Here is a 53,499-nt window from a genome sequence, read left to right on the forward strand (position 1 = left end):
ACGGAGTCAAGGGTTCGCTTCGCCTTACGCCCTTGACTCCATTGACCCGAGAAAGATGTCCCAATTAGGGGATGAAACATTTTCATATAACGGTTGATTGAGTTTACACGAAATTCTTGACAGACCCCTGTATGCCGAGCTTTTCCAATGATTACACAGTTGTTTCAACATGGTTGTTTGTTACACGTTCCCGCGCCATATGCTTTTTAGTCAGTCCAGCTGAACATAAAACGTCGTCTTCTCGTTCGGCACACTCTTCGCATAGATCTTGCCCGCATGTTCGGCGGGGATGCCCGGACCAGTATTGGTCACCGATAGCTGGATATGGCCCTGATGCTTTTTAAGCATTAGGTGGATTGAGCCCTTTGGATTGGCATACTTGATCGCGTTGTCCAGCAGGATCATAAAGACCTGCTCCATTTGCTCGCTGCAGCCGGTGACGGTGAGGCCGGGTTCGATGTCGTAGTCTAGCGCGAGATCCTTCTCGAAGATGACGGCTTCCATTGTGAGAATAACGCTCTCGACAGCTTCGCTTAAGTTGAACGGCACGTGAAGCGTCCGCGACCTTGTGCCGTCCAACTCGGTGAGATACAGCAGATCGTTCGTGAGCGTTTCTGTTGAAAGTTCCTGAAACGGTGAGTATCGGAACAAAATCGAATCTTATGTGCTATTTTCCAGAGGATCGTTTGAATTTTTGACCTGTCGAAGTGCCAGGTTTGCGTTTCTGTTGCCCGCAAATCCCTTCTCCGCTTGGTAGGACTCCACAAGTCGCTACGTCTGGAAATATTCTTCTCTGTCGTGACTGATTACGTTCTTCATTCTTTGAAGGATTTAAAAAATCGGATAACAGGGAAAGCTCGTAGAGGAAACAGGAGAAATAAGCGAAGATCTTAGGGACACCGACCGAGGCGCAATGAAAAAAAGGGAAACAAGCTCTTAGCGTCCACCTCTGAGACACCTCCTGAATAGACGACTTTGGACGCGGGTTTCGCTTTTTTTCATGGAGCCGGGCAGTCAATACCCCAGCGGGTGGCCCTAGAATCTGAGCGTTTTCTCCTGTTTCCTCCCCAGCACTACAGCAACAACTTAAGGTTCTTATGTATGTGGCTGTGGTGAAGAGAAGAATATTTCCAGTCTAAGCTCCAGGCTCCGTCCTGCTGGGGGCTAGACTGTCCGCTCCGAAGGGATTTGCGGGGAAACGCAAAAGTGGTAGCAGCTTCGTCGCGTGGGCACGTTGCGTTTCTATTGCCCGCAAATCCCTTCTCCGCTGGGTAGGACTCCACAAGTCGCTACGTCTGGAAATATTCTTCTCTGTCGTGACTGATTACGTTCTTCAATCTTTTAAGGCTTTTAAAACCCCTCTAACACGGAATGCTCGTAGAGGAAACAGGAGAAAAAAGCGAAGATCTTTGGGACACCGACCGAGGCGCAATGAAAAAAAGAGAAACAAGCTCTTAGCGTCCACCTCTGAGAGACCTCCTGAATGGACGACTTTGGACGCGGGTTTCGCTTTTTTTCATGGAGCCGGGCAGTGAATCCCCCAGCGGGTGGCCCTAGAATCTGAGCGTTTTCTCCTGTTTCCTCCCCACCCCTACCGCCTGATAAACGCGCTTTAAAAGAAAACCGCCTCCATAAAGGAGACGGCATATATCGAGCTCGTTAGTTTTGAGGTGTTACCGATCATCACGTGCGACGCATCTACCTCCAATATGAAGTTAGAAGCTTAAAGCAGTGTACGGTTTCCCTTACTCACTAGGTGATCGTGTAAATCATCCATGGCACATCGCCTCCGTAAAGGACTACAGCCTGATTGAAAACACACCACCGAGCTCGATGAGGATAGTATGAGCAAAGCCCATCTTTTTATTCACTCATCTTTAGCATCTGTTTTCGAATTGCATTTAAAAACGATTGGTTGCTGTAGGCTGTGCCACCAGCCAATCCTGGTTCAACGGCATTCACGTACATTTGACCCGTTTGGACTGCGCTTAGATTTTTCCATGCAGGCTGCTCTTGCAACTGCTTGAAAGCGGGCTGGTCCTCTTTGTTGACCATCACAAACAAGTAGTTAGGATTTTCTTTTGCCAAAGCATCCATAGGGAGCGCTGTACGCTCCTGCATATTCGCGACGACATCTGGGACAGGCAGGGCCAAGTCCGTATATAACAGGTAATTGTATCGTTCATCCTTTGGATATGCGTAGAAGGAGCCTTCTTGGAACCATAGCGTCAGCACTTTCTTTTCTGGGAGTGCGGCGAGCTTGTCGCGGAGTTCCTGTGTGTTTTGCTTCACTTTACCTATAAAGGTATCCAAATTGTCGTCTCTTCCACGAACATCAGCAAGCAGACGCAAGTTATCTTGCCAATCAGCTCCGTTCGTAGAGACGGGAATGACGGATGCAGCGGTTTGCAATTTGGCCAAGTCTTCCTTGGAGGTCTTGTCGGTTGTCATGATGACATCAGGATCGAGGGCAACCAGCTCATTTAAGTTATCTACTATATGATAAGGGAGATGCTTGGCATTTCTGATCATGGCTTGATATTCCGCCGGAAACTTTCCGTTTTTATCCACCGTAGCTGCGACGGGCGGGACTCCCAGCAAGAAAGAATCTTCATAGGAAGCAGGGAAGCCAACGAAAACAATTTCTTTGGTTCTGGCTGGAATTGTATAAGTGTTGCCTAGGTAATTGATCGATCTGGTCGGTTTCGATGCCGCAGAATCGCCCGTTTGTCCACCATTGCCACAAGCTGCCAGGACGAGGAGCAAAGCGGCAAGCGGGATAGCTAGTAGCCGTTTATACATACAGGTCACTCCGTTCTTACTTCTGTGTTATCAGGAGAGTAGCAGGACTCATGTAAATTATAGGCTACCCGATCCATCCGTCGCTGTTGCATTCCTGAACATTTTCAAACATTCTGCTGTAACCTTTTTCCTGCTCAAGACACTAATGGGTATCCAAAAAATTTTCGCATAGGAAAGTAGTCGATCAGCCGACAGCAAGAGAATGGAGGAGCTTCTTTGTATGAAGAAATGAAACATCAGGTCATGACCATCTATGAGCGGCATTATCACGATGTGTATCAATTTTTGCTGTACTTTGCCGGCAGTCAGAATGATGCAGAAGATTTGACACAGGAGGTATTTTTGCGAGTGATTCGCTCGCTTGAACGATTTGAAGAGCGATCTGACGTAAAGACATGGCTGTTTGCGATCGCGAAGCATACAGCGATGAATTACTATCGAAAACGCAAGTGGCAAAAGCTGTTGTCAGGGGACTGGCTGGCTGTTGTGATGCCAGCCTCGGAAGGGAATCCGGCACAGGAAGCGGAAAGCCGGGAGGACGAACAGGAATTGATCGATGCGATCAAGGGACTACCACCGCATCACCGCATGGTTGTCATTCTGCGAGGCATTAAAGAGTACAGCGTCAAAGAGACTGCTGAAATACTAGGTTGTTCTGAATCAAACGTGAAAACGACGATGCACCGGGCACTGAAGCTGCTGCATGGCAAACTTTCGCATACGAAGAAGGGGGAATTGTACAGTGGATTGGCAAAATGAACGAGATATGCTGGAACGGTTAGTGACTCTGCAAAAAAGTACACCCCCACGTAAGGAGTTTGTAGAGAGTTTACGTACAGTGCTGGAACAAGAAGTAATTCGGGTCGGCAAGGGGAGACGGCTGTTCATGAATCCGTTGACAGTAGGGTTGACAGCAGTCGTGATCGCTTCTGGATTCGGCCTGTATATCATGGCTGGGATGGGGCAAAACGAAAGCGTGAACCCTCAAGTGACGGCAACCAGTAGTCCGCAGCTTCCCGCCCATCCTGTATACGAGCAGGCGAAGAAGCTGCTGCAAGAATTGGCAGGGCGAGATGCAAGCCAATATGCGGTAAACGGCATGCTGTCCAATACTGAAACAGGTCATGTCGTGATGAACAAGACGGTTAACAACATTCCGGTTCTTGACGACCAATACACGTTTACAATAGACAAGGCGGGCAGGCATCATAAAAAAGTGGTACAGACAAACGATACGACAGGCATGGTCTTTCCAGATCCCAACAAGGCAATGCCAGTAAAAAAGGCAGAACAAATTTTTGGGCAAAGCGCCCGGCTGCTCTATTCAGAGTGGGAATGGCGATTGCAATATGAGTTTCCTTTTTCAGGTGACATTGATGCCATTACAGGAGAAATTTACCCTACAGAACGCTATCATCCCGATTACAGTCTAGTGGATATGCCGCCAATTCCTGTGAAACCGGGAGGCATAAAGCTGGTAGCTCCCAACATCGAAGAAGCAGATAGACTTTTTCGGGAGTGGGGATTCGAGCCTCCGTTTTCCTTCGTTATTCAAGAAGGCTCAGGCGTACATACGTACAAAATGGAAACCCGAACCAAACAGAAAATAGAACTGGACGTAGTAACAGATACAGGAAAAATTCTGAACTATCGGTATGAAAATATCCATGAGAAAAAGGAAAAGCTCCCTCATCCAAAGCTGGAAAACGTACAAGAAGCAGCAAAGCAATTTCAGAAATACCTTCCGTTAGACACCAAAGAACTGCTACTTGGTTCTGCCACTAGAAAAGGCAACATCGAAACCTATCAATTCTTCAAGTCCCATCAGGGAGTACCGATTATGGGGGGGTATACGGTTCATTTTGATGTGGACAGAAAACAGGTGATCGGGGTCGATCCTACGTATACCATGGAGTCTAAGCAGCTTCCTGACAAAAGCAAGGCAATGTCACGGGAAGACGCGACTAGCGTATACGTCACCCATCGCCCGCTCCGATTGGTCTACAAGTTGATGGAGAATCCAACTACAGGAAAATTAGAACCCCGTCTCGTCTATCATATTTATTATCACGACACACCGCTCTATATGGTTGATGCGCTGACAGGGGAGTGGGTGCGTAGTTAATAACATCGAAACAACAGAAAAACCAGGGAGGAGATTCCCTGGTTTTTCGCTATGTCGCTTATTTGAAAAGCGGAACATAAATATCAATCTCATTGTCTTCTTGCTCTGGCTTGTAGCGCTCGTCCCAGAACTCAAAATCAAATCGGGCATACTCATATCCCGATTCGCAGAGCCAGGACCCGTAAAGAAGACCATACGTCTCGCCCAAGTTTGTCTCAGGTCCCTTGTGTGTTACTTTTGCAAATGTCCCCGCGGGAATCGTGTGACTATCCATCCCTTCAGGAATATCGGCCAGGCTAGAAACTTCGACGCCAATAATTGTGGTAAAAGGATCTACAGCCGCATCGAAGTCAGCAGTGTCAGGATAGATTTGGATCAGGTATTCGCCCTCACCAACCTGATTGTGAATTTCATTTTTTCTAGCTCGCAAAGCTTCCGTTGTAGTAGCGGAGAGCTTTTTGCCCAAGTCTTCTGTCACATTCGCCGTAAAAGTGATACCAATTACGTGTGTTTCCTCGCGGGAGAGAATAGTTGGCTCCACGAAATAACGTCCCTTCATTTAGTAGAATAGGGAAAAGGCTAATCCAGCAGCTATTTCAGCTCTCGGGCAAAAGGGTCTTTTTTCTTTCCGTTTTTTATCTGTAGACGGTAGACGTACCGTGAAAGCTGATGTTACACATGTGTTGATCTTACAAGATTTGGATGATAGAATTACATACATAGATTTATGATGTATTGTTTATCTAGGTATCTGCGCTTAAATCGGGAGGCACTATGAAAATCAACAAGGAGCTTTTAAAGGGCAGTACCGTGATCCTGATCTTGACGATGCTGGATCGAAAGGAAATGTATGGGTACGAAATCGCGAAAGCCATCGAGAAGGAGTCAAATGGTCTGTTTACGCTAAAAGAAGGGACGTTGTATCCGATCTTGCATGCACTCGAAGCGGAGCGTTATGTGGAAGCGTATTGGGATGAGAAGGATGGGAGGAAGCGTAAATATTATCGGATTACGGCAGAAGGTCGCGGGCAATTGAAGGAGAAAAAGCACGAGTGGCATACGTTCCGCGATGGGATTGATCGGGTGTTAGGAGAGGGAAGAGCATGAAGCAGACGAATACACATCCATTGATTGCAGACTATCTCGATCAAGTGTGTCGCCATGTGCGGGCAACGGAAATTCATCGCAGAATTCGGGATGAGCTGGAGAGTCACTTGCTTGAGTTTGTGGATGAGCAGATGGACGAGGGGTTGGGAGAGGAAGAAGCGGTAAGGCAAGCCATTTTGCAAATGGGGGATTCTGCTACGATTGGGAAGCAGCTGCATCGGATTTATAAGCCCAAAGTGGAGTGGAGGCTTCTGGTATATGTGATGGCTTTCCTGGCTGTTGGGCTGTTTACGATGTATGGAACTCCGGTCAATTTCTTTGAGGAAAAGCTGGACAAGTATTGGCTTTCAGCCCTACTGGGTATCGGGGTGATGCTTGTGGTGGCTTTTACAGACTATCGCAAGCTATTGGCATATTCATTGCATATATACGTGCTGACTGTAGGCGTTTTTCTTTTTGTTATTTGGTATGAATATTCAGTTTATGGAAGGGTGATTGTGCATTTCAATCGTTTCGGGATTTCTGATTTTGGAACGATTTCTATGTATTTGTTTCTCGTCAGCGTAGCAGGTATGCTACTTACGAGGACGTGGCGCTTCCGGAGCACTGCTTCTAAGCTGATTATGTTTGTTTTTCTGCCCACTATATTTTTGTTGATGACACAACAGTATTTGAATCTTAAGCTTTACTTATTTGGTTTTGTTGTACTCTTGATGTACACGAAGACAGTTAAGAAAGAAAAGCTCCCCCTTTACATCACGTCTGTTGGTGCATATCTAGCTGCCTTGTTATTGGATTACCATACTTTTGATAAGTTGTTCGACTGGATGCAACCGATGAAAGATCCTGAAGGAGGCGGTTATTTTTATCTCCTAGTGATGGAGACGATTCGCTCGGCAGGTTTTTGGGGAAAGGGCTTCGGTGAGCCTTTAGAATTCCCTCGAATAGACTCCGATTTCAAGTTCACGTATTTAATCTATAGCTATGGCTGGATTGCTGGACTCTTGATCTTGTTAGCCGTTACCCTGTTTATGATGAGACTGGTTCGGGTCGTCAAGGAAGTGGACGAGCCGTATGGCAAACATCTCATTGTCAGTATCGTTCCTTTATTCTCTGTGTACTTTTTCTGGCCACTGCTGATGTCAACAGGCATGCTGCCAATCGCACAACTTGGAATTCCTTTTCTCAGCTATAGCAGAATAGGAACTGCTCTAGCTCATTTCGCCGTACTCGGTCTCGTCCTGAGTGTCCATCGGCATAGAAGCTCGATTGGGAAGCCGCAAACCTTCGTGGCAAAATAGCAATCCATAAGAAGCCTCGCGCAATCGGTAATGCTAGGATAGAGACATCAAGGAAAAACAAACCCGAGGAGGAATCACACATGGCTTTGCAATCCAAACAAATTTTCGTCAATTTACCGGTGAAAGACCTCAACAAATCGATCGACTTCTTTACAGCAATCGGCTATGAATTTAACCCGCAATTTACAGATCAAAATGCAGCATGCCTGGTGATTGGCGAAAACATTTTTGCTATGCTGCTCGTCGAAGAGTTTTTCCAAACGTTTACGAAAAAAGAACTGACGGATGCAACCAGAAGCACCGAGGTCATTGTTGCGTTGTCTGCGGACAGCAGAGCGCAAGTCGATGAGATCGTAAACAAAGCATTTGCTGCGGGCGCAACTCCATCGAAAGACCCGGTTGACCATGGCTTCATGTACGGCTGGAGCTTTCAAGATTTGGATGGCCATCTGTGGGAGTTCTTGCATATGGATCAAGGCGCTGTTCCACAGGAATAAAAGACGGAGTAAACGAACTGAGGGCAAAAAGCATGGGATCGTAAAAGAGATTCCAGCTTTTTGCCCTTTTTGTCCATTCAATACTGGCACATCCCAAGTGGATTCCCGTCCGGGGTCAAAAAACGTCAGCACTAAAAACCCCTTCCATGCCTTTTAACAGTGATTGAGCTACACACTTTCATTTTGACAATCACTCGTGACATTTCGCTAGCTAAGCGTTATCTTGTACGTAAGAACACAGATGGGGTGAACGGATGCGCTTCTACACAACCTACATAAAAAAATACGGCGTAGTCGCCGGGATTTCCATGTTTTTCTTAGCTTTGGAGGCGGTATGTGATCTTTTGCAGCCGACGATCCTGTCGCACATTATCGATACGGGTGTAGCAAACCGGGATATGGATTACGTGCTCAAGACCGGTGGGCTGATGCTGCTCGTTACGGCGCTGGGGGCAATTGCGGCATCGATCCGTAATGTGCTGGCTTCATACGTCTCGCAAAACTTTGGTGCGCAGCTGCGCGCAGATTTGTTTTCCAAAGTGCAGTCCTTATCCTTTGAAAACTTGAACAAATTCGACAGAGCCTCGCTCGTGACACGTCTGACCAATGACGTCAATCAAGTACAAATGTTTGTAAACGGCATGATGAGAATCTTCGTCAAAGCGCCGTTGATGTGCATTGGCGGGTTGTTTATGGCAACCCAATTGAACGCGGATTTGGCTGTGATTCTCGCCATTGTCGTGCCCATTGTGGGATTGTTTATTTTCTTGAATATGAAAATCGGTTTCCCGTTCTTCCTGAAGGTACAGCAAGCGCTCGACCGAGTGAATGGTGCGATGCGTGAGTATTTATCTGGGGTACGAGTCGTTAAGGCATTCAATCGTTTTGATTTTGAGCGTGGCAAATTTACACGGGCAAACGAAGAGCTGCAATCCAAATCGGTCTCGGCTACGCGGGTAATGTCCATTTTCAGTCCAGCGATCATGCTGACGATGAACCTCGGAATTGTCGCGGTCCTCTGGCTTGGGGGGCTTGGTGTAGAACAAGGTAGCATCGAAGTCGGACATATCATCGCGTTTACGAACTACATGACGCAAATCCTGTTTTCACTCATGATGATTTCCTTGGTATTTAACATGTTTGTACGGGCTAAAGCATCAGCGGGACGCATCGGAGAAGTATTTGCTGAGGAAAACCGAATGAGCTGGAAAGAAGAACAACCTCAGGAGCTTCCAGGCAAAAAGGGACGCATCGACTTCGAGGAGGTCAGCTTCTCGTATGGTGGAGAGGGTGGCCAGCCGGTACTCAAGCAGATTTCATTTACTTGTCTGCCGGGGGAGACCGTCGGGATTATCGGGTCGACAGGCGCTGGAAAAAGCAGTCTGGTTGGCTTGATTCCACGGTTTTATGACGTAACGGAAGGCACGATTATGGTAGATGGCATCGATGTACGCGACATCGAACCGAAGCGATTGCGAGAAAAAATGGCGATTGTGCCGCAAAAAACCATGCTGTTTACAGGCACGGTGATGGAAAATATTCGTTGGGGCAAGGCAGAGGCTACCCACGAGGAAGTCGAGCAAGCGGCACGCATGGCACAGGCTCACGAGTTCATCTCCGCCACTCCTGAAGGCTATGAAACACGCGTAGGGCAGGGAGGAGTCAACTTTTCTGGAGGGCAAAAGCAGCGCATTTCCATCGCCAGAGCCTTGGTGAAAAAGCCGGAAATCCTCATTCTCGACGATAGTACGAGTGCGGTAGATGTGGCGACAGAAGGGAAGATTAAGGATGCGCTTCGATCTTATGCGGCCGGCCTCACCTGCATCCTGATCGCCCAGCGGATTACGTCTGTCATGGATGCGGATAAAATCATCGTGCTCGACAATGGGGAAGTTGCTGGCATCGGTACGCATGACGAATTGATGACCTCTTGCTACGTATATCAAGAAATCTTTCAGTCACAAATCGGCCGGGAGGTGAAGTAAGGTGGGTCAACAGAAGCAACAACAGCCTGTCTTTTCACCGAGACCTGGTCGAGGCTTTGGACATGGTGCTGCCAGAGGTCCAGTGAGTAAGCCCAAAAATTTTTTAGGTACGCTAAAAAGGCTCTGGCAAGCTTTTGGCAAAGAAAAAAAGCTGCTGCCGATTGTATTTGGCATTGTTTTTGTCGATGCACTACTCATGCTGTCTGCGCCTTATTTGATTGGTAAGTCGATTGATGCGATGACAGGTGGCGAGGAAGCTCTTAGCTTTTTGTCTACCATCATTCTTGCGTTGCTCGGCTCGTACATCTTGGATGGGGCACTGACGTTTTTGCAAAGCTGGTTGATGGCAGGCATCTCGCAACGGATCGTCACGAATCTGAGGCAAACCCTTTTTGACAAGCTACAAAAGTTGCCGATTGCTTATTTCGACGCTCGCACGCACGGCGAGTTGATGAGCAGGCTCACGAATGATATCGACAACGTCAGCAACTCCATTTCTCAATCCACAACGCAGTTGATGTCAGGAGGGATTGTTCTCCTCGGTTCGCTGGTGATGATGCTCGTTTTGTCCCCGATCCTGACACTCGCATGCCTGATCACAGTGCCGCTCGTGTTCTTGCTTACACGTACGATTGCCAAACGAACGAGCGTACTGTTCAAAAATCAGCAGATGGAGCTGGGCAAGCTAAACGGGCACATTGAAGAAACGATTTCAGGCATTCAGGTCGTGCAGGCCTTCAATTATGAGCAAAAGGCCATTGAGGACTTTACGACGATCAATGACCGGCTCTGCAAGGTCGGGATGAAGGCACAAGTATGGACCGGCTTTCTCATGCCGATCATGAACGTGATTAACAACCTCGGCTTTGCCATGGTGGCGATTGTCGGAGGCGTTCTGGCTGTCAAAGGATTGATCACAGTAGGTGTGATTGCGAGCTTTCTCAGTTATTCCCGCCAGTTTGTCCGTCCGCTGAACGACCTCGCGAACATTTTCAATGTTCTTCAATCCGGTGTTGCTGGAGCGGAGCGGGTGTTTGAGGTTTTAGATGAACAAGAGGAGCCATTGGATTCTCCGGATGCCACTGTACTTGCACAGCCAAAGGGTCACGTCGTCTTTGATCAGGTCAGCTTTGGCTATCGTCCAGATCAATTGATTTTGAAAAATATCAGCTTCGAGGCACAGGCAGGGAGCACCATCGCGCTAGTCGGACCGACGGGTGCAGGTAAAACCACTATCGTGAATTTGCTCACGCGGTTTTACGATGTGACTGCGGGTACGATTTATTTGGACGGAAAAGACATCCGAGAATATACGAGGGACAGCTTACGGCGCAGCTTTGGCTTTGTTTTGCAGGATACGTACTTGTTTTCCGGTACCATCAAGGAAAATATTATGTACGGCAAGCCGGATGCGACGGATACGGAGGTAGTAGCTGCTGCGAAAATGGCAAATGCGGACGTGTTCATCAATCGACTTCCGATGCGTTATGATACGATGCTGACGGAAAATGGGGGCAACTTGAGTCAGGGACAACGCCAGCTTTTGGCGATTGCCCGTGTCATACTCGCCAAGCCCTCGCTGCTCATACTCGACGAGGCGACAAGCAGCATTGACACACGAACAGAGCTGAATATCCAGGATGCGCTCCTCACCATTATGGAGGGACGCACGAGCTTTGTGATTGCGCACAGGCTTAATACGATTCGGGATGCCGACACGATTATGGTCGTAGATCAGGGAGAGATCGTGGAAAAAGGCAGTCACGATGAACTCATCGAGCAAAAAGGTACCTATTATCAATTGTTTTACAATCAGTTTAAAAATCTGGAAGCTGCTGGGGAATAACAGAACACCCCGTCCAAAAACGGAAATGACGTGGAGGACGGGGTGCTTTTTATTTGGTTAGGATGCTGGTTTGCTGGCAGCGATCAACAAGAAGATCGGCCGACGGATTTCGTCTCGCATCCCGGGTATATCCAGCATTTCTTCAGGAGGACCGGGTTCAGCGACTTTTGTTAGGTGAAATCCGGCAGCAAGGAGGTCGTTCATATAGCTAGAAAGCGTTCGGTGATACTTGACGACTTCATGATCCAGAAAGCTGGTATGCCGGATGCCTTCCTGCTGATAGTTGTCCACTGGCCAGTGCAAGCGTTCGCCTTGGGGGCCGTAATGCCAGTCCTGTTCAGCCAGTGCAGTGAAGACGGGATGCTCCACCGAGAAAACGAAGGTACCTCCAGGAGCAAGGCAGTGATAAACACGTTGGCAAAGCAAGTCAAAGCGCTCCACATAATGAATGGCCAAGGAGCTGATGACGACGTCGAATTCCTCTGGAGCAAAATCAATGTCTTCAATCGGAAGACGCAGGTACTCGATGGCGGGATCTGTTGTCGTCTCTTTGGCACGCGCCAGCATTTTTTCGGAAAGGTCCACACCAATAACGGAGCGGGCCTGCTGCTCGCGCGCATAACGGCAGTGCCAGCCGAAGCCACAGCCTAAATCGAGCACTTTTTTCTCGCGAAGGGAAGGCAGTAGCTCCCGAAAAGCGTGCCATTCTCCCGCGGCTTTCAGTCCCTCAACCGAACGGGCCATTTGACTGTAAGTGGTGAAAAAACCTGGCTCATCGTATTTGTTCTGTTTCATCCGTGCAAAACCCCCCGGGTCGGGTCGTAGCCTTGGATCAGTTCCCGCAGCGCTTGTTTGACGTCCCCCTGAAACGCCCCACCGTGATAGCAAATCAACTGCTCGATGTCATAATCGAGCAAGCGGCGAACAGAGCGAATCGCTTCCTGCATATCCAGCGTATAGGACGGATTGGCGATTTCGAGTCTACTGTTTTCGATTACAACAGCATCACCGGCAATCAGCGTTTTGCTTGCGATCACATACAACGAAATATGTCCCGGCATATGTCCAGGTGTGTGAATGATCTCGATGCCGCCGCACCAAGGCAGACGTTCGCCATTCGTTACGGTTCGATCAACCGCTGTGGGCTCGATGGACTGTAAAAAGCGAATAAATTCATGAGCGTTCTGCTTTTCATCCGACGACAGATGGTCCAGTGTTGCTTGCGCCTGTTCCAATCGCAAAGATGTCTTTTGTCCGGCGATGTATGGTGCTTCGCCTTCGTAGGCGATGATTTCGAGGTGCGGATAGGTTCTTTTTAACGCTGCCAAAGAACCGATGTGATCCATATCGTGATGCGTCACAATGACCTTCGTAAGGTCATCGAGGGTAAGCTGTTGCTTGTGTGCGGCCTCCTGAAGCAGAGGCAAAAAGTCGGGATACCCACAGTCTACAAGAATCAGTTCATGCTCATCCTGCAACAGCACCGGGGTAATGATCTGTGCAGATCCATTGTACATAAACGAAATGTCGAGAAAGTGAATCTGGTACATACGTTGTCCCTCCTGACTGATTGATCTTAAAAAGGAGTGTAACGCAAGAGTAGAGCAGACACACGGTCGACTTTTTCTCTGTCTCATTTATGTCCACGAATAATCCGCCGAATACTGTGTTCGGTCAAGTAATGCTTCTGGGCGAGCATTTTGACAGAATCCCCTTCGTGATAGGCTTGCCAAATAGCCTGATTGCGCTCGCTTAGCCATTGCTTTGTGTCTGTGGAGGCGCCCCATTGTCGTTTGTTTTCGTGGTGGATGGGGATATACAAGTAACTTCCTTGTATATAATGCTGAATTTGCCGCAGCAGATCGTCTGGCAAAAGGTCTTGTGCATTTTTGTATTTCATGTGCTTTGCTCCTGTCTATATAGCGTGATGTGCGTATATAGATGAGCAAAGAGATCTTCAACTCAATATGGGGAAGGCTCTGAACCAAGAGAAAGAAGAACTCTTTGCTCAGAGCCGCATTCGGCTCTTCGTACATAAGGGTCTCGCATTTGAATCATCTCCCTTCTTGTCTCTATAGTAGTGAGAAAGGGAAGTTCCTTCAATAAACATCTTTTCCTTGCTTGCGAAAGAAAGGGTAAGATGAGAGGGATACGTAGATTGTTTTTTGGATGGAGATGAGAAAAGATGAATCTTGGTGGCTTTCAAAGCGGCTTTTCCGCCCGCAAGGTACCACGTTCTGAAGTGCGGTGGGGACAGTTTTTAATATGCAATCACGGGTGTGAGGAAGTCATCCAATTGATTTCGCATGTATCTGGTGAAGTTGAATTTGAGCTATGCAAAATCGAGGCAGAGCGCATGGCGCATGTCCTTTTGGAGGCTTCGAAAGCAGAGCGCTCATGACATGTATTTTTCATAAATTTCTTGAAACTTACAGCCCACTCTCTCGTATAAATGAATGAGCATGTATAGATAGAGGGAGGACGAGTATGAGCGACAAAAATGTTGTAAAAATGAGTCCCTTTCAAGCAGGAGGAAAGCTGATCGCAACGATTGTGATACTGGTTGCGTTGGTCTTGCTTGGCACGCAATCTTTTACGATTATTTCCGCAGGGCATAGTGGTGTTGTGCTGCAACTGGGAGCAGTACAGCCAAAAGTGCTGCAAGAGGGCATGCATTTTAAAATTCCGTTCATCCAAACGGTAGTGCCGATGGAAGTGCGGGTGCAAAAATCAGAAATGAGCCAGACCTCCGCTTCACGTGACCTGCAAACCGTCTCTACGACAATTGCTGTTAACCATCATTTGGATGCAGAAAGTGTCAATAAACTGTATCAGCAAGTGGGATTGGAGTACAATAGCCGAATTGTTGATCCTGCCATTGCCGAATCATTTAAAGCCGTGACCGCTCAATACACAGCAGAAGAACTGGTATCCAAGCGTTCCGAGGTCAGCCAAAAGGTAAAAGAAGTTTTGCATAAAAAGCTGTCGAATTACAACATCATCCTCGATGAAATCAATATTCGCGAGTTTACTTTCAGTGATGAATTCAACCGCGCCATTGAATCCAAGCAGGTGGCCGAGCAGCAAGCGCTCAAATCGAAGCTGGATTTGGAGCGGATCAAGATCGAGAAAGAGCAAGAAATCACGAGAGCAGAAGCACAGGCACAAGCGCTGCGTCTGCAAAAGCAAGAGGTTACGCCAGAGCTGATTCAGCTCAGACAGATTGAGGCGCAACTCGAAGCGATCCGCAAATGGGATGGAAAGCTGCCGAGTGTAACAGGTGGCGCTACTCCGTTTATCAACGTGGGTACCAAATAACCAAATAAATAAACAAAGCCACTCCCTTGAAGAGGAGTGGCTTTGTTATTAGTTGCGGATGAGATAATCGAAAGCTCCCAAAGCCGCAGTAGCACCAGATCCCATCGAAATGATGATCTGTTTATAAGCACTGTTCGTGCAATCACCGGCAGCAAAAACACCAGGGATGTTTGTAGAACCATGGTTGTCTACTACGATCTCACCAAAGCGAGTGCGCTCAATCGTGTCGCCCAACCAATCTGTATTCGGTACCAGACCGATCTGTACAAACACACCTTGCAATTCAATGTGCTTGGTTTCACCTGTCTCACGTTCGATGTAAGAAATGCCGTTTACTTTATCCGTACCCGTAATTTCTTTGGTTTGAACGTTTTTAAGTACAGTGACATTTGGCAGACTGTAAAGACGATCTTGCAATACTGCGTCAGCTTTCAGTTCTGGCGAGAATTCCAGAACGGTTACATGTTTCACAATACCTGCGAGATCAATCGCTGCTTCCACACCTGAATTACCGCCGCCAACAACGGCAACATCTTTGCCGATGAACAAAGGACCATCGCAGTGAGGGCAATAAGCTACACCCTTATTCTTGAACTCTGCTTCACCTGGTACACCCAGATTCCGCCAACGAGCACCTGTCGACAAGATGACTGTCTTACTCTTCAGAACAGCGCCGTTTTCGAGTTCAATTTCGATCAAATCCTTCTTCTCCAAACGGTTGGCACGTTGCAGCTTCATGACATCAATGCCGTACTCTTTTACTTGCTTTTCCAAGTTGGCTGCGAGCTGAGGACCTTCAATGTATTTCACACTGATGAAGTTCTCAATGCCCAATGTGTCATTGACTTGACCCCCAAGGCGTTCAGCAACGAGACCAGTACGAATCCCTTTGCGTGCTGCATAGATCGCCGCACTAGCACCTGCTGGGCCACCGCCCACAACAAGCACATCATACGGGTCTTTATTGTCAAACTCGGATGCGTCCGGAGCAGAACCCAGCTTGGCAAGGATTTCTTCCACGGTCATACGGCCGCTTTCGAAAAATTCGCCATTAAGGAAAACGCTTGGCACAGCCATCACGTTTTTGCTCTCTACCTCGTCCTTGAATACGGCACCGTCAATCATTGTATGAGTAATACCAGGATTGAAGATACTCATCAAGTTCAGAGCTTGGACAACATCTGGACAATTGTGGCAACTCAAACTGATGTAAGATTCGAACTTATATTCACCACGAAGGTCTTTGATTTGATCAATGACACTTTGCTCGACCTTTGGAGCTCTTCCGCTAACTTGCAGCAGAGCCAATACCAAGGAAGTAAATTCGTGACCCAGCGGAGTACCGGCAAAAACAACGCCAGTATCTTCGCCGACACGGTTTACGCTAAAGCTAGGTGTGCGAGTGAGTTCAGCTTTCTCAACACTGATCTTCAAAGACATGCTGGCTAGCTCATCAACCAGTGCAAGCATCTCAGAAGATGCTTCATCCGTGCCTGCACTGACTTTGAGTACAATATCGCCTTCCAAGAGCTCGAGATATTGTTCTAGTTGCGCTTTGATTTCTTGGTCAAGGGCCATTTTATATCACACCTTAAATTTTGCCTACGAGATCAAGGCTTGGTTTCAGTGTTTTGCCACCTTCTTGCCATTTAGCTGGGCAAACTTCACCTGGATTGTTGCGAACATATTGTGCTGCTTTGATTTTGTTGATCAGAGCACTTGCATCACGGCCAATGCCACCTGCAGTAATCTCAACAGCTTGGATGACACCGTCTGGGTCGATGATGAATGTACCGCGATCTGCCAAACCTTCAGCTTCGATCAATACGTCGAAGTTGCGGGAGATCACATGGGAAGGATCGCCGATCATGATGTATTCTACTTTGCTGATTGCTTCAGAGCTGGAGTGCCATGCTTTATGAGTGAAGTGAGTATCTGTAGAAACGGAGTATACTTCAACGCCGAGTTCTTTCAAAGTTGCATATTGGTTTTGCAGATCTTCGAGTTCAGTAGGGCAAACGAAAGTAAAGTCTGCTGGGTAGAAGCAAACTACGCTCCATTGACCTTTGAAGTTTGCTTCAGTTACTTCGAGGAATTTACCTTTTTGGAATGCTTGTGCTTTAAAAGGCAATACTTCAGTTCCGATGAGTGACATAGTGTTAGCTCCTTTATATGTTTTTTGTATTTACATATTCAGGACATGCGTAACGAGGCATGCTTGAATATAATTTACAATGATTATTATTTAATAAATGATTCAGTAAGTCAAGTTTTTTATAATGATTATAATGTGATAATTTCTACAAGGGGCTTTATCCATTATTTAGTATGATTCGAACGGCATAAGAGTATTCGCTTGCTGTGCGAAAAATTGACGATTGGTCTGGAGAAACCGGGCGGATTGTTTTACGTATGAAATAAAGAGCGAATGGACAGTGGAATAAACACACAGGAGTGATGATATGCCATCTCCAATTAACGCACCGCAAAAATGCTTGTCCAAGGATGCGTTCAAAGTACAGCTTATTACCGAGGGGATTACAGTTGTGTTCGGTCTTGTTATTTTGGCCGTTCTTTATTATCTGGATAATCGTTTTGCCTGGAAGGAATGGATCGGATGGGGTTTGCACGGATTGCTCGTTATCGGTGTGATCGCGACGATTTGGTCTTTTGTCGAGCCGTATTTCTTATATAAAAGCTGGCGGTATGATATCGATGAAGATTTCCTGCAAATGAAATTCGGGGTGATTACAGAGAAACATTTTCTTGTCCCCATGACGAAAATCCAAGCAGTCTCAACGAAACAAGGACCGATTTTACGAAAATACGGACTGTACACCATCTCGATAAAAACGATGGGCTCCTCGCACGAAATTCCAGGATTGCCGGGGGATGTCGCTGCTCAATTAAGAGAACAGATTGCTCACTACGCCAAATTAAAGGAAGTGGAGTAGTGATGGAAGCAAAACGATACCATCCGCTAACTATCTTTTTTGATCTCATCATCCAAGTAAAACATCTGTTTTTTCCTGCGTTGATTTTGTTTGTGTTCAATTATGACTCGACGAACGCATTCATTACGTACGGAAGAATTGTTTTTTACATCTATGTAGGAGGAATGCTGGTCTATCTGCTTTTGAAATGGGTTTCGTACAAATATAGGCTGGATGATACGGCTTTCCATCTTTACGAAGGAATTTTTACGAAGACAAAGCAAACCATTCCCTTTACCAAAATCCAAAATGTCAATCGACATACGACGTTGCTGCACCGAATTTTTCACGTGACTTCTATCCGGTTTGAGACAGGGATGGTTGGGGATGATTCTTCCGTGGAATTCGCGGTGATTTCTCTGAACGAAGCGGATCGACTGGAGGCTTACACGAAACAGGCCGTGCGATTAGAAACCCCTTCGGTGGAAATCGGTACGCCGTATGCCACTCCTGAGAGAATCATTCACTTTACGCCAACGAAAAAAGAGATTATCAAGGCTTCCTTCACTTCTTTCAGCTTCCTCGGGATGATTACGTTATTGGTATGGGCGTATTTCAAACTCACTGAATATATCGACGTGGAGGAGCAGGTAGTAGGAATTTATTCGCTGATTACGAGTTCCTGGACATGGGTCACGCTGACTGCCGTTGGACTTCTCGTCCTATCCATCGTATTTGGCATGATCACGACCTATATTCGTTACGGAAAATACGAGATTTCGTCGGATCATGAGCGGATTTACATTGCCAAAGGAGTCATTGAAGAAACAGCTTTTTCGATTGCAAAAGAGAGAGTGCAGGCGATTAAAATCAAACAATCCTTGTTAAAGCGCATGCTGGGTCTCGCCGAAGTTAAGCTGACGGTTGTCGGCGGGGATAGTGATTCGGATAAAGATAAACAGGATGTCAGCTCACTCTATCCATTTTTACCGGTAAAACGTGCGTATGAGATGATCTCCGAAATATTGCCTGCGTATGAAGTGACGGAAAAAATGACGAGTCTCCCCAAAAAATCGTTATGGGTTCGCTTGGTCAGATCGAGCTGGACTTGGATCATAGGCACAGGTGCGCTTTCCTATTTCAAGCTGAATATTTGGGGATGGGAGCAAGCGTGGTGGGTCATATCCATTGCGTTGACACTGCTCATCCTGGCGTTCGAGGTCATTGAATTCTACAACACCCGGTACACCTTGAATGATCATTTTATTCAGTTCCAAACAGGGAGCCTAACTACGACTTTATTTGTCTCCAAACGAGAAAAGATTATTGAGGTCAGCGTCAAAAGGGGCCTCCTGCAAAAGCAGCTAGGGCTTGCTTCCATCAAAACGGTCAATCGGGCCAAACCAGTGAGTCATAAAGGGGTAACAGATGTCCCGTTAGAGTTGGCGGAAGGGTTTTATCAGTGGTATCTGGGACGTAGAAAAGAGATCAAAGTAGAATAGAAGGAGAGGGGGGCGTAGAAGGAAAAGGAGGACCTTTTCCCTCTACGTTCTTGTGCTTTCAAATAGCTCCAGCCATTCTCCATCCGGACCTTTGAAGAACATATAACGAGAGCCGTTCGGCAATGTGGTTATTTCCTGATCGATAAAAGTTACTTGTAGTTGCTTCAATCGGTCGATTTCAGCTTCGAGGTTGTCCACAGCAAACGCCATGTGGTGGACCTTGCCCTCTACCGGAAGGGAATCGCTGTATCCGTGAATGAGCTCCAGCTCTGTCTCTGTGCTTTCCGGAAATCCAAGAAAAGCAAGTGTAATGACTCCGTTGGAATGAGCGAGCTTTCCTTTGAGCTCCATCCCAACCACTTCGGTGTAAAAGGCAATCGAGGCTTCCAAATCTTTTACCATCAAGCCCACATGCTCCAGCTTTTTGATCGCCATATCAATTTCATTCCTTTCTATGGGTATGATGTTTTTCTATTGTAGAAGAATTTGTAGGAAATGTCTGTATGCTAAACGGTCATGATAGGTTTTCCAATGCTAAACATGGCTATAATTGGGGTATGGTGCAAAATTTCGTCATCCCCGGGGTGGAGCATGGAATCTATTGTGGAAATGATTGCGAGAGCAGTGCTGGCTTTTGCGATTATGATGATCATTACTAGGGTGTTGGGCAAGCAGACGATTGCGCAAATGACGTATCACGATTTTGTCGCGGCGATCACCTTGGGGGCGCTGACAGCAAATCTTGCCTTTAACAACATGGCCAAAATATCGCACATGCTCGTGACATTACTCACTTTTAGTGGTATCGCCTATTTGTTGATGATTCTCTCCCTGAAAAACCGGAAGATGCGAAAATGGTTTTCGGGCCAACCGACGATGATTATCCAGGATGGAAGAATTCTCGAAGATAACATGCGCAAGCAAAAGCTGTCTTTGGATACGCTGAATCAAGAGCTGAGGGAAAGAAACATTTTTAATATCGAAGAAGTTCAATATGCTGTGCTGGAGTTGAATGGGGAGATATCCGTCCTGCGAAAACCGCAGTTTTTACCTGTCACTCGCGGGGATTTGCAATTGAAAACGGGAAAGAGACAGACATTCCCGATTGAACTGATCATGGATGGCCAAATCATCCAGAGCAATTTACGCCAACATAGCTTAACCATCGAGTGGCTACTCTCACAGGTGGGCAAAAAAGGATTGAGCGTCGCGGAAGTGAATTACGCCGTGATTAGCTCTAATGGACATATTTATTTCGACCCGTATGAGGACGGTATTACTAATCCGATCGACAAAGAATAAGGTGTCGCAAAAAAACCTCCGAGATGGAGGTTTTTTACTTGCTCGAGTATTGGCTGAGTGTACCTGTTTTCTTCAAATGGTTATAAAATCGGTGCAAAATAGTGACAGCTTCCGCGCGGGTCAGCATTTCTCCACCCTCGAACTTGCCGTTCCAGGCAGTCATGATCCCTGTTTTTTGCAAGAGGGCGAGGTTGGTTCCTATGATTCCACTGTAGTCATCCGAAAACAAAATTTCATCGCCATCTTGGCCAAAGAGAAGCGGATACAGGATATTCGTTTGGTCTCTCCCGTCTTCGTTGTACCGACCATCCTCCTGGAAGAAGTTTTCAGGCGAGTTTGGGTCAAGCGAATACTGAGTCAAGATGATGGGAATATCCCGCATGCCGGAAAGGATTTGTAAGACCTCTGCCGCCGGAATGTCTTGGTTTTCTAACATAAAGACGGGCAAGACGTTTGCTGCACCAATTCGATTGAGTTTTGTGTCTGGGGAAAAAAGGTAGCCATTGGACGAATAGCGGACAGCATTCCACCAGTCTCTTGTGACAATCGAGCTAATCTCCGTGTACGCCCAATGATTTTGGGGCACGTCGGCAAATCGCTCGATGTGATAGTTGCTGTAATCTGTCTTTTGGTTAGCTTTGTACGGTCTGTACCGATCAAACAGGCGATAGATCATGACGGTCAATTCTGCTTTGTCTACCAATCTTTCAGGCTGAAAGCGACCGTCAGGATAACCACTCACCACACCCTTATCTACCATAAAGGAGATCGAATTCATGGCCCAGCCGTATTTCTTCGGATCGACATCATTAAATTTCGGTGCCGCATAAGAAACCGCAGGATAAATACCAGATAACCCCAAAATGAGTGCAAGTAATACCGTGATGACTTTCATATGTTCTCCTCTCTTTTTTCTATGAAATGGTAAGGATTATCCTTCTAGTATACTATCAGGCTCTGGAAAAGGAAGGTGAACTGCAAGAACAGATGTGACGATATAGAGCGAGTCAAACTCGCCAGACGAAGCCGCGATGATCGGTGCCGATTCCCAATCCCCGACGCGAACAATCCCTTCGAAACAGGCTACATCTTCCTGATGATGAATGTGAATCATACTGCACACCTCCCCTAGTGATGGAATCATTATACTATTGAATGATTATTCAGTCATTTTCAATTGCGATCCACACTCATCCTACATCTCTGTATCGTGTATGATGAATAGGGATGATTGCTCGTATGAGGTGAAAACATGAATGCATTGCCGATAAATGAAGTATTGCCCGAGCTGGTAAACACGCTTCGCAAAGAGACAAACGCAGTGTTGGTAGCCGCTCCAGGTGCGGGGAAGACGACGCGGGTACCATTGGCCTTGCGTGACGAAGCTTGGTTGGACAATCGCCGAATTGTAATGCTGGTACCACGACGACTGGCCGCACGTCAAGCTGCTGCCTACATGGCTGCTTTGCTGGGAGAAGAAGTTGGGCAAACGGTCGGATACCGGGTCAAGCGTGAATCAAGAGTCGGTCCAGGTACACGAATAGAAGTGATTACAGAAGGAATTTTAACGAGAATGCTACGGGATGATCCAGAGCTATCTGGTGTCGGTCTTGTTATTTTCGACGAGTTCCACGAACGGAATTTGCACGCGGATTTAGGGCTCGCCCTTAGTCTTCAGGCACAAGGCTTGTTTCGAGAGGACCTGCGAATTCTCGTGATGTCCGCTACCCTCGATGCAGAGCCCGTGTCAGCCTTGCTGGGGAATGCTCCTGTTGTCAGCAGTAAAGGGAGGATGTTTCCGGTGGAGACGCACTTTTTGACTTCTCCGATGCAGGGCTGTCTGGAGGAAGCGGTTGTCCAGATGATCTTCCATGCGTTGAGACAAGAAGAGGGAGATATGCTCGTCTTTTTACCGGGAGCCAAAGAAATTCATCGGGTGCAAGCGTTGCTCGAACAAAGCGGTGTGGGCTCGAATATACGGATTGCGCCTCTTTACGGAAATTTGTCGCAGGAGGAACAAGATAAGGCGATCCAGCCCGGGAAAACAGGGGAGCGCAAAATTGTCCTCGCTACGACTATTGCCGAGACGAGCTTGACTGTCGAGGGTGTGCGCATCGTGATTGATAGTGGACTAAAACGGGTCCCGCGCTTTTCTCCACGAACGGGGATGACGAGACTGGAAACTGCAAAGGTATCGAGGGCATCTGCTGACCAACGGCGAGGAAGGGCTGGACGTCTTGCACCCGGGGTCTGCTTTCGATTGTGGACAGAGCAAGAAGATCGTATGCTCATTCCACAGCAGGCACCTGAAATCATGGAAGCGGATCTGGCTGTGCTCGCTTTAGAGCTGGCTCTGTGGGGAGTCGGGGCACCGGACGAGCTGGATTGGCTGAATCCCCCGCCGAAGCCAGCAATGGCACAGGCTCAAGAGCTGCTGATTCAGCTGGGCGCATTCGATGAGCGGAAGCAAATCACAGCACATGGACGAGTGCTGGCTGGGATGGGGGTACATCCGAGATTGGGCCACATGATTCAGAAAGCGAATGAGCTGGGGGAAGGTGAACTGGCCTGCGAGTTGGCTGTTCTCTTGGAAGAACGAGATATTATGAGGGGGCGCCAAGCTTCGGCAGATGCGGATATGCGTACGCGTGTTGAACTGCTCCGACAGGTAGCAAACAAACAGAGTGTTGCAGTGGAGCTTCCGATTGATGTAGGAGCATGCAAAAGACTTTGGAATGAGGCGGCTCACTTTAAACGGATATGGATAAACAACATGCCCAGTGATGCGCCCACTCGTACAGAAGCAACGGGAAGACTACTGGCGTTTGCGTACCCGGATCGGATTGCCCAGCGAAGAGCAGATGGACGCTATTTGCTTCGAAATGGGCGTGGGGCGTCTTTTTCCGTGCAGCAGCCACTGACTGCTTCGCCGTATATTGTGGCAGCAGAACTCGATGACCAAGGTGCAGACAGTCGGATATTACTGGCGGCTAGTGTGGAAGAAAGCGAGCTGCTGAATGATTGTGCGATGCAGATTACCGAACGAATGAACGTATGGTGGGAGCATACGGCTGGGGCAGTTCGCAGCCGCAAGCAAAAGCGGTTGGGCGCGATCCTGTTGGCAGAAATACCTGCGGAGGCTTCGCCAGATGAGGTGTTAACAGCGTTTTTGGACGGAATAAAAGAAGAGGGCTTGGAGATTTTGCCGTGGAACCGGCAGGCGAGGCAGTATCGGGAGCGTTTGCTCTTTATGCAGCGTCTGGAGGAAGGCTGGCCGAATATGGAAGATGAGGCACTGCTTGCTTCCTTGGAGGAATGGCTCGCTCCCCATGTGTATGGTTTCAGAAAAAAGGAAGACCTGCAGGCGCTGTCAGTGACGACGTTGCTGGAGAGTATGCTGTCATGGGAGCAGCGCAGACAATTGGACGAATTCGCTCCAACTCATGTGATCGTCCCGAGCGGTTCCAAAATTCCTGTCGATTACAGCGATCCAGCGGCACCGGTGCTTTCGGTCCGGTTACAGGAGTTGTTTGGTTGGCAAGACTCTCCGCGAATAGGCAGAGGCAGAGTGCCACTGACATTGCACCTGCTTTCGCCGGCTCATCGTCCGGTACAAGTGACACGGGATTTGGCGAGCTTTTGGGCACATGCGTATTTTGAGGTGAAAAAGGATTTAAAGGGACGTTATCCCAAGCATTACTGGCCAGAAGATCCGTTAGCGGCCATTCCGACAAACCGGACGCGACCACGCATATAAATCGATTGGCTAGGTATATTCGGGCATAGAGGGAGGGCTTCGTGTCAGGTGAAATTTCCCATTTTGCTAGTTCCATGTTCGTGAGTCACATCAATTGTGAAACCTTCTTCGTGCTTGCGTACGTCAGGAAGATACCGTGAATCACGTACTACCCCCTCTATTTCTCTGGGCTGCCTGTTGATCAGGCGGTCTTTTTTTTGTGAAAAAAGGTGCCGCAGTTGCAGCGCCCTTTCTTTCGTATGGGGTCAAGGCTTACGCCTTATTTCCCCACTGCTCCCGATAAATCAACTGTTGCAAGTCCTCACGTTGTCTCCATTGGTGCAGCTCCAAGAGTGGACGTTCCGGATAATGATCCGTGTAACCGATCGACAGCAATGCGACAGGATCGATATGCGGCGGTATGTTCAGGATACGACGCACGTCGGCCTTCTTGTAAAAGCTGACCCAACCCATTGCCAAATCTTCGGCGTAGGCTGCCAGCCACATGTTTTGGATCGCGCAGCTGACAGACATGATATCTGTTTCCGGGATGGAATTGCGTCCGAGTACATGGTCTCCCCCACGTGTAGGATCACAAGTGACACAGATGGTGACAGGCGCTTCCTTGATCCCTTGAATTTTTAACTCCAAAAAGGTCGACTCTCGTCCCGTCCCTTCGTAGTGGATGGCAAGCGCCCGGCGTTCTTTATCTGCACATTCTGCGAGAGCTTGTTTGGTTGCGTCGTCTTCTACCAGGACAAAATTCCAAGGCTGCATGAATCCGACAGAAGGAGCGTGGTGGGCAGCAGCCAAGATCATGGCGAGCTTTTCCGGGGCGACAGGATCTGGGCGAAAGGTACGAATATCGCGACGATTGCTAATGGCTTTATACAAACCGTTTTTTTCTTCCGCGGTTAAGCGTTTCATGAGAAAACCTCCCTATTTGCATTCTGGTCTCTTTATTTTACTTACAAAGTATGCTTCCTTCCAGACATCTGCTTGACATATTCATGTCCTACGCTAAAGGGGAGATTAGTCCGAGCAGAGGGGAGCAAGAGTACGAGTATGCAAAACATCTTAATCGTGGAAGACGAGTTACCCATCTCTCGGGTATTAAAGGCGTATTTGGAAAAAAACAACTTTCGGGTTGAACAGGCATTTAACGGCGAGGAAGCTGAGCGGAAGTTTGATTCACTCAATCCTGCGCTCGTTTTGCTAGATGTGATGCTGCCTGGACGAAGCGGATGGAGTATTCTCGAATATATTCGGGCGAAAAGCTCGTGTCCTGTCATCATGCTGACAGCGCTGGGACAAATCGATAACAAGCTGGCGGGTCTGAACCTAGGTGCTGACGACTATATCACCAAGCCCTTTATTGCCGACGAAGTGGTCGCTCGCGTACATGCAGTATTACGTCGCTCGAAACAATTAATAGAAGGCAATCATGTGAAGCAGTTTGGCAGTCTGAGAGTCGACTTCAAGGCGTATTCCGTCATGCTGCACGGCATCGAACTGGCGTTCACACCAAAGGACTTGTGCCTGTTTCTTTTTTTGGCGCAGTACAAAAACCAGACGTTCACCAGAGAACAGCTCATCGAGCAGGTGTGGGGGATGGATTACGAAGGAAGTGATCGCGCAGTAGACCTCGCGATCAAACGCATCCGGCGATCTTTGGAAAATTGGCCGACATCCGAAGGGGAAATCCGTACCTATCGTGGCTTGGGCTACAAGCTGTGCGTATATGAATGAGAAAAAACGCACCTCTTTGTTTCGCTATTGGACGACGCGATACTTGATCATCTTGTGTATCGGCCTTTTCGTGATCGGGATTGCATCCAGCTACTGGATTTCTTATAGCGAGACGCAAAAACGCCTTGATTTTATGAGACTGATGGCAGCGGAAGTAGCGGATCGGGTCATTGATGTGGAAGGCAAGGTAAAAATGGCTCCGTTCTTGTTTCGTATTGTGGACAGTCGTCAGGAGTCACTCGGAGTCAATTACAAGCCAATTATGATGATCTTGGATGAACACAAGCAACCGGTATTTGGCGTACCTGGTCTTTTTTCCGGGGAATTAAAGCGCATTGCGCCTGATCTGGTGGAAGCGGATGACAGCCTGTCACAGTTTGAGCTTGCGCGGGGCGAAGAAGTGCTTTTCGTGAAGGAAAGCATTAAGGTGGATGAGCGAGTGGTTGGATGGGTCATGCTGTTCACCCCACAAAAACAGGTGATACGAAGCATGACTGAATTTCAATTGCTCGCGATCATGCTTCTGGGTCTCGGTTTGCTTGGCTGGCTCGTCATTTATTTGCTGACGAAAAAGCTGTCTCAGCCGATTAAGGATGTGGCAGACGCTGCCAAGCAAATCGTGCTGGGAAACTACGAGATTCAATTGGATAAAAACAAGCGCGAACAAGAAGTATATGAGCTCATTCATTCCTTTGGAGAAATGGCAGAGCGATTGAAGCAGCTGGAAATGATGCGTACCGAGTTATTGGCAGGGGTGACCCACGAACTCAAAACACCTGTTACGTCCATCAGTGGGCTGGTGCAAGCCGTGAGGGAAGAGGTTGTGAGCGGTGAGGAAGCCAAGGAGTTTTTGGATATTTGTACGAAGGAAACGACACGTCTGCAAAAGATGGTAGAGGATTTGCTCGATTTTAACTCTTTTGCAGTCGGTGACATTCGCATTCGCAGGCAGCCTCAAAACATGCAGGAGCTGGTCCGGGAAATTACGCACCAATGGAAAATTATGCAGGAAGAAGAGAAGCTCTGCCTGGACATCGAAAGTACCTCTGATCCGATCATGATAGATACCGACCCGCTACGAGTGCAGCAAATCATGTACAATCTCCTAAACAATGCAGCACAAGCGATGGAATCGGAGGGGAGGATCGTCGTGTCACTATCTGCATCCGCAGAGGAGATTCGCATTGACGTGAAGGACAATGGACGTGGGATACCGATAGAAGAACAGTCTTTGATCTTCGAGAGATTCTACCGTGGCGAGGACAAGAAGCACATCGTCCGTGGGCTTGGGCTTGGCTTGTCTTTTAGTAGGATGATTGCCCAAGCGTTAGGAGGTGTGTTGATTCTGACTGAGAGTACCGCGTCAGGCAGCACCTTCACGTTGATTTTGCGCAAATAATCCATGCATGCTCGAAAAGCGACCTGGTTCTCTCCGGTCGTTTTTTTTGTGCCTTCATCTGACTTTTCCCTGACGTATTCGTTCCGTATAGTGGTCGCAACCAAAAAGACAAGTCTTCAATCAAGCAGACGGTAGGAGGACTGAGCGTGACTCACAAGGAGAACAAGAGAGAGTTGTTTTCGAAGGCAGGAAGCAACAGGAAAAGGTGGATCGTTGGAGTTTTGGCTGTCGGGGCCGTGATCGTTTCAGGAGGTATATTGGGCTACCAGTCATTTTTTACCCCACAAACGGCGCAGGCCGCTTTTCAAGTGGAGACGGTAAAAAGGGGGGACATCTCAGAAGTCGTGCAGGCATCAGGTACTGTCCAGGCTTCCAAGCGCTCGTCTCTCTCGTTTTCTGATGCAGAAGAAGCCAAGGATGCGATCTCTACTATTCAGGTCGGCGTTGGTGATGCCGTGAAGGCAGGGCAAATTCTGGCGACGATGGACGATTCTGTAGCGAGAATCCAGGTGACGAATGCGGAAGCCAATCTATTGTCGGCCCAAGCCAAGCTAGAGGAGGCGCAAAAGCGCAAAAGCCGTGCTGAAATCACTTCTTTACAAGCCGCCGTCAATCAGACCAAGAACGAATGGGAGCTCGCCAAGCAAAACATTGACGGAAAGAAAGCGGCGAATGACGTAGAAAAGGCAAAGGCAAACCTGGAGAATGCCCAGAAGACGTACACTTCCCAGCAGACCTTGTTCGCAGCAGGTGCGATTGCCAAAAGCGAATTCGACAGTGCCCAAGCCTCGTTGGACCAAGCCAAACGCGATTACAACTCGGCTGTATTGACTGCCGGACAGACGACAGGGCAGGCCAGTGTGAAGGTAGAGCAAGCATTGGCTGCGTATCAAACAGCACAAGAAGCGTTACAGGAAGCCAATGAAGGTCCGGATGCCGCCACAGTACTATCAGCCAAAGCAGCGGTGGAACAGGCAAAAGCGGGGTTGCAACAAGCACAGAAGGCATTGAGGGCTGTCACCTTGAAAGCGCCGATGGACGGAGTGATCGTCCAGGTGAATGGCAATGTAGGCGAAATACCCGGGAATGATTTCATTATCATGGATAATTCGAATAGCGGAGATTTAGAGGTATTGGCCCAGATTAGCCAGAGCGACATCGGTAAAGTGCAGGAAGGCTTGCCTGTGACGTTTACAACGAGTTCTTATGCGGACGAGACGTTCCATGGAAAAGTAAAGCTGATCTATCCGGAAGCGAAAACTGACGCTGGAGTCACCACTTACGATGTGCTGTTGTCTGTGGCAAACCAGGATAACAAATTGAAGATCGGAATGACGATGAACGTCGCGATCGAGCGAGGAACCCATAAAAATGTGCTCGTGGTACCTGCGCAAGCGCTGCAAACGCAAAATGGCAAGGATGGCGTGTATGTACTAAAGGATGCTGCTGCACAACAAGCTGGTGAAGGAGTAGAAGAGAATCAGGCTGAGGCGAAGCAAGTGAATAACCGCAGTGGAGGCAAAGAGGGCAGAGCGAATATGCCGTATCGATTTGTTCCAATCAAAATGGGATACTTCACTGCCGATCAGGTAGAGGTGACAGAGGGGCTTACTGAAGGAGATCGTGTCGTCATCCTCGCGAACACACAGACCTCATCTGGAACGAGTCAAAATGGAAATCGAATGGGCGGCGGTATGCCGGGATTCGGCGGAATGGGCGTCCAAATAAGGGGACGGTAGGCAGATGAAACCGGTCATTCAAATAGAAGAGCTGAGAAAACAGTACGTCATCGGAGACCAGGAGATTTATGCGCTCAGGGGTGTCAGCTTGTCGATTGAGGAAGGGGATTTCGTGGCAATCATGGGGCCATCGGGTTCAGGCAAGTCTTCGATGATGAATGTGATTGGCTGTCTGGATAAGCCTACCTCGGGAGAATTTTTTTTGGACGGCTATCCTGTATCACAAGCCCATGATGATGAATTGGCAGTCATCCGCAATCAGAAAATCGGTTTTGTTTTTCAAAATTTCAATCTGTTGCCACGTACAGCCGCAGTCGAAAATGTCGAGTTGCCTCTGTTATATGGAGGCACGCCTGCACGGGAACGAAGAGAAAAAGCCATCCGGGCATTAACCAGTGTCGGACTGGCAGAGCGATTGAACAACAAGCCCAATGAGCTGTCAGGTGGACAACAGCAACGCGTATCGATTGCGCGAGCTCTCGTCAACGATCCCGTCATTCTGCTCGCAGACGAGCCGACAGGAGCGCTGGATACGAAGACGAGTGAAGAGATCATGGGTATTTTTCAAAAGCTGAACGATGCGGGCAAAACGGTTATTTTGGTGACACATGAGCCTGATATTGCGGAGTATGCCAAGAGGATCGTCCGGTTTCGCGATGGGCAAATCATCGCGGATGAAGTGGTGGAGGATCGCAGAAGGGTGTCGATGGAGGGTAGAGCAGATGAGCTTTCTTGAATGTGTACGCATTTCTTTTCGCAGCATCAGGGCAAATGGCTTGCGCTCCGTCCTCACGATGCTGGGAATCATCATCGGTGTGGCTGCTGTTATCGCGATGGTGGCGATCGGAGAAGGGACTTCCACGTCTGTTGCTTCGCAGATCAATGGTTTAGGGAGCAACCTGTTGATTGTCACACCTGGTCAGGCGACACAAGGCAGGGTAAGCCTTGGGGCTGGCTCTCTGAATACGCTGACGATGGCAGATGCAGAAACCCTGATGCAAAAAGAGTCCATTTCGGGTGTGGCTCCCAGCGTCAATGCGCGGGGGCAGATTGTTTGGGGAAGCAATAACTATTCCAGTATGCTCGAGGGGACGTCAGCCGATTTCCCGCAGGTGAGGAATGTAGAAGTAGGACAAGGGCGCTTCTTTAGCAATTTTGAAGTGAAGATGCAATACAACGTGGCTGTCGTGGGGACAGAGGTGGTCAGCAACCTGTTTAAAGGAGCGAATCCAGTGGGGCAAACCGTTCAGATCAACCGGATTCCGTTTACGATCATCGGCGTATTGCAGAGCCAGGGTAGTTCAGGCATGACAAACAACGATGATCGGATCATCATTCCGATTACCACTGCGATGAACAGGCTGACTGGAGGCAAAAATGTGGGCTCGATCTATGTCTCGGCAGCATCGTCGGATTTGATGGAGAAGGCGCAACAAGATATTCAGCAAGCCCTTCGTTCCAATCACAAACTACGGCCACAAGCTGCCGATGACTTCCGCATTACGTCTCAATCTGACATTTTAAGCACGGCACAGTCAGTATCCAGCTCGATGACGGCGCTTTTATCTGGTATTGCTGCTATCTCGCTGATTGTTGGCGGGATCGGCGTAATGAACATTATGCTTGTTTCTGTCACAGAGCGGACACGGGAGATCGGAATTCGCAAAGCGATTGGAGCGAAGCGGGGAGATATTCTCCGTCAGTTTTTGATCGAAGCGGTTACGCTTAGCCTGATTGGCGGGGTGATTGGTATTGCCTTAGGGGTAGGGGCTGCGTTTTTGGTTAGCAAGCTCGGTCAGATGGCAACCTCAATTAGTCTGTCGCCGATCATGTATGCGTTTCTGACCTCTACATTGGTCGGTGTCATTTTCGGTGTGTATCCGGCGAGAAAAGCAGCACAGCTCAAACCAATTGACGCACTGCGGTATGAGTGAGTGTGTAATTTTACCAATCCGGGGCATACTAGCCGTGAGAGGTGTTGGTGCTGATGGAAAAAAGCGTTCAATTTTCCGTACCATGGCGAGAAGCGACACGCATTGTGAAAAGGATCAAAACAAGCAAATTGCGTTATTTTGTCAGACAGCAAGAGGGCAAGAGCAGTGTTGCGTTCGTCTTTCCTCGCGTTAGCGTCAGCCAATATGTCTATTTGTATATCATTTTTGGACCGAGAGCTGCTGATGTGCTCAACAACGATAGCAAATAGAATGCTCCCTGATGGCCTTAAGCAGGCGTCAGGGATTTGCAATAATTCACAGGAAAACAAAACCTGACACTTTTCGATAGGACTGTTTCATAGTACAATTCGAATATGAACGAACTTGGGGAAGTTCGGGATGGCGGCACCCAATCTGTGCAGAAGGGCCGCCTCTTTTTTTTGATCATAGGATATAATAGGTACATTTACCTGAATATACAGCTAGAATGAGTGAGTAGTGGGATATAAAATAAGCTTATTCACGTGAATATAACGTACTACTCTCTCCCAAGATTTGATCTTGGGGCTTTTTTTTGTCCAAAATGCATGAAAAAAAGCCGTTTCGTTTCTCATGACGGCTTTGTTATCGATAGGGTAGGTTGAAAACTTCCTTTTAGCAAGGCATCAATAAATTGCTCCTGTGTGAGAGAAATCGTGATGCCCATCCCAGACAGATCGACAGAAAAAACATTCTCTCGGTACAAATACCAGAGGTCGCCTGTCGGCTCAATGGAATAGACGTGTATATTTTTCTGGGAATGCTGGCCTGCCTTTTGGATTTCCCGTAACGCTGTAAACAGTTCACCCCAAACAGGCAGATAAGGCTTCGCTTGGTGCAGCATAATCGCTTGGATCAGTTGGTTTTTCACGAGAGAAATAGCATCCATGTTTGAGTGGTTCAACGAAGGCATGACCGTTATACTCCTTTAGCATGGCTTGGCGCATTAGTCTTGCGTGATGGCGATTTTTGTCGAAGTCATGAATAAGTGTAAAATAGTTATCCGTTCGATGCAAGAGAAGAGAAGGTAGAGATGAGTATTTGGATATTTGACGGTTGCTCTTGATTTGGATAGCATAGGAAAAGCGGTTTTGACAAATGGCAATAGCGAGAAGCGGGAGATGAGATTGTGGCAAAAAAACACCGGTTGATCATCGAGTTTTGCGGTGGATTTGGACAAGGGCTGGCCTTGCTGTATGCTTTGCGGTCGTCTGTTGTTCAAGTAGCAGGAATCATTTGCAGAGACACGCAGTCAAGCTTGGCTAGCAAACTGATTGATTTTGCACAGCCAGGTTATGAAATTCCAATCGTTACAGGTGCCAGGCAGCCGCTTTTCTCAGGAACGGTAGAAACGACCACCTCGGAAGGTGTACGACTCCTTGCAGAAACCACGCAAGATGAGGAAAGTGAATTGACGCTCGTGACGTTTGATCGTTTGACGACGCTAGCTCTGGCTGTCGCGCGTGATCCTTTGTTGGCCAGTAAATTTACGAGAATCGTGGTGCAGGGTGGAGCGATACGCGTACCAGGAGATGTAACGGCTATTGCCGAAACAAACATGCATGGTGATCCGGAAGCAGCTGCGCTCGTTTTGGCAGCACGCTTGCCGCTTGTGCTCGTTCCATTCGATACAACCAACTCGTTTCGTCTGACGGAAGAGCAAGTACATACGCTAGGAAGTCTCGCAGAAGCAGTTGGTCTAATCGATAGAACGACGATGTCGGACATGCAGTTCGCGGCTTCTGCTCGTGGGTTACATGCATGGGTAGCGATGCTCGCGGCTCTCTCGCCTGATAAAATGCGAACCGAGCAGATGAAGCTCTCAGTCGAATGCAAAAGTGAATTATCACGGGGTGCCATTCTAGCTGATCTACGGGCAAAACCGAGTGTAGGAACCGATACGGCTGTATGTGTTGAGGTTGAGATGGCAGAGGCAGAGCGCTGGCTGCAAACCGTTTTGGATCAGGGAGGGGTATAAGCGCATGGAAAAAATCATTTTGGATGTAGATACCGGGATTGATGATGCGCTGGCGATTGCTTATGCCGTTCACTCGCCTGCTCTTGAAGTGTGTGGGATTACCACGACTTTTGGCAATATTACGGTGGAGGAAGCAACACGCAATACCTTACAGGTGCTCGAGCTGCTGGGTGCGTCTGCGATTCCTGTCTATCAGGGGGCATCGAAGCCGATCGTTCGCGACCTTACAGGAAAAGCAAGGCTGTTCCACGGTGAAAACGGGCTAGGCAATGTGGTCCTTCCAGATCCATCGACAACGGCTCAGCCACAGTGTGCCACACAATTTCTCATCTCTGCGATTAAGGAAAATCCTCACGAATTGACGCTCGTGACCGTCGGGAGCATGACTAATTTGGCGCGGGCGATTATGGCTGCTCCAGAAATCGTATCCCTTGTCAAACGAGTGGTCGTGATGGGGGGAGCTGTAACGGTGCCGGGGAATCGCACGCCTGTAGCGGAGGCGAATATTTGCGCTGATCCGGAAGCCGCAGCGTACGTCTTCCAGTCTGGTATTCCCGTGACGCTGGTAGGCCTGGATGTGACGATGCAAACGCTGCTTACCCGCGAACACTTGCAGGAATGGAGAGCGAAGGATACACGCTTAAGCCATGTTTTCGCGGATATGTGCGAGGTGTACATGAATGCCTACGTGACTGTGGGCAACTTGCGCGGCTGCGGTCTGCATGATCCGTTGGCGGTAGGTGTCGTCATTGATCCGACGTTTGTGAAGTCAGTCCCAATGCATGTTGCGGTAGATACGTCCGGGGGAGCCAGTGATGCCCGTACGATTGGAGACAGACGGGAACATCCAGCCCAGCCGCCGAATGTGGATGTGTGCCTGGAGGTTGATCATGAGCGCTTTGTCAGCCATTTTTTACAATATGTTTTAGGTAGGTAAGGAGGAAGTTATTATGTTAAAAGAGTTTAAAGAGTTTGCGTTAAAAGGAAATGTCATGGATCTCGCTGTCGGTGTTGTTATCGGTGGGGCTTTTGGTAAAATTGTTACCTCACTCGTTAATGACATTATTACTCCATTGATCGGATTGCTTCTTGGCAAGGTAGATTTCTCCGGTTTGTTCATCAATTTGAGCGGGGTTCCTTATAAGACGATCGCTGAAGCAAAAGCAGCTCATGCTGCCACGCTGAACTATGGGTTGTTCCTCAACTCTGTGATTGATTTTGTCATTATTGCCTTTTCTATTTTTATCGTCATCAAACAGCTCAACCGTTTCAAACGCAAGCAAGAAGTGGAGAAAGCACCAGAGACAACGAAAGAGTGCCCGCATTGCATCTCCGCGATTCCAATCAAGGCTACGCGCTGCCCGAACTGCACCTCCATGCTGGAGACAAAAGGAACGGCATTGGCACCCGAATAAGACACATACACGAATCAGACGAACAGAGGAGGGCGATTATGCCTTCCTCTGTTTTCGTTTCACGCGGTTTTTATACTGATAGTGAAGTCTTTTAATCGTATGGTAATAAGTCTTGTCTTTGAGCTTGGCAAACAGTCCGTGGGAAGGAAAGTCGTAATTGACCTCAATAATGGAGAGGTTTCCAGCTTTATCAATGGCAAAATCGACGCCGATTTGCGCACTGTGCCGATATTTATTAAAGTGGGCACATACGCGGTGACTGATTTGGATCAACTGAGAGACGATACTTTTTATTTTGTCGGGCGTGACAGCTCCAGACTTTTTCAAGGCATGCGGGACTGTGACGGCATATCCGCCGCCGCGAGCTACATTGGTAATAATGCTGTCGGCACCAGCGACCTTGGCTAGCATGCCGGCATATTGCCATTTGCCCAAGCCATTGCGCATCATCATGACACGAATGTCAAAGGGACGACCGTCGATTTCAGCTAAATCCAGCCCTTTTTGTATGACATAATTTTTTTCTGTGCACTGAGCGGCAAGCTTCTGCTTCAAGTCAGCTAAAGAATCTGCCTGCATAGGCTCTCCGCGCTCCTTCACAAATTGATAGCCCCCGCTATCCGTTTTCCAGACGCGAATAATCCCTTTTCCCATATGAGTTCTCGTCGGTTTGATATAGACAGTAGAATACTTCGCTACATACGAGTCCAAGCTTTCGGGCTGATATAAAGAAGTAGGCGGCAGGTAAGGACGAATGTAAGGACTTTTTGAAAAGAACTGATGAAGACTCCACTTGGAGGAGGAGATCACATCATGCACCTCGCTTTACGAAAAATCCATTCGTTCCAGCATATGCAACTACATTCTCCACCGTTTTTGCTGGCTCCCGATGAGACTGGCGTTTTTCAAAAAATGCCGAGGAGTGAGAAGGATTTCAAAAATCGTGGGGGAATATATGTTCTAATCATTGGACAAGGATGGCGAAAATCATGCGGCTATATCGCCCAGTGCAACCTCCGACTCTGCAACGAGCGAACGTCCAAAATGAGTACCGTTACCGAGAGTACATGCCCAATAAAAGCCTGGCGAACTATATCGCCTGCTACTGGGTCTCAGAGTACAACGGCGAGGGTATCGCACGTGCGAGCCGAGTCATTCCGGATGGCTGCGTCGATATCATTTTCAATCTCAGAGCTACTTCTGTAAAGAAGGGGGCATTTCTAACGGGACTGATGCGGACGTACGAAGACATGCTAGTAACCGAACCACAATCTTTGATCGGCATTCGATTTTACGCTGAGGGAGCGGCCCGCTTTTTGCACTACCCCGTCGCCATGATCAACGGACATCATCCCAATCTGGAAGACATCTGGGGCAAAGAGGCGGATGAGGTGATAGAAGGCTTGCTTGAAGCCTCCGACACGGCGGAGCGAATCGTTTTGTTGGAGCGGGAGCTTATCAAACGAATGTGGATGGATGATCCAGCAGACCCGTTGCTATTGACAAGCATGAACTATTTGTATGAATACAGAGGAAATCTTTCCATGGGAGCGCTCGCTGAGAAAGTGAATTACAGCGAGAGAACCTTGCGCAGGACGTTTCAACAGCAATTGGGTATGAGCCCGAAAGAACTCGGACGAATCATTCAATTTCAAGGGCTGCTGCAAATGCTGGCAAAGGGAACGCGCACTTCGTTTACAGATGCCGCTCTCCAATGTGGCTATTACGATCAGTCGCACTTGAACAAGAGCTTTCACACTTTTTACGGTGTAGCTCCAAGCAAAATTGTCTCGCCAGATCGTACGAATCGATAGTCTTTAAAAGTTGTCCGTTTTTTACAATCTTCTTTTGGCGAGATGCGTTACCCTAAGGAAAGGATGGTGAATTCATGTGAATGAACAAACATTGGATACATACTGCCGGAAGCAGCCCGGTGCCACCCATGACTATCAGATGGATTGGGAATGCGATCGTTACCAAGTCGGAGGCAAAATATTTGCGATGATCGGGGGCGATTCGAAAGGTGTTCGCATCCTCACCTTGAAATGCGACCCGATGCGTGCGGAGGAATTGCGCGAGACATATGAAGGGATCGTACCTGGCTATCACATGAATAAATCCCATTGGAATTCTGTCTACTTGGACGCTGACATTCCCGAAGGTTTGTGGGAAAGGATGATCGAGCATGCGTACGAAACGGTGCTCCAAAAACTGCCCAAGCGCGTCCAGCAAGAAATCAAGAGCGAACAGGAGTGAGTGATGTGGGAATCAAGCTTGATATGGTAGGGATTGTCGTACAGGACATGAAAAAAGCGTTGGACTTCTATCGGGTACTCGGTTTTGATATTCCCGAAGGTGCAAATGAAGAGCCGCATGTGGAGGTAGCGCAGGACGGTGTTCGTCTCGCCTTTGATACAATGGAAGTTGCCAAGGGTGTGTATGGGGGATGGGAAGCACCTGTTGGGCATCGGATTGAGCTGGCTTTTTTGTGTGGGGATGCTGCGGAGCTTGATGGGCTGTACACGAAAATCGTTTCCCAAGGATACGAGAGTCACCGTGAGCCATGGGATGCGTTCTGGGGGCAGCGGTATGCCATCGTGAAAGACCCGGATGGGAACTTGATCAGTTTGTTTGCCTAATACGATCCTTACCATAAGAAGACAAGCCGAGCCTTTGTGAAAGAGGCTCGGCTTGTTTGCGTTTATAGACGAAATCATTGGCTGATATATAAAACTTTTTAATAGGAAAACATACCCATAACATCGCTGGTTTTTCTCAATAGAACGGGCTAGTGCTGAGACAGCTTGAAAGGGGTGAGACCTGTGCTTGGTTGTTGTTTGAAGAAATAAAATTTACTAACAACTGATTGACTTGTGTAATTTTACTACATATAATGAAAACGATAACAGGTTCGAATTTTTCAACGATTCTCGATTCTCAAATGGGGGCTTTTGACATGGATCAACCTGCAAATTTGCTCGATTATCGTGCGAAAAATGAGCATGTACTCATCGGCCTCATGTCGGGTACTTCGCTGGATGGCATTGATGCCGCACTCGTAGCGATCCGCACGGATGAACAGGGCGAGATCGAAAATGTGACTCTCCGCGATTTTTTTTATATGCCATACTCCGATGACTTGCGTGAGTGGGTCATGAATCTGTGCAGTGTAGAGACAGCGAGAGTGGATCAGCTGACTTCGGTTCATTACGGCTTATCTGAATGGTATGCCTATGCGGTACAGCGGTTGTTGCAAAAAGCTGGTGTCACGACAGCCGAAGTAGACGCAGTCTGTATGCACGGACAAACCATTTGGCATGTTGCCGGGCGGACGCCATTTCCCGGACCACAAGGAATGACAAAGGTCAGGGCGTCCTTGCAAATCGGCGAGCTGTCCACACTGGCAGAACGTACGAATATACCGGTAGTGGGAAACTTCCGCGCTCGAGACTTGGCTGCTGATGGAGAAGGTGCACCGCTTGTTCCGTATGCGGACTATATTTTGTTCCGCCATCCGCAAAAAGGCAGACTGCTGCAAAACATTGGTGGAATCGCCAATGTCACATTGCTTCCTGCAAGCGCAGCTATCGATCAGGTCGTCGCTTTTGATACCGGCCCTGGCAATATGATCATGGATCAAATCGTCCAGGTCATGACCAACGGACAGATGAGGTATGACGAGGGTGGCAAGTTGGCCGCAAACGGCACCGTCTCTTCAGTGTTACTGGAAAAATGGCTGAAAGACCCTTATTACCAGATCAAACCACCGAAAAGCACAGGCCGTGAAGTATACGGCAGAGCTTTTGCCCAAGAGCTGTTCCATGATGCGAATCAAATCGGGATCAGTCAGACTGATCTGTTGGCAACCGTGACAGCATTGACTGCCACGACAATTGCGAACGCCTACATGCAATTCGTATTACCAACAACCAAAGTGGAGGAAGTAATTGTCTCAGGGGGAGGCGCTCATAACCAGACGCTTCTCTCCATGCTGCAGCGTCAATTGCCGACAGGAATGACCGTGATGACGGCGCAGCAGTTTGGGATGCCTGACGATGCGAAGGAAGCCGTCGCTTTTGCCATTTTGGGTCATGAGACACTAATGGGACGACCATCCAATGTGCCATCCGTAACAGGGGCGAAGAGGGCCGTGCCGTTAGGAAATATATGCTTCTAACATGAGAACAACAGAGGGGGTACCATCGTGAAAAAACGAGTATTGGCAGGCTTTTTCCTATCATTGTCTCTCGCGCTTTCCGCTTGTTCTGGTGGAGGAACAGCACCCGCAGAGCAAGGCAAGTCAGCGGAAGGACAAGCAAAAACAGAACTGATCGTGGCAGCCGAGCAAGAGCCAGTGGGCTATGACCCGCACAAGGTTCCAGCGGCATCCAGTGTGCGCGTCTATGCGCTCATTTACGATAGCTTGACCAAGCTGGATGAGAACATGAACATCATACCGAATCTGGCAGAGAAGTGGGAGATTGCGCCGGACGGAAAAACGGTCACGATGTTCCTGCAAAAAGGCGTCAAATTCCACAATGGTAAAGACATGACGGCAAATGACGTAAAATTCAGCTTTGAGCGAATCATGAACCCAGACACGGGTTCGATCGCGAAATCGTATTTTTCCAGCGTAGAAGCAATTGAAGTGAAAGATCCAACGACGGTTGTCTTCAAGCTGAAAAATGCGGATGCCTCATTCGTTGCAAATACGGCAAGCGCCTATGCTTCTATCGTGCCAGCAGGCTCCACTGACCTGACCAAGGAAGCTATCGGTACTGGTCCATTCAAAATGGAAAAAAGTGAGTCGGGACAATATGTCCTACTGAAGAAAAATGCGGATTACTTCAATAAAGAACTGCCAAAGGTAGAGTCCATCAAGTTCCAAATTATGAAGGACGAGGCTGAGCGTCTCGCTGCAATTCGCTCCGGTAAAGTCGATATCAGTATGGTGTCTGCTGATTCTGCGAAGCTCTTGGAAGGCAAGCCAGGCGTACAGATCAAGAACTACCAATCCTTGGAGTACAGTTACCTGGGCATGAACGTAAACAAAAAGCCTTTTGACAATCCAAAAGTGCGCGAAGCAATCAGCTATGCCGTTGACCGTAACCAAATTATCCAGACTGTTTGGAAAGGGGAAGCGACTCTGACTGGTCCGATCGCTCCTGCTTTGACCAACTCGGCTTTGGACCCTGCTACTTATCCGACCTACAAAACAGACGTAGAAAAAGCGAAGCAATTGCTGGCGGAAGCGGGCTATCCAAACGGTTTCGAGACCCAAATCGAAACAGCTGCAACTTACCCAGACATGGTAGAAACGGCACAAGTGATTCAACAACAGCTCAAAGCAATCGGCATCAATGCAAAGATCAACCAGCTTGAGTGGGGGAACTACATCGATACGTGGAAATCCAAGGATATGAACTTGATGGTAGGCCGCAACACTTCTGGTGTAGATGCTGACCGTTCCATGCGTTTCTTCTTCTCGACAACTGGCTCTGCCAACGTGTGGAATTACTCCAACCCTGCCTACGATGAGCTGGTGCAAAAAGCACTGACGACAGTAGATCAAGCAGAGCGCAAAAAGCTGTATGATCAAGCACAATCCATGCTGGTAGCAGATGCACCCAACCTGTTCCTGACATCTCCGAAAAACTACTACGCGGTTCGTGACAACATCGATTTCACGCCGTCCGCAGCGGGTGAAATATACTCGCTGATCAAAACTTCGATTAAGTAATGTAGCATACATGTGATGAAGGCTCCGCCAGAGGTTAGGCGGAGCCAAGTTTCTAAATATGGAGGGAAACTCGTGGGATCTTATCTAATCAAACGTGTCGCCAGCCTGATTCCCATCCTGTTTGGCATATCCGTCTTGATCTTCACGATCCTGCATCTGGTGCCGGGCGATCCAGCTTCCATCATGCTAGGAACGAGTGCCACACCGGAAGCGATTGCGGCGTTGAATAAAAGCATGGGGTTAGATCAGCCTTTGATTAACCAGTACCTGCATTGGGTCACAGGAATCCTGCAAGGGAATTTTGGCGTATCGGTCCACACAGGAGAAGAAATTTTGCCCCAGATTCTCAAGCGCTTTGCCATTACCATGCAACTGACTGTATTTGGCGTTCTGATTGGGTGGGTGCTCGCGATTCCGTTCGGGATTCTCTCTGCTATTCGCGCTCATTCCAAAACAGACATCGTGGTTCGTGTGTTTACGCTACTAGGCATTTCTGTTCCGAACTTTGCCATCGGGACACTGCTCTTGCTCGGCTTTTCACTTTATTTCAACTGGTTCCCGCCTATTGATGTGGTGAACTTCTGGGATAATCCAATCGAGGCGTTCAAGGTATTCATTCTGCCTGCGACAACGATGGGGATTGTGGTGGCTGCTGGTGTGATGCGGATGACTCGTTCTGCATTTTTGGAAACCATGGACAAAGATTTTATACGGACAGCACGGGCCAAGGGTAACAGTAAATGGACAATCGTCATGGGCCATGCGTTCCGCAACTCTTCGATTCCGATTGTGACGATCGCAGGTATGCAGATCGGTTACCTGCTGGGCGGGTCTGTGATCGTTGAGCAGCTGTTCTCGATTCCTGGTTTGGGCCAGTACATTCTGGAAGGAATTTATCAGCGGGATTATCCGGTTGTACAGGGAGGCGTTTTGTTCGTCGCTCTGGTGTTTGTCCTGGTCAATCTGCTCATCGACCTGATCTATACCTGGATTGATCCGCGTATCAAGTATTGACAAGGGGAATGCGACATGAGCACATTTCGAAAGCGTTTTTTGGCGAATAAGACAGCCGTCTTCTGCTCCATTTTGCTGGCGTTGCTCTGTTTGACGGCAGTGCTGGCTCCGGTGTTGGCTCCGCATGACCCGACACAAATGTTTCAGGATCATCGGATGGAAGGCAGCTCGGGTGAGTTTTTGCTGGGTACGGACCAATTTGGTCGTGATCTTTTGAGCCGCATTATCTACGGTGCGCGCGTATCGCTGGTGGTTGGGCTTTCTGCCGTTCTTGTCAGCGTCGTTTTCGGTACGCTGTTTGGCTTGATCGCTGGCTACTTCGGGCGCTGGATTGACGGTTTTATCATGCGCTGTATGGACGTTCTGTTTGCTTTTCCGGAAATTTTGCTGGCGCTGGCGATTGTCGCCGCATTAGGGCCGGGAACCTTCAACACGATCATGGCCATCGGAATTGTGAACATCCCGATCTTCACCCGGACGGTGAGGGGAGCGGTTCTCTCTATCAAAAATCTGGAGTACGTAGAAAGCGCTCGTGCCATCGGTGCGAGTACACCGCGTATCTTGTTTCAAGAAATTTTTCCGAATGTAACGGCACCGCTGCTGGTTCAATCCTCTCTGGCGATTTCAGGTGCGATCCTGACAGAATCGGCGCTCAGCTTTTTGGGCTTGGGGATTCAGCCGCCAGACCCGTCATGGGGCGGGATGATTTCAGAGGCGCGCCGCTACATGGAGCTGGCTCCGGGCATGATCATCTGGCCATGTCTTGCCATGACGGTGACGATTCTTGCTTGCAACATGTTTGGGGATGCCGTCCGTGATATTCTCGACCCGCGTCATCGTGGGAAATAGGAACGATAGGCTGGGGTGAGAACGAATGAATGTGCAACAGATCAGAGAACGAATGGAGTCTAGTCTGACGCAAGGGATTCATCAGGGCATTTTTCCGGGAGGAGCTGTCAGCATGCTGCGAAAAGGCGCGCCTGCTGTGATGGTCTGCATGGGAAAAACAAGCTATGGACAAGAGGGAAGGCCGGTTCATTGTCAAACGCTGTATGATATGGCCTCCTTGACCAAGGTAATGGTGACCTTGCCGCTCATCCTCATCAGTGTGCAGGAAGGCAAGCTGTCGTTGAATGACTCGGCGACGACCTACTTGCCTGAATTAGCGAGCGCTCACGATCAGGAACGCAAAGGGCAGATTAAAATCATTCATCTGCTCACACATACATCGGGTCTTCCTGCATGGCGTCCGTACTTTTTGCTAGGGAAAAATCGGGAGGACTGTTTGCGGCTCATCGCAAACGAGTCGATGCTGGATGCCCCGGGGCGTAATGTTGTGTACAGCGATCTGGGATTCATGCTGTTGGGCTTTTTACTGGAGCGCATCTGGGAGGAGGAACTGGACGCGCTTTCGAAGCGACTGATTTTTCAACCGAGCCGAATGTTTCATACAAGCTACTTGCCGCTGGAACAACCACGTCTGCAAGGAATGGACATTGCTGCTACGGAGAAGGGCAATGCCTTTGAACAAAATATGGCGGTGACTTTTTTATCGGAGCTAGCAGAAGCTAGACATCCTTTGGCGCTGGAGTGGCAGCAAGCTTTGACCGGATACGGTTGGCGAGAAGGAGTTATTAGTGGCACTGTTCACGATTGCAACGCCCACTATGGCTTGGAAGGTGTCAGCGGGCACGCCGGACTTTTTTCCACCTTGGCTGATACAGAGCGCTACATCCACATATGGACGAGTGGGAAGGCTTCCGTACAGCTTGATCCGACGCTGTGTGCCTTGGCTACTCGCTCACTAACAGACCATTCGATTCATCGCAGAGGTTTGGGGTGGATCATTTCCCCGACAGGCGGTTCCTTGGAACAACTTGCCGCAGGCTGTAGTGGGGGAGACCTTGTTTCGGAACGCGCCTTTGGGCATACCGGCTTTACAGGAACGTCGATCTGGTCGGACCCGGAGAGAGACGTGACGCTGATTACATTGACAAACCGCGTGCATCTTGTCGCGAGCCCGTTGATCGGGGCGTGGCGGACCGCTCACCATAACCGATTATTTTCTGTAATCAAACCTGACCACACATCCTGATGAAAAGGGGGAATACTCATGGCAGCAATGCTTACGATTGATGATTTGCGAACTTCTTTTATCCAAGCAGGCAAAAAGCTGACCGTGATCGAGGGTGTCAGCCTCTCTGTAGAGCCTGGTGAAACCGTCGGTGTGGTCGGTGAATCCGGATGTGGAAAAAGCGTGACCAGCATGTCCATCATGCAGCTCTTGGGACGGAATGTAGAGATGACCGGGAGCATCCGTTTTCAAGACAAGGAGCTGCTCTTACTCACGGAAAAACAAATGCAAGCGATTCGCGGCAATCAGATCGCGATGATTTTTCAGGAGCCGATGACTTCGCTAAACCCATTGCATTCGATCGGCAAACAGATCAGCGAGCCCTTGCGTCGGCATCTCGGACTGTCCAAACAGGAAGCCAAGCGACGGACGATCGAGCTTTTGAAAGAAGTCGGGATTCCGCGTGCTGATGAAATCATTTCCGACTATCCGCACCAATTGTCAGGTGGGATGCGTCAACGTGTGATGATTGCGATGGCGATGTCTTGTGCGCCCAAGCTCTTGATTGCCGACGAGCCGACGACGGCTTTGGACGTGACGATTCAGGCGCAAATATTGGAACTCATGAAAAAAGTCCGTCAAGAGCAAGGCACTTCCATCCTGCTTATCACACATGACCTAGGAGTCGTAGCGGAGATGTGTCATCGCGTCATCGTCATGTATGCAGGTCAAATCGTAGAGGAAGCCGACGTCAAGCAACTGTTTGACGAGCCGAAGCATCCATATACGAGAGGGCTTTTGAAATCAATGCCTTCTGTCAGTGTCAACCAAGTGCGTTTGGATGCGATTCCGGGCTCGGTGCCCCTTTTGAGCGAAATGCCTGCGGGTTGTCGTTTTGCACCGCGCTGTTCACAAGTCATGGATATTTGCCGTGAGAAAAATCCAGAGCTTACGCCTGTCGCAGACAACCAAAAGTGCCGCTGCTGGCTGTATCGCGAGGAGGACGTGCAATGAGGCAACCACTATTGGAAGTCAAATCATTGACCAAGCATTTCACGAGCAAGCAAGGATTCTTCAGCAAGGAAAAAGTCGTTCGTGCCGTCGATGGAGTTAACCTTGCTGTTTATCCTGGCGAGACTGTCAGCATCGTTGGCGAATCGGGGTGTGGGAAGTCCACGACAGGACGATGCATCCTCCGCTTGATTGAACCGACTGATGGAGAAGTCTTTTTTGAAGGACAGGATATCCGCAAGCTCAATGAATCAGAGCTGCGTAGAGCCAGACGCAACATGCAGCTCGTTTTTCAAGACCCGTTTGCTTCGCTGAACCCGCGTAAAACAATCGGACAGCTTTTGGAGGACCCACTCATCATCCACGGCATCGGCAATTCAGCAGAACGCCGAAAGCAAGTCGAGGAGATGATCCAGATCGTCGGCCTCTCCAAGCAGCAGCTGGATCGCTTTCCGCATGAATTTTCTGGTGGTCAGCGCCAGCGGATTGGCATAGCAAGGGCACTGATTTTGCGCCCGAAGCTGATTGTGGCCGATGAGCCTGTGTCTGCACTGGACGTGTCGATTCAGGCGCAAATTTTGAACCTGATGCAAGATTTGCAAAAGGAGTTCAATCTGACGTATTTGTTTATCTCGCATGATTTGAGTGTCGTCCGCCATATTTCTGATCGGGTAGCGGTAATGTATCTAGGAAAAGTGGTGGAGGTAGCGGATAAACAATCGTTGTACGAGAAACCCACGCATCCCTATACACAAGCACTGTTATCAGCGGTGCCTGTACCAAATCCCCATTTGACGACCCAGCGGATCATTTTGGAGGGCGACCTGCCGAGTCCAGCGAAACCGCCGTCTGGCTGCACATTCCATCCGCGTTGCCGCCACTGTATGGACATTTGCAAAACGGTTGCTCCTGTTGCTAGCGAGGTTTCAACAGGGCACTTTGTCACTTGCCATTTGGATCAGTCATGAAGTGAACATGGGGCAGCAAGATTGAAAAGGAGGTTCGATAGAGCATGAATCTGGAGAACTTGCAAGCATTGACGACTGAAGAAAAAAACGAGGGCAGCAGTGATTTGGATCAATTGAGTGCCCGAGGCATCGTACAAATGATGAACGATGAAGACAAGAAAGTTCCATATGCGGTAGAGCGCGTCCTCGATCAAGTATCTGATGCGGTAGAGGTTATCACACACGTACTGGAAAAGGGCGGAAGACTGTTTTACTTTGGTGCTGGAACGAGTGGACGTTTAGGAATTTTGGATGCGTCCGAGTGCCCGCCCACCTTTGGTACCCACCCTGAGCTCGTTCAAGGCGTGATAGCAGGCGGGCCATCCGCAATGGTACGCGCGGTAGAGGGCGCAGAGGATTCCTTTGAACTGGGTCAAGAAGATGTGCATAAATACGGTGTGACCAAAAATGATGTGGTCGTAGGGATCGCAGCCAGCGGACGGACTCCGTATGTTCTCGGTGTTTTGGCGGAGGCACAGAGGATCAAAGCCAAAACGATTGCTGTCTCTTGCAACAAGCCTTCGTACATCAATGAAGGCGTAGATGTAGCTATTAATGTCGTCGTAGGACCGGAAGTATTGACCGGATCGACGAGGCTCAAGGCAGGAACGGCCCAAAAGCTGGTGCTGAACATGCTGACGACAGCGACGATGATTCGCTTGGGCAAAGTGTACGGAAATTTGATGGTCAGCGTGCAAGCGACCAACCTCAAGCTAAAAGAACGAGTAAAGCGGATCATCATGGAAATAACCGGAGCGAGTTACGAGGAAGCGGAGCAACTGGCTGATCAGGCAGACGGTGATGCGAAGACAGCTATTATCATGAAGCTAACCGGATCGAGCAGGGAAGAAGCCACTCGTTTGTTGAATGTTACCAATGGAAGAATCAGGGAAGCAATTTCGCAGTTGGACTAAGTTCATGGGAAAGGGTGGAGAGATTCCATGTTGCCAGAATCTATTCGCGAAGAGCTGCGTGCTATCGTCGGAGCGAAAAACTGTCTCGACAAACAGGAAGCATTAGTCGCTTATTCGTATGACGCGACGCCAATGCAGCAGGCATTGCCGGATGTGGTCGTCATGCCGCAGAGCACTGCCGAAATCCAACAGGTCATGCGAGTTGTAGCACGACACCACATCCCGATTGTGACGCGTGGGGCTGGCTCTAATCTATGCGGTGGAACGATACCAGTCGGGGGCGGAATTGTTTTGGTGTTGAGCCGGATGAATCAGATTGTAGAGATTGCCGAGCAAAATTTGACGATAACGGTGCAGCCGGGGGTCCGAACGGTCGACATCCATCAGGCGGTAGAGGAGCTCGGTCTGTTTTACCCACCCGATCCAGGCAGTATGGTCATCTCCACGATTGGCGGGAATATTGCGCTTAATTCGGGTGGACTGCGCGGGTTGAAGTACGGGACAACCAAGGATTACGTGCTGGGTCTCGAAGCTGTTTTGCCGAACGGAGAGGTCATTCGCACCGGAGGCAAGCTGATGAAGGATGTGGCGGGCTATGATCTGACCAAACTTTTGGTCGGCAGCGAGGGCACATTGGCGATCATTACCGAGGCTATTCTCAAGCTGATTCCGAAGCCGCAGACACAGCGAGTTATGCTCGCGATGTTTTCAGATATGGCACAGGCAGCGAGGTCTGTTTCCGATATCATTGCCAATCGGATCATCCCTGGCACGCTGGAATTTCTCGATCAGGGCACGATCCGTGTTGTCGAGGATTTCAAACAGATCGGGCTACCGACAGATGTCGCGGCGATCCTCCTGATCGGACAGGACGGAGAGCCGCAGACGGTTGATCGAGATATGGGGCAGATCGCTGCGATTTGCGAGAAGAATAATGCGGTCCAAATCAAGGTAGCGACGACAGCGGAGGAAGCTGATGAGGTGATGACGGCCAGACGCAGTGCGCTCGCCGCGTTGTCACGGATGCGTCCGACGACCATTTTGGAAGACGCAACCGTTCCTCGCGCCTCGATTGCGCCGATGGTCGCCGCGATCCAAGAGATTACAGAGCGATACGGTCTGCGCATTTGCACCTTTGGCCATGCGGGAGACGGCAATTTGCATCCGACCTGCATGACAGACGCCCGCAATACGGAAGAGATCGAGCGTGTCGAGCATGCTTTCGAGGAAATTTTCGCAGCGGCAATCGATTTGGGCGGAACGATTACGGGAGAGCATGGCGTAGGAATCGTCAAGGCACCGTATTTGGAGTGGAAAGTAGGAGCCGCAGGTATGGAGATCATGAAAGGCATCAAGCACGCTTTCGATCCTCACAATCTACTGAATCCTGACAAGATGTTTGCCAAAGAGTCCCGGAACAGAGTGGTGATCCAGCGTGCTTAAAGAAGCCTTGGTAAAGAAACTCGATTACGATGAACTGTCCAACTGTATGCGCTGTGGCTTCTGTCAGCCAGCTTGTCCGACTTTTCGGGAAACAGGCTACGAGGCAGCTTCTCCACGAGGTCGCATCGCCTTGATGAAAGCTGTAGCAGACGGTGTCATGGAACCGGACAAGGATTTCGTCGATCAAATGAATCTATGTCTAGGCTGCCGGGCATGTGAGCCAGTATGTCCAGCAGGTGTGCCGTACGGTCAACTGATCGAGCAGACGAGAGAAGCGATTGAAGAGGTGCAGGAGCATCCATGGTGGGTCAAACTCGTCCGCAAGCTCGCGTTTTTCCACCTGTTTCCTCATCAGAAGCGCATGTACCAGCTCGGTGGGCTGTTGCGCTTTTATCAGCGTTCAGGCGTGCAAAAAGTCGTTCGCAAGCTGGGAGTGCTGTCCATTCTGCCAAAGCAAATGCGGGAAATGGAAGCGATCATGCCAGAAGCTTCTGGAAAAGGTATCGTGGACTTTTTCGGTGGCACGGTTATTCCAGCGGCAGGCGAGCGCAAGTATCGTGTAGGAATGTTCCACGGCTGCATCATGGATGTCCTGTTCAATGAGACGAATCGCAACACCGTGCGGATTCTGAGTGAGGCAGGCTGTGAGGTCATCATCGCTCCAGACCAGGTTTGCTGCGGTGCTCTCCATGCACATAGCGGTGAACGTGAACAGGCTCGCCATCTGGCGCGAAAAAATGTGGCTGCTTTTCACAAGGCTGACGTGGATATCATTGTATCCAATGCAGGTGGTTGCGGGGCGATGCTGCAAGATTACGACCATTTGCTTGCGGAAGATGCCGAGTGGCAGGAGAGAGCACAATGGTTCGCTTCACGCGTGAAGGATATTAGCGAGGTACTTACACTCCTCGTTGAGCCAAAAGAGTGGCAGTCCTTGCCGCAACGAATCACCTATCAATCCTCGTGCCACCTGCGTAACGGGATGAAGGTGACAAAAGAGCCAGTGAACCTCTTGCAAGCCATTCCGGGTGCTACATACGTACAACTTCGCGAAGGAGATCGCTGCTGCGGTTCAGCTGGCATTTACAATCTGGTGCAGCCTGAGATGGCGGGGAGCCTTTTGGATGAAAAAATGGGTCATGTAGCAGCTACTCAAGCAGACATTTTAGTGACCTCGAATCCGGGCTGTCTGTTGCAAATGAAAGCAGGCATTCATCGAGCGGGACTGGAAGGAAAGATGGAGGCCGTACACATCGTCGATTTATTGGCACGTGTGCAGCGGAAAGAAAAGCCCTTGTCTCCCCCTGAGTAAGTGGGGAAGGACAAAGGCTTTTTCCGCTTAAGAGGGGCTAGCTGCTTTGTGCTTTTTCCTGATCGTAGATATCCAACGCAGCTTGAACGGCGCGTCCTGCGTGTACACGGGCGCCATGCCGGAGAAGAACCGCTTCCAACGCCCCTAGCACATGCAATACATTTTTCTTCCTGCAGCTGTAGCCCATTGTGCCAATCCGCCAGATTGTCCCTTTTAACGGCCCAAAGGAACTGGCAATTTCAATATGAAAATCTTCGAGCAGCATGGCCCGGACTGACTCTCCGTCGAGCCCGTCAGGAATTTTGATACAGGTCACGACAGGAAGCTTGCAAGCCGGATCGCCGTAGAGCTGCAAACCCATCGCCAACACACCGGCGACCAAGGCTTGTTCATGCAAGCGATGTCTGGCGAATCTCTCCTCCAGGCCTTCTGTGAGGGCAATGCGCACACCTTCTCGCAAGGCGTACAACATCGTGGTCGCCTCCGTATGGTGGTTCAGCCGTGCGGGTCCCCAGTAATCCATGAGCTGGCTCAAGTCAAAATAATTGCTGCGAATCGTTCGGGTTTGAGCAGATTTCGGAGCAGAGGGATCAGCGAGTCCACGCTCAATTTTTTTCCGTTGGAGCAAGAGTGCTTCTACACGAGAATTAAACGTGATAGGAGCCATCCCAGAGGGGACAGACAAGCATTTTTGTGTGCCGCCAATACATGCGTCGATATACCAATCGTCCACCTTCACTTCTGTCCCGCCGATAGAGGCGACAGCATCGACGACAAACAGGACATCCATCTGGCGGCAAGCTTCCCCGATTTCTTTCAAAGGCTGAACACAGCCAGTGGATGTTTCGCCGTGAACCATTGCTACGATTTTGGGCTGAACTCGCTCGATTTCAGTAATCACGTCCTGCGGCTCAAAGACACTTCCCCAGCGTGTTTCCATCGTAATCACATCTGCGCCGTACCTTTCCGCAATCTCTGTAAGCAAGTGCCCGAATCGTCCATAAATGGGTACAAGCACCCGATCTCCTGGTTCGATTATGCTACACAAAACGGCCTCAATGCCCGCCCGGGAGGTTCCGTCTATCGGGAATGCCCAATGATTGGATGTCTGGAACAATTTCCGAAGCATTTCCATTGTTTCGTTCATAATGTTCGTGAATTCTGGATCGAATTGCCCCAAAATGGGTGAACCCATCACGCGAAGAACACTAGGCTCGGCCTCGACGGGCCCTGGCGTCATGATTGTTCGTTGTGAGGTGGTCAGTTCTTTGTACGCACACATAAGCTCTCCCCCAGATCTTTCTATATCAACGGCCGATTTTCCGATTCCATCACCGGAAAAAACGGCCGTAGCACTACCAAACTTCTATGCCCATCAAAAATCTATTTTGAAATTCAAGAAGCCAGCTTTTCTCAGCGCCTCGTAGATAATGACGAGCGCTGGACCGAGTATCAGCCCGAAAAATCCAATCACCTGAAATCCGAGGAACATGCTGACAAGAGCGGCTAGGGCGCTAATTCCCAAATTAGATGCGAGTACCTTGGGTTCAATAATGCGGCGGACGACCGTAATCACGAGGAAGATGACGATCAGGCCGATTGCCAAATAAGAGTGGCCCATCAAGAAGTTGTAAATAGCCCATGGAACGAGGAACGAGCCTGCCCCCAAGATGGGGAGAATATCAACGAAAACGATCATGAGCGAAATGACGGCTGCATACTTGACCTGTAAAATGAGTAATCCCAAAAAGGACAGCGTGAACGTCATCAGGCTCAAGATGATTTGGGCACGTAAAAAACCAACGGTGGCACGGTTCAATTGAGAGATAACCACCTCGACCTTTTCACGAGCAGACACCGTGAACATTCGCATGAAGCCCGCACGCAATTTCGGCAAATCGAGACTGATCAAAAACAAGGCAACCAAGTAAATAATCGTAGAGATCAAAAAGCCCGGAACGATGGCTGCCACACCGAGAATACCTTTGGCAATCGTGGAGGCTGAAGTAAGCGCCCAGTTTTTAAGCCCAGCGAAGACGCTCTGGATTTCCGATACGGTTTCGGCAGGTAACGACGCATAGTACGTTTCCCAGCTCATCAAATAGGACTCGACCAACTCAAAAATATGCTGCGAAAAAGCCGGTAATCGCTGAGCCAAAACAATTCCCTGAACCACAATCTGCGTACCGATCCAGTACAGTATGATCCCAAAAGAAATGAGGAAGAGGAAAAAGGATGCGATTACCGCACTCATTCGATTCATTCGTAGCCTTTTGGTAAGAAACAAGACGAGTGGCTCAACCAGAATTGCTGTTAACAGTGCTAGCAAAAAGGGGACGGAGTAAGGCAAAAGAAACAACCCGACTGCTAGAACTAATAGCAGGATGATCATTTTCCGAATCGTCATGACTGCGCTCCATTCTGAATGAAAAATCGCTGAAAATTGATTCTCTTATTTTATCATTTTTCCAGAAGCGAACACAATGAACCCAATCTTATCGCGAAATTGATAGATATTGTCAGAAAAAATAAAGAAATGAAAAGAATACAAAAAAGGGGAAAACACAAAAATTCATGATATGATGCTCACCTATATACCACTCGAGTTTGATGCGTATCAGCATATCGACTTGAGAGCTACATCTTAATCTTTCATAGCGAGGTGTCAGAATGAAGCGGTTTGGATTAGCGATGCAAATTGTCGTCGGTCTCATTCTGGGTATCCTGGTGGGTGCTATTTTTTACGGCAACCCAGCAGTGGCGACCTATTTACAGCCTATCGGTGATATTTTTCTCCGATTGATTAAAATGATTGTCGTTCCGATCGTTGTTGCCACGCTTATTGTGGGCGTAGCAGGCGTAGGTGACATGAAGAAGTTGGGCAAAATCGGTGGTAAGACAATTTTGTATTTTGAAATCGTTACCACGATTGCCATTATCGTTGGTCTTTTGGCGGCGAACATCTTTCAACCGGGTGTCGGTGTGGACCGAACAGTCCTTACCAAGACTGATATCCACAAGTATGTAGACACGGCAGAATCAACACAGAGCCACGGTATGGTGGAAACATTCGTTAAGATTGTACCAACGAATATTTTTGATTCTCTTGCTCGTGGTGATATGTTAGCGATTATTTTCTTCTCCGTTCTGTTTGGACTTGGTGTCGCAGCAGCAGGCGAGAAGGGAAGGCCGGTTCTCAACTTTTTCAATGGAGTCGCGGACGCCATGTTCTGGGTTGTGAACACCATCATGCGTTTTGCTCCGTTTGGTGTTTTTGCATTGATTGGTGTTACCGTTTCCAAATTTGGTTTGTCTTCCTTGATTCCATTGGGGAAACTGGTTATTTTGGTTCACGTTGCCATGGTGTTCTTCATCTTGGTGGTATTGGGTATCATCGCACGTATCAGCGGAGTCAAAATCACTTCCCTCCTGCGTGTGCTGAAGGACGAGCTGTTGTTGGCTTACTCCACTTCCAGCTCCGAGACTGTACTGCCTAAAATCATGGAAAAAATGGAGAAGATGGGCTGTCCGAAGGCGATCGCGTCCTTTGTTATTCCGACAGGCTACTCCTTCAACCTGGATGGTTCCACACTGTACCAGGCACTGGCGGCTCTGTTCATTGCGCAAATGTATGGTATTCACATGCCAATCAGTACACAGATCACGCTGATGCTCGTACTGATGGTTACGTCCAAAGGGATCGCTGGTGTACCGGGAGTATCGTTCGTAGTACTGTTGGCTACGCTCGGCTCTGTAGGTCTCCCAGTAGAAGGTCTTGCTTTCATCGCCGGTGTAGACCGTTTGATGGATATGGCTCGTACAGTTGTTAACGTTGTAGGTAATGCGTTGGCAGCAATCGTAATCTCCCGTTGGGAAGGTCAGTTCGACCAAAAGAAAGCAGACGATTATGTTCAGGCAGTAAAAGCCGATCCAAGTGCGGCTTAATCTAAGCTATTAATAATTTTAAGAAGCCTCCTGTCAGTGAATTTAGCTGGCAGGGGGCTTTTTGTTTTGTTTTAAAAAGTGGCTAGGGTGGTGGGAAGAAGCGCATTTCCAGTCTACGCTTCGGCCTCCGCCCTGCAAGGGGTGAAGACTGTCCGCTTCGCAATAAATGGCGGGAGCGCTTCAAACGTAGAAGTCTCGGTGAAGTATTCCATAAGTTATTATGAACGAGGACAGCCCCTATTCGTAACTTCGTAGGTTACTCTGGCTACACTAAGGGCAAGTACGCCAATAGACAGAGCGCTACAATACGAAAGGAGCTGCTACTTATGAAG

At 48.8% G+C, this 53,499-nt stretch carries 52 protein-coding genes; 36 read left to right on the forward strand and 16 right to left on the reverse strand.

Annotation, left to right across the window (positions count from 1 at the left end; translation table 11 throughout):
- Positions 1–210: 210 nt before the first annotated feature.
- Both M3630_RS28725 and M3630_RS28730 read right to left on the reverse strand, forming a co-directional pair.
- The gene (locus M3630_RS28725) at positions 211–504 is read right to left on the reverse strand and encodes an ATP-binding protein (protein ID WP_251254462.1); all 294 of its coding nucleotides are present in this window, start codon (positions 502–504) and stop codon (positions 211–213) included.
- A 1,359-nt stretch (positions 505–1,863) separates the two neighbouring features.
- Positions 1,864–2,802: an ABC transporter substrate-binding protein gene (locus tag M3630_RS28730; RefSeq protein WP_251254463.1), complete on the reverse strand. Its 939-nt coding sequence runs from the start codon at positions 2,800–2,802 to the stop codon at positions 1,864–1,866.
- 216 nt (positions 2,803–3,018) lie between these two features.
- Between M3630_RS28730 and M3630_RS28735 the strand changes: the two genes are divergently transcribed.
- Together M3630_RS28735 and M3630_RS28740 are read left to right on the forward strand one after the other, a co-directional pair.
- Positions 3,019–3,561, forward strand: a complete 543-nt coding sequence (locus M3630_RS28735) for an RNA polymerase sigma factor (RefSeq protein WP_221867608.1) — start codon at positions 3,019–3,021, stop codon at positions 3,559–3,561.
- The gene (locus tag M3630_RS28740) at positions 3,545–4,927 is read left to right on the forward strand and encodes a hypothetical protein (RefSeq protein ID WP_251254464.1); all 1,383 of its coding nucleotides are present in this window, start codon (positions 3,545–3,547) and stop codon (positions 4,925–4,927) included. The genes M3630_RS28735 and M3630_RS28740 overlap by 17 nt, the downstream gene beginning before the upstream one ends.
- Before the next feature lie 58 nt (positions 4,928–4,985).
- Here M3630_RS28740 and M3630_RS28745 read toward each other — a convergent pair whose 3' ends face one another.
- A complete protein-coding gene (locus M3630_RS28745) occupies positions 4,986–5,468 on the reverse strand; it encodes a GyrI-like domain-containing protein (protein WP_251254465.1) in 483 nt (160 codons plus the stop codon).
- Positions 5,469–5,701: 233 nt separating this feature from the next.
- Between M3630_RS28745 and M3630_RS28750 the strand changes: the two genes are divergently transcribed.
- The 5 genes from M3630_RS28750 to M3630_RS28770 all read left to right on the forward strand — a co-directional run bounded on the left by M3630_RS28750 (position 5,702) and on the right by M3630_RS28770 (position 11,663).
- Positions 5,702–6,034, forward strand: coding sequence for a PadR family transcriptional regulator (locus tag M3630_RS28750; protein WP_106778176.1), 333 nt, complete (start codon positions 5,702–5,704; stop codon positions 6,032–6,034).
- On the forward strand, positions 6,031–7,335 hold the full coding sequence (locus tag M3630_RS28755) for an FtsW/RodA/SpoVE family cell cycle protein (RefSeq protein ID WP_251254466.1): 1,305 nt from the start codon (positions 6,031–6,033) through the stop codon (positions 7,333–7,335). Before M3630_RS28750 ends, M3630_RS28755 begins: the two co-directional genes overlap by 4 nt.
- Positions 7,336–7,415: 80 nt before the next feature.
- Entirely contained in the window at positions 7,416–7,832 is a 417-nt protein-coding gene (locus tag M3630_RS28760; protein WP_251254467.1) for a VOC family protein, read from the forward strand.
- 254 nt (positions 7,833–8,086) lie between these two features.
- A complete protein-coding gene (locus M3630_RS28765) occupies positions 8,087–9,817 on the forward strand; it encodes an ABC transporter ATP-binding protein (RefSeq protein WP_251254468.1) in 1,731 nt (576 codons plus the stop codon).
- 1 nt (position 9,818) lies between these two features.
- The gene (locus M3630_RS28770; protein ID WP_251254469.1) at positions 9,819–11,663 is read left to right on the forward strand and encodes an ABC transporter ATP-binding protein; all 1,845 of its coding nucleotides are present in this window, start codon (positions 9,819–9,821) and stop codon (positions 11,661–11,663) included.
- Between the two features lie 57 nt (positions 11,664–11,720).
- On the opposite strand, the gene M3630_RS28775 is transcribed toward M3630_RS28770, so the two are convergent.
- The 3 genes from M3630_RS28775 to M3630_RS28785 all read right to left on the reverse strand — a co-directional run bounded on the left by M3630_RS28775 (position 11,721) and on the right by M3630_RS28785 (position 13,563).
- Positions 11,721–12,458 carry a class I SAM-dependent methyltransferase gene (locus M3630_RS28775; RefSeq protein WP_251254470.1) on the reverse strand — a complete coding sequence of 246 codons (738 nt, stop codon included), beginning with the start codon at positions 12,456–12,458 and terminating at the stop codon, positions 11,721–11,723.
- Complete coding sequence (locus tag M3630_RS28780) at positions 12,455–13,213, reverse strand: MBL fold metallo-hydrolase (RefSeq protein ID WP_251254471.1); 759 nt, start codon at positions 13,211–13,213, stop codon at positions 12,455–12,457. Before M3630_RS28780 ends, M3630_RS28775 begins: the two co-directional genes overlap by 4 nt.
- An 83-nt stretch (positions 13,214–13,296) precedes the next feature.
- Complete coding sequence (locus M3630_RS28785; RefSeq protein ID WP_251254472.1) at positions 13,297–13,563, reverse strand: CD3324 family protein; 267 nt, start codon at positions 13,561–13,563, stop codon at positions 13,297–13,299.
- 285 nt (positions 13,564–13,848) lie between these two features.
- Between M3630_RS28785 and M3630_RS28790 the strand changes: the two genes are divergently transcribed.
- Together M3630_RS28790 and M3630_RS28795 are read left to right on the forward strand one after the other, a co-directional pair.
- A complete protein-coding gene (locus tag M3630_RS28790) occupies positions 13,849–14,064 on the forward strand; it encodes a hypothetical protein (RefSeq protein ID WP_251254473.1) in 216 nt (71 codons plus the stop codon).
- A gap of 86 nt (positions 14,065–14,150) precedes the next feature.
- Positions 14,151–14,981, forward strand: a complete 831-nt coding sequence (locus tag M3630_RS28795) for a prohibitin family protein (protein ID WP_251254474.1) — start codon at positions 14,151–14,153, stop codon at positions 14,979–14,981.
- A 48-nt stretch (positions 14,982–15,029) separates the two neighbouring features.
- On the opposite strand, the gene ahpF is transcribed toward M3630_RS28795, so the two are convergent.
- Both ahpF and ahpC read right to left on the reverse strand, forming a co-directional pair.
- Entirely contained in the window at positions 15,030–16,559 is a 1,530-nt protein-coding gene (gene ahpF, locus M3630_RS28800; protein ID WP_251254475.1) for an alkyl hydroperoxide reductase subunit F, read from the reverse strand.
- Positions 16,560–16,572: 13 nt separating this feature from the next.
- Positions 16,573–17,136 (reverse strand): alkyl hydroperoxide reductase subunit C, encoded by a 564-nt coding sequence (ahpC, locus tag M3630_RS28805; protein ID WP_016741021.1) that lies wholly within the window; start codon positions 17,134–17,136, stop codon positions 16,573–16,575.
- A gap of 307 nt (positions 17,137–17,443) precedes the next feature.
- Between ahpC and M3630_RS28810 the strand changes: the two genes are divergently transcribed.
- Positions 17,444–17,935: a PH domain-containing protein gene (locus tag M3630_RS28810; RefSeq protein ID WP_251254476.1), complete on the forward strand. Its 492-nt coding sequence runs from the start codon at positions 17,444–17,446 to the stop codon at positions 17,933–17,935.
- On the forward strand, positions 17,935–19,416 hold the full coding sequence (locus tag M3630_RS28815; RefSeq protein WP_251254477.1) for a PH domain-containing protein: 1,482 nt from the start codon (positions 17,935–17,937) through the stop codon (positions 19,414–19,416). The genes M3630_RS28810 and M3630_RS28815 overlap by 1 nt, the downstream gene beginning before the upstream one ends.
- 42 nt (positions 19,417–19,458) lie before the next feature.
- Here the strand turns inward: M3630_RS28815 and M3630_RS28820 are convergent, their stop codons facing one another.
- Positions 19,459–19,851 carry a VOC family protein gene (locus tag M3630_RS28820; protein WP_251254478.1) on the reverse strand — a complete coding sequence of 131 codons (393 nt, stop codon included), beginning with the start codon at positions 19,849–19,851 and terminating at the stop codon, positions 19,459–19,461.
- A 156-nt stretch (positions 19,852–20,007) separates the two neighbouring features.
- Here M3630_RS28820 and M3630_RS28825 point away from each other — a divergent pair, with 156 nt between their 5' ends.
- Entirely contained in the window at positions 20,008–20,718 is a 711-nt protein-coding gene (locus M3630_RS28825; RefSeq protein ID WP_251254479.1) for a YetF domain-containing protein, read from the forward strand.
- A 34-nt stretch (positions 20,719–20,752) separates the two neighbouring features.
- Here the strand turns inward: M3630_RS28825 and M3630_RS28830 are convergent, their stop codons facing one another.
- Complete coding sequence (locus M3630_RS28830; protein WP_221867621.1) at positions 20,753–21,613, reverse strand: S-layer homology domain-containing protein; 861 nt, start codon at positions 21,611–21,613, stop codon at positions 20,753–20,755.
- Between the two features lie 36 nt (positions 21,614–21,649).
- Positions 21,650–21,832, reverse strand: coding sequence for a hypothetical protein (locus M3630_RS28835; protein WP_173608767.1), 183 nt, complete (start codon positions 21,830–21,832; stop codon positions 21,650–21,652).
- Between the two features lie 138 nt (positions 21,833–21,970).
- On the opposite strand from M3630_RS28835, the gene hrpB reads away from it, so the two are divergent.
- Complete coding sequence (gene hrpB, locus M3630_RS28840; RefSeq protein WP_251254480.1) at positions 21,971–24,475, forward strand: ATP-dependent helicase HrpB; 2,505 nt, start codon at positions 21,971–21,973, stop codon at positions 24,473–24,475.
- A 252-nt stretch (positions 24,476–24,727) separates the two neighbouring features.
- On the opposite strand, the gene bluB is transcribed toward hrpB, so the two are convergent.
- Positions 24,728–25,381, reverse strand: a complete 654-nt coding sequence (gene bluB, locus M3630_RS28845; protein ID WP_088906445.1) for a 5,6-dimethylbenzimidazole synthase — start codon at positions 25,379–25,381, stop codon at positions 24,728–24,730.
- Between the two features lie 138 nt (positions 25,382–25,519).
- Here bluB and M3630_RS28850 point away from each other — a divergent pair, with 138 nt between their 5' ends.
- The 6 genes from M3630_RS28850 (at position 25,520) to M3630_RS28875 (ending at position 31,544) form a co-directional block, all read left to right on the forward strand.
- Positions 25,520–26,203, forward strand: a complete 684-nt coding sequence (locus M3630_RS28850) for a response regulator transcription factor (RefSeq protein WP_251254481.1) — start codon at positions 25,520–25,522, stop codon at positions 26,201–26,203.
- Positions 26,169–27,602, forward strand: a complete 1,434-nt coding sequence (locus M3630_RS28855; RefSeq protein WP_251254482.1) for a HAMP domain-containing sensor histidine kinase — start codon at positions 26,169–26,171, stop codon at positions 27,600–27,602. Before M3630_RS28850 ends, M3630_RS28855 begins: the two co-directional genes overlap by 35 nt.
- 146 nt (positions 27,603–27,748) lie before the next feature.
- Positions 27,749–29,341, forward strand: a complete 1,593-nt coding sequence (locus M3630_RS28860) for an efflux RND transporter periplasmic adaptor subunit (protein WP_251254483.1) — start codon at positions 27,749–27,751, stop codon at positions 29,339–29,341.
- Between the two features lie 4 nt (positions 29,342–29,345).
- A complete protein-coding gene (locus tag M3630_RS28865; protein ID WP_251254484.1) occupies positions 29,346–30,077 on the forward strand; it encodes an ABC transporter ATP-binding protein in 732 nt (243 codons plus the stop codon).
- Entirely contained in the window at positions 30,064–31,275 is a 1,212-nt protein-coding gene (locus tag M3630_RS28870) for an ABC transporter permease (RefSeq protein ID WP_251254485.1), read from the forward strand. Before M3630_RS28865 ends, M3630_RS28870 begins: the two co-directional genes overlap by 14 nt.
- Positions 31,276–31,328: 53 nt before the next feature.
- On the forward strand, positions 31,329–31,544 hold the full coding sequence (locus tag M3630_RS28875) for a hypothetical protein (RefSeq protein WP_232773412.1): 216 nt from the start codon (positions 31,329–31,331) through the stop codon (positions 31,542–31,544).
- A 341-nt stretch (positions 31,545–31,885) separates the two neighbouring features.
- On the opposite strand, the gene M3630_RS28880 is transcribed toward M3630_RS28875, so the two are convergent.
- Positions 31,886–32,227, reverse strand: coding sequence for a hypothetical protein (locus tag M3630_RS28880; protein WP_251254486.1), 342 nt, complete (start codon positions 32,225–32,227; stop codon positions 31,886–31,888).
- Positions 32,228–32,443: 216 nt separating this feature from the next.
- Here M3630_RS28880 and M3630_RS28885 point away from each other — a divergent pair, with 216 nt between their 5' ends.
- Genes M3630_RS28885 through mscL form a run of 3 tightly spaced genes read left to right on the forward strand, consistent with a single transcriptional unit; the run spans position 32,444 to position 34,707 of the window.
- On the forward strand, positions 32,444–33,292 hold the full coding sequence (locus tag M3630_RS28885; RefSeq protein ID WP_251254487.1) for a nucleoside hydrolase: 849 nt from the start codon (positions 32,444–32,446) through the stop codon (positions 33,290–33,292).
- A 4-nt stretch (positions 33,293–33,296) separates the two neighbouring features.
- Positions 33,297–34,229 carry a nucleoside hydrolase gene (locus M3630_RS28890; RefSeq protein ID WP_251254488.1) on the forward strand — a complete coding sequence of 311 codons (933 nt, stop codon included), beginning with the start codon at positions 33,297–33,299 and terminating at the stop codon, positions 34,227–34,229.
- Positions 34,230–34,242: 13 nt separating this feature from the next.
- Positions 34,243–34,707, forward strand: coding sequence for a large conductance mechanosensitive channel protein MscL (mscL, locus tag M3630_RS28895; RefSeq protein ID WP_221867627.1), 465 nt, complete (start codon positions 34,243–34,245; stop codon positions 34,705–34,707).
- A gap of 36 nt (positions 34,708–34,743) precedes the next feature.
- Here mscL and M3630_RS28900 read toward each other — a convergent pair whose 3' ends face one another.
- Positions 34,744–35,526 carry a YheC/YheD family protein gene (locus tag M3630_RS28900; protein WP_312027529.1) on the reverse strand — a complete coding sequence of 261 codons (783 nt, stop codon included), beginning with the start codon at positions 35,524–35,526 and terminating at the stop codon, positions 34,744–34,746.
- A 170-nt stretch (positions 35,527–35,696) separates the two neighbouring features.
- On the opposite strand from M3630_RS28900, the gene M3630_RS28905 reads away from it, so the two are divergent.
- The 13 genes from M3630_RS28905 (at position 35,697) to M3630_RS28965 (ending at position 49,222) form a co-directional block, all read left to right on the forward strand.
- Complete coding sequence (locus M3630_RS28905; protein WP_251254489.1) at positions 35,697–36,521, forward strand: AraC family transcriptional regulator; 825 nt, start codon at positions 35,697–35,699, stop codon at positions 36,519–36,521.
- A 76-nt stretch (positions 36,522–36,597) separates the two neighbouring features.
- Positions 36,598–36,963, forward strand: coding sequence for an MmcQ/YjbR family DNA-binding protein (locus M3630_RS28910; protein WP_173608753.1), 366 nt, complete (start codon positions 36,598–36,600; stop codon positions 36,961–36,963).
- A gap of 5 nt (positions 36,964–36,968) precedes the next feature.
- On the forward strand, positions 36,969–37,346 hold the full coding sequence (locus M3630_RS28915; protein WP_173608752.1) for a VOC family protein: 378 nt from the start codon (positions 36,969–36,971) through the stop codon (positions 37,344–37,346).
- Positions 37,347–37,663: 317 nt separating this feature from the next.
- Complete coding sequence (locus M3630_RS28920; RefSeq protein WP_251254490.1) at positions 37,664–38,884, forward strand: anhydro-N-acetylmuramic acid kinase; 1,221 nt, start codon at positions 37,664–37,666, stop codon at positions 38,882–38,884.
- Between the two features lie 27 nt (positions 38,885–38,911).
- On the forward strand, positions 38,912–40,447 hold the full coding sequence (locus tag M3630_RS28925; protein WP_251254491.1) for an ABC transporter substrate-binding protein: 1,536 nt from the start codon (positions 38,912–38,914) through the stop codon (positions 40,445–40,447).
- Positions 40,448–40,519: 72 nt separating this feature from the next.
- Complete coding sequence (locus M3630_RS28930; RefSeq protein ID WP_251254492.1) at positions 40,520–41,461, forward strand: ABC transporter permease; 942 nt, start codon at positions 40,520–40,522, stop codon at positions 41,459–41,461.
- A 15-nt stretch (positions 41,462–41,476) separates the two neighbouring features.
- The gene (locus tag M3630_RS28935) at positions 41,477–42,310 is read left to right on the forward strand and encodes an ABC transporter permease (RefSeq protein ID WP_173608748.1); all 834 of its coding nucleotides are present in this window, start codon (positions 41,477–41,479) and stop codon (positions 42,308–42,310) included.
- Positions 42,311–42,335: 25 nt separating this feature from the next.
- Positions 42,336–43,556, forward strand: a complete 1,221-nt coding sequence (locus M3630_RS28940; RefSeq protein ID WP_251254493.1) for a serine hydrolase domain-containing protein — start codon at positions 42,336–42,338, stop codon at positions 43,554–43,556.
- Positions 43,557–43,574: 18 nt separating this feature from the next.
- Positions 43,575–44,549: an ABC transporter ATP-binding protein gene (locus M3630_RS28945; protein ID WP_173608746.1), complete on the forward strand. Its 975-nt coding sequence runs from the start codon at positions 43,575–43,577 to the stop codon at positions 44,547–44,549.
- Positions 44,546–45,514: an ABC transporter ATP-binding protein gene (locus tag M3630_RS28950; protein WP_221867629.1), complete on the forward strand. Its 969-nt coding sequence runs from the start codon at positions 44,546–44,548 to the stop codon at positions 45,512–45,514. Before M3630_RS28945 ends, M3630_RS28950 begins: the two co-directional genes overlap by 4 nt.
- 44 nt (positions 45,515–45,558) lie before the next feature.
- A complete protein-coding gene (gene murQ, locus M3630_RS28955; RefSeq protein WP_251254494.1) occupies positions 45,559–46,467 on the forward strand; it encodes an N-acetylmuramic acid 6-phosphate etherase in 909 nt (302 codons plus the stop codon).
- A 27-nt stretch (positions 46,468–46,494) separates the two neighbouring features.
- The gene (locus M3630_RS28960; RefSeq protein WP_251254495.1) at positions 46,495–47,910 is read left to right on the forward strand and encodes an FAD-binding oxidoreductase; all 1,416 of its coding nucleotides are present in this window, start codon (positions 46,495–46,497) and stop codon (positions 47,908–47,910) included.
- Entirely contained in the window at positions 47,903–49,222 is a 1,320-nt protein-coding gene (locus M3630_RS28965; protein WP_251254496.1) for a (Fe-S)-binding protein, read from the forward strand. Before M3630_RS28960 ends, M3630_RS28965 begins: the two co-directional genes overlap by 8 nt.
- Before the next feature lie 37 nt (positions 49,223–49,259).
- Here M3630_RS28965 and M3630_RS28970 read toward each other — a convergent pair whose 3' ends face one another.
- Positions 49,260–50,504, reverse strand: coding sequence for a pyridoxal-phosphate-dependent aminotransferase family protein (locus M3630_RS28970; protein WP_251254497.1), 1,245 nt, complete (start codon positions 50,502–50,504; stop codon positions 49,260–49,262).
- Between the two features lie 93 nt (positions 50,505–50,597).
- The gene (gene ytvI / locus M3630_RS28975; RefSeq protein WP_251254498.1) at positions 50,598–51,629 is read right to left on the reverse strand and encodes a sporulation integral membrane protein YtvI; all 1,032 of its coding nucleotides are present in this window, start codon (positions 51,627–51,629) and stop codon (positions 50,598–50,600) included.
- Positions 51,630–51,892: 263 nt separating this feature from the next.
- Here ytvI and M3630_RS28980 point away from each other — a divergent pair, with 263 nt between their 5' ends.
- Positions 51,893–53,167: a cation:dicarboxylate symporter family transporter gene (locus M3630_RS28980; protein ID WP_232773404.1), complete on the forward strand. Its 1,275-nt coding sequence runs from the start codon at positions 51,893–51,895 to the stop codon at positions 53,165–53,167.
- Positions 53,168–53,499: the final 332 nt, after the last annotated feature.

The organism is Brevibacillus sp. MER 51 (assembly GCF_023714195.1).
Taxonomy (GTDB): domain Bacteria; phylum Bacillota; class Bacilli; order Brevibacillales; family Brevibacillaceae; genus Brevibacillus.

Bases quoted from the DNA above. Each gene is read 5' to 3' on its own strand.
- M3630_RS28890 (WP_251254488.1), top strand. From the start codon at position 33,297: ATGGAAAAAATCATTTTGGATGTAGATACCGGGATTGATGATGCGCTG.
- M3630_RS28790 (WP_251254473.1), top strand. From the start codon at position 13,849: ATGAATCTTGGTGGCTTTCAAAGCGGCTTTTCCGCCCGCAAGGTACCA.
- M3630_RS28880 (WP_251254486.1), bottom strand. From the start codon at position 32,227: ATGCCTTCGTTGAACCACTCAAACATGGATGCTATTTCTCTCGTGAAA.
- M3630_RS28725 (WP_251254462.1), bottom strand. From the start codon at position 504: ATGGAAGCCGTCATCTTCGAGAAGGATCTCGCGCTAGACTACGACATC.
- M3630_RS28865 (WP_251254484.1), top strand. From the start codon at position 29,346: ATGAAACCGGTCATTCAAATAGAAGAGCTGAGAAAACAGTACGTCATC.
- M3630_RS28785 (WP_251254472.1), bottom strand. From the start codon at position 13,563: ATGAAATACAAAAATGCACAAGACCTTTTGCCAGACGATCTGCTGCGG.
- M3630_RS28940 (WP_251254493.1), top strand. From the start codon at position 42,336: ATGAATGTGCAACAGATCAGAGAACGAATGGAGTCTAGTCTGACGCAA.
- M3630_RS28935 (WP_173608748.1), top strand. From the start codon at position 41,477: ATGAGCACATTTCGAAAGCGTTTTTTGGCGAATAAGACAGCCGTCTTC.
- M3630_RS28730 (WP_251254463.1), bottom strand. From the start codon at position 2,802: ATGTATAAACGGCTACTAGCTATCCCGCTTGCCGCTTTGCTCCTCGTC.
- M3630_RS28775 (WP_251254470.1), bottom strand. From the start codon at position 12,458: ATGAAACAGAACAAATACGATGAGCCAGGTTTTTTCACCACTTACAGT.
- M3630_RS28970 (WP_251254497.1), bottom strand. From the start codon at position 50,504: ATGTGTGCGTACAAAGAACTGACCACCTCACAACGAACAATCATGACG.
- M3630_RS28830 (WP_221867621.1), bottom strand. From the start codon at position 21,613: ATGAAAGTCATCACGGTATTACTTGCACTCATTTTGGGGTTATCTGGT.
- M3630_RS28810 (WP_251254476.1), top strand. From the start codon at position 17,444: ATGCCATCTCCAATTAACGCACCGCAAAAATGCTTGTCCAAGGATGCG.
- M3630_RS28875 (WP_232773412.1), top strand. From the start codon at position 31,329: ATGGAAAAAAGCGTTCAATTTTCCGTACCATGGCGAGAAGCGACACGC.
- M3630_RS28765 (WP_251254468.1), top strand. From the start codon at position 8,087: ATGCGCTTCTACACAACCTACATAAAAAAATACGGCGTAGTCGCCGGG.
- M3630_RS28960 (WP_251254495.1), top strand. From the start codon at position 46,495: ATGTTGCCAGAATCTATTCGCGAAGAGCTGCGTGCTATCGTCGGAGCG.
- M3630_RS28760 (WP_251254467.1), top strand. From the start codon at position 7,416: ATGGCTTTGCAATCCAAACAAATTTTCGTCAATTTACCGGTGAAAGAC.
- mscL (WP_221867627.1), top strand. From the start codon at position 34,243: ATGTTAAAAGAGTTTAAAGAGTTTGCGTTAAAAGGAAATGTCATGGAT.
- M3630_RS28945 (WP_173608746.1), top strand. From the start codon at position 43,575: ATGGCAGCAATGCTTACGATTGATGATTTGCGAACTTCTTTTATCCAA.
- M3630_RS28795 (WP_251254474.1), top strand. From the start codon at position 14,151: ATGAGCGACAAAAATGTTGTAAAAATGAGTCCCTTTCAAGCAGGAGGA.
- M3630_RS28905 (WP_251254489.1), top strand. From the start codon at position 35,697: ATGCGGCTATATCGCCCAGTGCAACCTCCGACTCTGCAACGAGCGAAC.
- M3630_RS28755 (WP_251254466.1), top strand. From the start codon at position 6,031: ATGAAGCAGACGAATACACATCCATTGATTGCAGACTATCTCGATCAA.
- M3630_RS28870 (WP_251254485.1), top strand. From the start codon at position 30,064: ATGAGCTTTCTTGAATGTGTACGCATTTCTTTTCGCAGCATCAGGGCA.
- M3630_RS28750 (WP_106778176.1), top strand. From the start codon at position 5,702: ATGAAAATCAACAAGGAGCTTTTAAAGGGCAGTACCGTGATCCTGATC.
- M3630_RS28920 (WP_251254490.1), top strand. From the start codon at position 37,664: ATGGATCAACCTGCAAATTTGCTCGATTATCGTGCGAAAAATGAGCAT.
- M3630_RS28980 (WP_232773404.1), top strand. From the start codon at position 51,893: ATGAAGCGGTTTGGATTAGCGATGCAAATTGTCGTCGGTCTCATTCTG.
- ahpF (WP_251254475.1), bottom strand. From the start codon at position 16,559: ATGGCCCTTGACCAAGAAATCAAAGCGCAACTAGAACAATATCTCGAG.
- ahpC (WP_016741021.1), bottom strand. From the start codon at position 17,136: ATGTCACTCATCGGAACTGAAGTATTGCCTTTTAAAGCACAAGCATTC.
- M3630_RS28825 (WP_251254479.1), top strand. From the start codon at position 20,008: ATGGAATCTATTGTGGAAATGATTGCGAGAGCAGTGCTGGCTTTTGCG.
- ytvI (WP_251254498.1), bottom strand. From the start codon at position 51,629: ATGACGATTCGGAAAATGATCATCCTGCTATTAGTTCTAGCAGTCGGG.
- murQ (WP_251254494.1), top strand. From the start codon at position 45,559: ATGAATCTGGAGAACTTGCAAGCATTGACGACTGAAGAAAAAAACGAG.
- M3630_RS28835 (WP_173608767.1), bottom strand. From the start codon at position 21,832: ATGATTCACATTCATCATCAGGAAGATGTAGCCTGTTTCGAAGGGATT.
- bluB (WP_088906445.1), bottom strand. From the start codon at position 25,381: ATGAAACGCTTAACCGCGGAAGAAAAAAACGGTTTGTATAAAGCCATT.
- M3630_RS28950 (WP_221867629.1), top strand. From the start codon at position 44,546: ATGAGGCAACCACTATTGGAAGTCAAATCATTGACCAAGCATTTCACG.
- M3630_RS28820 (WP_251254478.1), bottom strand. From the start codon at position 19,851: ATGGCGATCAAAAAGCTGGAGCATGTGGGCTTGATGGTAAAAGATTTG.
- M3630_RS28780 (WP_251254471.1), bottom strand. From the start codon at position 13,213: ATGTACCAGATTCACTTTCTCGACATTTCGTTTATGTACAATGGATCT.
- hrpB (WP_251254480.1), top strand. From the start codon at position 21,971: ATGAATGCATTGCCGATAAATGAAGTATTGCCCGAGCTGGTAAACACG.
- M3630_RS28850 (WP_251254481.1), top strand. From the start codon at position 25,520: ATGCAAAACATCTTAATCGTGGAAGACGAGTTACCCATCTCTCGGGTA.